59 protein-coding genes (2 of these 59 only partly in view) are annotated in these 53,881 nt (G+C 69.9%); 42 read left to right on the top strand and 17 right to left on the bottom strand.

Annotated features, from left to right (window positions below):
* From ACFFGE_RS05245 to ACFFGE_RS05335, 19 genes are all read left to right on the top strand, one after another.
* Window positions 1-93, top strand: partial view of a phage portal protein gene (locus ACFFGE_RS05245; RefSeq protein ID WP_376835218.1) — the final stretch only. 1,029 nt of this gene lie to the left of the window's left edge; the window shows 93 of its 1,122 coding nt (coding positions 1,030-1,122); its start codon lies off the left edge, out of view; its stop codon occupies window positions 91-93.
* Entirely contained in the window at window positions 93-752 is a 660-nt protein-coding gene (locus ACFFGE_RS05250; RefSeq protein WP_376834993.1) for an HK97 family phage prohead protease, read from the top strand. The genes ACFFGE_RS05245 and ACFFGE_RS05250 overlap by 1 nt, the downstream gene beginning before the upstream one ends.
* Window positions 753-818: 66 nt before the next feature.
* A complete protein-coding gene (locus tag ACFFGE_RS05255; protein ID WP_376834995.1) occupies window positions 819-2,024 on the top strand; it encodes a phage major capsid protein in 1,206 nt (401 codons plus the stop codon).
* Between the two features lie 85 nt (window positions 2,025-2,109).
* Window positions 2,110-2,304 (top strand): hypothetical protein, encoded by a 195-nt coding sequence (locus tag ACFFGE_RS05260; RefSeq protein ID WP_376834997.1) that lies wholly within the window; start codon window positions 2,110-2,112, stop codon window positions 2,302-2,304.
* Complete coding sequence (locus ACFFGE_RS05265; protein ID WP_376834999.1) at window positions 2,304-2,615, top strand: head-tail connector protein; 312 nt, start codon at window positions 2,304-2,306, stop codon at window positions 2,613-2,615. The genes ACFFGE_RS05260 and ACFFGE_RS05265 overlap by 1 nt, the downstream gene beginning before the upstream one ends.
* A 28-nt stretch (window positions 2,616-2,643) precedes the next feature.
* A complete protein-coding gene (locus ACFFGE_RS05270; RefSeq protein WP_376835001.1) occupies window positions 2,644-2,874 on the top strand; it encodes a hypothetical protein in 231 nt (76 codons plus the stop codon).
* Window positions 2,871-3,209 (top strand): head-tail adaptor protein, encoded by a 339-nt coding sequence (locus ACFFGE_RS05275; protein WP_376835003.1) that lies wholly within the window; start codon window positions 2,871-2,873, stop codon window positions 3,207-3,209. Before ACFFGE_RS05270 ends, ACFFGE_RS05275 begins: the two co-directional genes overlap by 4 nt.
* Window positions 3,209-3,718: an HK97-gp10 family putative phage morphogenesis protein gene (locus tag ACFFGE_RS05280; RefSeq protein WP_376835005.1), complete on the top strand. Its 510-nt coding sequence runs from the start codon at window positions 3,209-3,211 to the stop codon at window positions 3,716-3,718. The genes ACFFGE_RS05275 and ACFFGE_RS05280 overlap by 1 nt, the downstream gene beginning before the upstream one ends.
* A complete protein-coding gene (locus ACFFGE_RS05285; RefSeq protein ID WP_376835007.1) occupies window positions 3,711-4,139 on the top strand; it encodes a DUF3168 domain-containing protein in 429 nt (142 codons plus the stop codon). The genes ACFFGE_RS05280 and ACFFGE_RS05285 overlap by 8 nt, the downstream gene beginning before the upstream one ends.
* Before the next feature lie 68 nt (window positions 4,140-4,207).
* The gene (locus ACFFGE_RS05290) at window positions 4,208-4,657 is read left to right on the top strand and encodes a phage tail tube protein (protein WP_376835009.1); all 450 of its coding nucleotides are present in this window, start codon (window positions 4,208-4,210) and stop codon (window positions 4,655-4,657) included.
* Window positions 4,657-5,028, top strand: coding sequence for a gene transfer agent family protein (locus ACFFGE_RS05295; RefSeq protein WP_376835011.1), 372 nt, complete (start codon window positions 4,657-4,659; stop codon window positions 5,026-5,028). Before ACFFGE_RS05290 ends, ACFFGE_RS05295 begins: the two co-directional genes overlap by 1 nt.
* Before the next feature lie 196 nt (window positions 5,029-5,224).
* Complete coding sequence (locus ACFFGE_RS05300) at window positions 5,225-7,723, top strand: tape measure protein (protein WP_376835013.1); 2,499 nt, start codon at window positions 5,225-5,227, stop codon at window positions 7,721-7,723.
* Entirely contained in the window at window positions 7,723-8,313 is a 591-nt protein-coding gene (locus ACFFGE_RS05305) for a hypothetical protein (protein WP_376835015.1), read from the top strand. The genes ACFFGE_RS05300 and ACFFGE_RS05305 overlap by 1 nt, the downstream gene beginning before the upstream one ends.
* A complete protein-coding gene (locus ACFFGE_RS05310; protein WP_376835017.1) occupies window positions 8,313-8,945 on the top strand; it encodes a hypothetical protein in 633 nt (210 codons plus the stop codon). Before ACFFGE_RS05305 ends, ACFFGE_RS05310 begins: the two co-directional genes overlap by 1 nt.
* Window positions 8,946-8,949: 4 nt before the next feature.
* The gene (locus ACFFGE_RS05315; protein WP_376835019.1) at window positions 8,950-9,363 is read left to right on the top strand and encodes a DUF6950 family protein; all 414 of its coding nucleotides are present in this window, start codon (window positions 8,950-8,952) and stop codon (window positions 9,361-9,363) included.
* Window positions 9,364-11,676 (top strand): phage tail protein, encoded by a 2,313-nt coding sequence (locus tag ACFFGE_RS05320; RefSeq protein WP_376835021.1) that lies wholly within the window; start codon window positions 9,364-9,366, stop codon window positions 11,674-11,676.
* A gap of 2 nt (window positions 11,677-11,678) precedes the next feature.
* A complete protein-coding gene (locus ACFFGE_RS05325; protein WP_376835023.1) occupies window positions 11,679-11,924 on the top strand; it encodes a hypothetical protein in 246 nt (81 codons plus the stop codon).
* A gap of 15 nt (window positions 11,925-11,939) precedes the next feature.
* Entirely contained in the window at window positions 11,940-12,332 is a 393-nt protein-coding gene (locus ACFFGE_RS05330) for a hypothetical protein (RefSeq protein ID WP_376835025.1), read from the top strand.
* Window positions 12,332-14,431: a hypothetical protein gene (locus ACFFGE_RS05335; protein WP_376835027.1), complete on the top strand. Its 2,100-nt coding sequence runs from the start codon at window positions 12,332-12,334 to the stop codon at window positions 14,429-14,431. The genes ACFFGE_RS05330 and ACFFGE_RS05335 overlap by 1 nt, the downstream gene beginning before the upstream one ends.
* Here ACFFGE_RS05335 and ACFFGE_RS05340 read toward each other — a convergent pair.
* Window positions 14,428-15,270 (bottom strand): Kdo hydroxylase family protein, encoded by an 843-nt coding sequence (locus ACFFGE_RS05340; protein ID WP_376835029.1) that lies wholly within the window; start codon window positions 15,268-15,270, stop codon window positions 14,428-14,430. The genes ACFFGE_RS05335 and ACFFGE_RS05340 overlap by 4 nt on opposite strands.
* A 176-nt stretch (window positions 15,271-15,446) precedes the next feature.
* On the opposite strand from ACFFGE_RS05340, the gene ACFFGE_RS05345 reads away from it, so the two are divergent.
* From ACFFGE_RS05345 to ACFFGE_RS05380, 8 genes are all read left to right on the top strand, one after another.
* Complete coding sequence (locus tag ACFFGE_RS05345; RefSeq protein WP_376835031.1) at window positions 15,447-15,749, top strand: hypothetical protein; 303 nt, start codon at window positions 15,447-15,449, stop codon at window positions 15,747-15,749.
* The gene (locus ACFFGE_RS05350; protein WP_376835033.1) at window positions 15,746-15,976 is read left to right on the top strand and encodes a hypothetical protein; all 231 of its coding nucleotides are present in this window, start codon (window positions 15,746-15,748) and stop codon (window positions 15,974-15,976) included. The genes ACFFGE_RS05345 and ACFFGE_RS05350 overlap by 4 nt, the downstream gene beginning before the upstream one ends.
* A gap of 36 nt (window positions 15,977-16,012) precedes the next feature.
* Window positions 16,013-16,339 carry a hypothetical protein gene (locus ACFFGE_RS05355; protein WP_376835035.1) on the top strand — a complete coding sequence of 109 codons (327 nt, stop codon included), beginning with the start codon at window positions 16,013-16,015 and terminating at the stop codon, window positions 16,337-16,339.
* Window positions 16,339-17,232 (top strand): hypothetical protein, encoded by an 894-nt coding sequence (locus tag ACFFGE_RS05360; protein ID WP_376835037.1) that lies wholly within the window; start codon window positions 16,339-16,341, stop codon window positions 17,230-17,232. Before ACFFGE_RS05355 ends, ACFFGE_RS05360 begins: the two co-directional genes overlap by 1 nt.
* Window positions 17,232-17,486: a hypothetical protein gene (locus tag ACFFGE_RS05365; protein ID WP_376835039.1), complete on the top strand. Its 255-nt coding sequence runs from the start codon at window positions 17,232-17,234 to the stop codon at window positions 17,484-17,486. The genes ACFFGE_RS05360 and ACFFGE_RS05365 overlap by 1 nt, the downstream gene beginning before the upstream one ends.
* 195 nt (window positions 17,487-17,681) lie before the next feature.
* Window positions 17,682-18,269 (top strand): lysozyme, encoded by a 588-nt coding sequence (locus ACFFGE_RS05370; RefSeq protein ID WP_376835041.1) that lies wholly within the window; start codon window positions 17,682-17,684, stop codon window positions 18,267-18,269.
* A 100-nt stretch (window positions 18,270-18,369) separates the two neighbouring features.
* Window positions 18,370-18,687 (top strand): hypothetical protein, encoded by a 318-nt coding sequence (locus ACFFGE_RS05375; RefSeq protein ID WP_376835043.1) that lies wholly within the window; start codon window positions 18,370-18,372, stop codon window positions 18,685-18,687.
* Window positions 18,688-18,982: 295 nt separating this feature from the next.
* A complete protein-coding gene (locus ACFFGE_RS05380) occupies window positions 18,983-20,059 on the top strand; it encodes a metallophosphoesterase (RefSeq protein WP_376835045.1) in 1,077 nt (358 codons plus the stop codon).
* Here ACFFGE_RS05380 and ACFFGE_RS05385 read toward each other — a convergent pair.
* Entirely contained in the window at window positions 20,035-20,280 is a 246-nt protein-coding gene (locus tag ACFFGE_RS05385; protein ID WP_376835047.1) for a hypothetical protein, read from the bottom strand. The two genes, ACFFGE_RS05380 and ACFFGE_RS05385, sit on opposite strands and share 25 nt — an antisense overlap.
* A 250-nt stretch (window positions 20,281-20,530) precedes the next feature.
* On the opposite strand from ACFFGE_RS05385, the gene ACFFGE_RS05390 reads away from it, so the two are divergent.
* Window positions 20,531-21,613, top strand: coding sequence for a CaiB/BaiF CoA transferase family protein (locus ACFFGE_RS05390; protein ID WP_376835049.1), 1,083 nt, complete (start codon window positions 20,531-20,533; stop codon window positions 21,611-21,613).
* Window positions 21,614-21,620: 7 nt separating this feature from the next.
* Here the strand turns inward: ACFFGE_RS05390 and ACFFGE_RS05395 are convergent, their stop codons facing one another.
* Complete coding sequence (locus ACFFGE_RS05395) at window positions 21,621-23,366, bottom strand: ATP-binding protein (protein ID WP_376835051.1); 1,746 nt, start codon at window positions 23,364-23,366, stop codon at window positions 21,621-21,623.
* Between the two features lie 116 nt (window positions 23,367-23,482).
* Between ACFFGE_RS05395 and ACFFGE_RS05400 the strand changes: the two genes are divergently transcribed.
* The 3 genes from ACFFGE_RS05400 (at window position 23,483) to ACFFGE_RS05410 (ending at window position 29,852) form a co-directional block, all read left to right on the top strand.
* Window positions 23,483-23,743 (top strand): hypothetical protein, encoded by a 261-nt coding sequence (locus ACFFGE_RS05400; protein WP_376835053.1) that lies wholly within the window; start codon window positions 23,483-23,485, stop codon window positions 23,741-23,743.
* 89 nt (window positions 23,744-23,832) lie between these two features.
* A complete protein-coding gene (locus tag ACFFGE_RS05405; protein WP_376835055.1) occupies window positions 23,833-25,626 on the top strand; it encodes an autotransporter assembly complex protein TamA in 1,794 nt (597 codons plus the stop codon).
* Window positions 25,623-29,852: a translocation/assembly module TamB domain-containing protein gene (locus tag ACFFGE_RS05410; protein ID WP_376835057.1), complete on the top strand. Its 4,230-nt coding sequence runs from the start codon at window positions 25,623-25,625 to the stop codon at window positions 29,850-29,852. Before ACFFGE_RS05405 ends, ACFFGE_RS05410 begins: the two co-directional genes overlap by 4 nt.
* On the opposite strand, the gene ACFFGE_RS05415 is transcribed toward ACFFGE_RS05410, so the two are convergent.
* Window positions 29,853-30,380: a hypothetical protein gene (locus tag ACFFGE_RS05415; RefSeq protein WP_376835059.1), complete on the bottom strand. Its 528-nt coding sequence runs from the start codon at window positions 30,378-30,380 to the stop codon at window positions 29,853-29,855.
* A 116-nt stretch (window positions 30,381-30,496) separates the two neighbouring features.
* On the opposite strand from ACFFGE_RS05415, the gene ACFFGE_RS05420 reads away from it, so the two are divergent.
* The 5 genes from ACFFGE_RS05420 to ACFFGE_RS05440 all read left to right on the top strand — a co-directional run bounded on the left by ACFFGE_RS05420 (window position 30,497) and on the right by ACFFGE_RS05440 (window position 36,006).
* Window positions 30,497-31,747 carry a hydrolase gene (locus tag ACFFGE_RS05420; RefSeq protein WP_376835061.1) on the top strand — a complete coding sequence of 417 codons (1,251 nt, stop codon included), beginning with the start codon at window positions 30,497-30,499 and terminating at the stop codon, window positions 31,745-31,747.
* On the top strand, window positions 31,747-32,754 hold the full coding sequence (gene astA / locus ACFFGE_RS05425) for an arginine N-succinyltransferase (RefSeq protein ID WP_376835063.1): 1,008 nt from the start codon (window positions 31,747-31,749) through the stop codon (window positions 32,752-32,754). Before ACFFGE_RS05420 ends, astA begins: the two co-directional genes overlap by 1 nt.
* Window positions 32,755-32,761: 7 nt before the next feature.
* Window positions 32,762-34,180 (top strand): succinylglutamate-semialdehyde dehydrogenase, encoded by a 1,419-nt coding sequence (gene astD / locus ACFFGE_RS05430; protein WP_376835065.1) that lies wholly within the window; start codon window positions 32,762-32,764, stop codon window positions 34,178-34,180.
* Window positions 34,177-35,520, top strand: coding sequence for an N-succinylarginine dihydrolase (locus tag ACFFGE_RS05435; protein WP_376835067.1), 1,344 nt, complete (start codon window positions 34,177-34,179; stop codon window positions 35,518-35,520). The genes astD and ACFFGE_RS05435 overlap by 4 nt, the downstream gene beginning before the upstream one ends.
* A gap of 96 nt (window positions 35,521-35,616) precedes the next feature.
* Entirely contained in the window at window positions 35,617-36,006 is a 390-nt protein-coding gene (locus ACFFGE_RS05440; protein ID WP_376835069.1) for a hypothetical protein, read from the top strand.
* A 9-nt stretch (window positions 36,007-36,015) separates the two neighbouring features.
* On the opposite strand, the gene phhA is transcribed toward ACFFGE_RS05440, so the two are convergent.
* Window positions 36,016-36,888 carry a phenylalanine 4-monooxygenase gene (phhA, locus tag ACFFGE_RS05445; RefSeq protein ID WP_376835071.1) on the bottom strand — a complete coding sequence of 291 codons (873 nt, stop codon included), beginning with the start codon at window positions 36,886-36,888 and terminating at the stop codon, window positions 36,016-36,018.
* A 62-nt stretch (window positions 36,889-36,950) separates the two neighbouring features.
* Window positions 36,951-37,265 carry a heat shock protein HspQ gene (hspQ, locus tag ACFFGE_RS05450; protein WP_376835073.1) on the bottom strand — a complete coding sequence of 105 codons (315 nt, stop codon included), beginning with the start codon at window positions 37,263-37,265 and terminating at the stop codon, window positions 36,951-36,953.
* 149 nt (window positions 37,266-37,414) lie between these two features.
* On the opposite strand from hspQ, the gene ACFFGE_RS05455 reads away from it, so the two are divergent.
* Window positions 37,415-38,476 carry a Ppx/GppA phosphatase family protein gene (locus ACFFGE_RS05455; protein ID WP_376835075.1) on the top strand — a complete coding sequence of 354 codons (1,062 nt, stop codon included), beginning with the start codon at window positions 37,415-37,417 and terminating at the stop codon, window positions 38,474-38,476.
* On the opposite strand, the gene ACFFGE_RS05460 is transcribed toward ACFFGE_RS05455, so the two are convergent.
* Genes ACFFGE_RS05460 through coaD form a run of 3 tightly spaced genes read right to left on the bottom strand, consistent with a single transcriptional unit; the run spans window position 38,461 to window position 40,621 of the window.
* Window positions 38,461-39,309 carry a peptidylprolyl isomerase gene (locus ACFFGE_RS05460; RefSeq protein ID WP_376835077.1) on the bottom strand — a complete coding sequence of 283 codons (849 nt, stop codon included), beginning with the start codon at window positions 39,307-39,309 and terminating at the stop codon, window positions 38,461-38,463. The genes ACFFGE_RS05455 and ACFFGE_RS05460 overlap by 16 nt on opposite strands.
* A complete protein-coding gene (locus tag ACFFGE_RS05465) occupies window positions 39,306-40,127 on the bottom strand; it encodes a peptidylprolyl isomerase (RefSeq protein WP_376835220.1) in 822 nt (273 codons plus the stop codon). The genes ACFFGE_RS05460 and ACFFGE_RS05465 overlap by 4 nt, the downstream gene beginning before the upstream one ends.
* Before the next feature lie 5 nt (window positions 40,128-40,132).
* The gene (gene coaD / locus ACFFGE_RS05470; RefSeq protein ID WP_376835079.1) at window positions 40,133-40,621 is read right to left on the bottom strand and encodes a pantetheine-phosphate adenylyltransferase; all 489 of its coding nucleotides are present in this window, start codon (window positions 40,619-40,621) and stop codon (window positions 40,133-40,135) included.
* Window positions 40,622-40,782: 161 nt separating this feature from the next.
* On the opposite strand from coaD, the gene ACFFGE_RS05475 reads away from it, so the two are divergent.
* Window positions 40,783-41,325, top strand: coding sequence for a general stress protein (locus ACFFGE_RS05475; RefSeq protein ID WP_376835081.1), 543 nt, complete (start codon window positions 40,783-40,785; stop codon window positions 41,323-41,325).
* 1 nt (window position 41,326) lies between these two features.
* Here the strand turns inward: ACFFGE_RS05475 and ACFFGE_RS05480 are convergent, their stop codons facing one another.
* Together ACFFGE_RS05480 and gyrA are read right to left on the bottom strand one after the other, a co-directional pair.
* Window positions 41,327-42,124 carry an aminotransferase class IV gene (locus tag ACFFGE_RS05480; protein ID WP_376835083.1) on the bottom strand — a complete coding sequence of 266 codons (798 nt, stop codon included), beginning with the start codon at window positions 42,122-42,124 and terminating at the stop codon, window positions 41,327-41,329.
* A 2-nt stretch (window positions 42,125-42,126) separates the two neighbouring features.
* Window positions 42,127-44,871, bottom strand: coding sequence for a DNA gyrase subunit A (gene gyrA / locus ACFFGE_RS05485; RefSeq protein ID WP_376835085.1), 2,745 nt, complete (start codon window positions 44,869-44,871; stop codon window positions 42,127-42,129).
* Between the two features lie 125 nt (window positions 44,872-44,996).
* On the opposite strand from gyrA, the gene ACFFGE_RS05490 reads away from it, so the two are divergent.
* Window positions 44,997-45,548, top strand: a complete 552-nt coding sequence (locus tag ACFFGE_RS05490; protein ID WP_376835087.1) for a superoxide dismutase family protein — start codon at window positions 44,997-44,999, stop codon at window positions 45,546-45,548.
* A gap of 1 nt (window position 45,549) precedes the next feature.
* Here the strand turns inward: ACFFGE_RS05490 and ACFFGE_RS05495 are convergent, their stop codons facing one another.
* From ACFFGE_RS05495 to ACFFGE_RS05505, 3 genes are all read right to left on the bottom strand, one after another.
* Window positions 45,550-45,969 (bottom strand): J domain-containing protein, encoded by a 420-nt coding sequence (locus tag ACFFGE_RS05495; RefSeq protein WP_376835089.1) that lies wholly within the window; start codon window positions 45,967-45,969, stop codon window positions 45,550-45,552.
* 2 nt (window positions 45,970-45,971) lie between these two features.
* Window positions 45,972-46,796: a division plane positioning ATPase MipZ gene (locus tag ACFFGE_RS05500; protein WP_376835091.1), complete on the bottom strand. Its 825-nt coding sequence runs from the start codon at window positions 46,794-46,796 to the stop codon at window positions 45,972-45,974.
* A 104-nt stretch (window positions 46,797-46,900) separates the two neighbouring features.
* A complete protein-coding gene (locus ACFFGE_RS05505) occupies window positions 46,901-47,527 on the bottom strand; it encodes an SPOR domain-containing protein (RefSeq protein WP_376835093.1) in 627 nt (208 codons plus the stop codon).
* Between the two features lie 75 nt (window positions 47,528-47,602).
* On the opposite strand from ACFFGE_RS05505, the gene panC reads away from it, so the two are divergent.
* Window positions 47,603-48,481, top strand: a complete 879-nt coding sequence (gene panC / locus ACFFGE_RS05510) for a pantoate--beta-alanine ligase (RefSeq protein ID WP_376835095.1) — start codon at window positions 47,603-47,605, stop codon at window positions 48,479-48,481.
* A 206-nt stretch (window positions 48,482-48,687) separates the two neighbouring features.
* Here the strand turns inward: panC and ACFFGE_RS05515 are convergent, their stop codons facing one another.
* Both ACFFGE_RS05515 and ACFFGE_RS05520 read right to left on the bottom strand, forming a co-directional pair.
* Window positions 48,688-49,446 carry a chorismate mutase gene (locus ACFFGE_RS05515; RefSeq protein WP_376835097.1) on the bottom strand — a complete coding sequence of 253 codons (759 nt, stop codon included), beginning with the start codon at window positions 49,444-49,446 and terminating at the stop codon, window positions 48,688-48,690.
* 283 nt (window positions 49,447-49,729) lie between these two features.
* Complete coding sequence (locus tag ACFFGE_RS05520; protein WP_376835099.1) at window positions 49,730-50,311, bottom strand: prephenate dehydratase domain-containing protein; 582 nt, start codon at window positions 50,309-50,311, stop codon at window positions 49,730-49,732.
* Between the two features lie 97 nt (window positions 50,312-50,408).
* Here ACFFGE_RS05520 and ACFFGE_RS05525 point away from each other — a divergent pair, with 97 nt between their 5' ends.
* Window positions 50,409-51,596, top strand: a complete 1,188-nt coding sequence (locus ACFFGE_RS05525; protein ID WP_376835101.1) for an FAD-dependent oxidoreductase — start codon at window positions 50,409-50,411, stop codon at window positions 51,594-51,596.
* 3 nt (window positions 51,597-51,599) lie between these two features.
* Here the strand turns inward: ACFFGE_RS05525 and ACFFGE_RS05530 are convergent, their stop codons facing one another.
* Window positions 51,600-52,973, bottom strand: coding sequence for a class II 3-deoxy-7-phosphoheptulonate synthase (locus ACFFGE_RS05530; RefSeq protein ID WP_376835103.1), 1,374 nt, complete (start codon window positions 52,971-52,973; stop codon window positions 51,600-51,602).
* Window positions 52,974-53,054: 81 nt separating this feature from the next.
* Between ACFFGE_RS05530 and ACFFGE_RS05535 the strand changes: the two genes are divergently transcribed.
* Window positions 53,055-53,881, top strand: partial view of an alpha/beta fold hydrolase gene (locus ACFFGE_RS05535; protein ID WP_376835105.1) — the 5' portion only. The gene runs 136 nt beyond the window's last position; 827 of the gene's 963 nt are visible here — the first part of the coding sequence; it begins with the start codon at window positions 53,055-53,057; the stop codon falls past the right edge of the window.

Below are 53,881 nucleotides of genomic sequence, written 5' to 3' on the forward strand. Positions count from 1 at the left end.
CCGGTTCCGGGCGGCGACGTGCCTCGCATGCAGGCGCAGAACATCCCGATCAACATGGCCAGTCCGCCGGCCCTAGTCGCTGGAGGCGAGTGATGAAACTGCAGACGAAGAACGCCGGCCTGGCGCTCGATATCAAGGCCATCGGCGAGGACGGGGTGATCGAGGGGTATGCCTCGGTGTTCAACGTCGTCGACAGCTACAACGAGATGGTGGCCCCGGGCGCTTTCAAGGCATCTCTGGCCACTGCCAAGCGCGAGAAGCGCCTGATCAAGATGCTGTACCAGCACGACTCCTGGCAGCCGATCGGCGTCTGGGATGAGGCCGCCGAGGACGACAAAGGGCTGCGGGTCAAAGGCCGCCTGCTGAAGGACGTCTCGCCGAAGGCGGCGGAGGCGTTCGGCCTGATCAAGGAGGGCGCGCTCGACGAGCTGAGCATCGGCTATCGCACCATCGAGACGACGCCGGATCGCCAGCAGGACGGGGTGACGATCCTGAAGAAGCTGGATCTGCGCGAGGTTTCCGTCGTGACCTTCGGCGCCCTGGGTCGCGCAGCTCGGGTCGAGACGGTCAAGAGCCTGGTCGATGGCGATAGGCTGCCGACCGTTCGAGAGTTCGAGGAGCACCTGCGGGAGGCAGGTTTCTCGAGACGCCTGGCGGAGGCCATCTCCGCCAAGGCAGCGCCGCATCTTCGGGGGGAGCCCGAGGCGAAGGCGGACGACGCGCTGGACTTCCTGAGAGCCCTGCGCGGCTAACCCCCCCCCTCGCCTGACCGCCAAGCGCGGCAGGCTTCCCATACTGACAGAAAGGACCCCCTGGCCATGATGGACCAGACGAAGACGGCTGCCGAGCTGGCGGCCGAGATCAAGTCGGACTTCGAACAGAAGCACGACAAGGTGAAGGAGATCGCTGAGAAGGCGATCGCCGAGGCCCAAAAGGGCGTGGACCAATCGGCCTCCGCCAAGGAGATCGCCGACAACGCCCTGACCGCCATGAACGAAGCGAAGGTTCGCCTGGACGAGCTGGAGCAGAAGATGGCACGCGGCGGCGGCTCGGACGAAGACGCGCAGAAGTCTATCGGCGAGCAGTTCACATCGAGCGAGAACTTCAAGGCGTTCGCCGACGGCGGATTCGGCAACGGCCAGCGCGCCAGCCTGAGCATCAAGGCGACGCTGACCTCGGCCACCACGGATGCGGCCGGCTCGGTCGGGGACGCGGTGCGGCCCACCCGCCTCGACGGCATCCTTCCGCTGGCGCAGCGCCGGCTGACCGTGCGTGACCTGCTCTCGCAGGGCCGCATGGACGGCTCGGCAATCGAGTATGTGAAGGAAACCGGCTTCACCAACAGCGCCGCGCCTGTCGCGGAAGCTGCGGCCAAGCCGGAGTCCGACATGAAGCTGGACCTGGTGACGACCTCGGCGAAGGTCATCGCGCACTGGATGAAGGCCTCGCGCCAAATCCTGAGCGACGTCTCCCAGCTGCAGTCCGTGATCGACCAGCGTCTGCGTTATGGCCTGGCCTACGTCGAGGAGCAGCAACTGCTGAACGGCTCGGGCACTGGCCAGAACCTGCACGGCATCATCCCGCAGGCCACAGCCTACTCGGCGCCGATCACTCTGTCCTCGCCGACGAGCATCGATCTGATCCGCCTGATGGCGCTTCAGGCGGCGCTGGCGGAGTATCCGTCGACCGGCATCGTGATGCACCCGGCGGACTGGGCCTGGATCGAGACCCTGAAGGACGGCGAAGGCCGCTACATCATCGGCAACCCGCAGGGCTCGATCAACCCGACCCTCTGGAGCCTGCCGGTCGTGGCGACCCAGGCCATGACCATCGACAAGGTCCTGGTCGGGGCGTTCCGTCTGGGCGCGCAGGTCTTCGACCGCTGGGATGCGCGCGTCGAGACCGGTTACGTCAACGATGACTTCACCAAGAATTTGGTGACGATCCTCGCCGAGGAACGGCTGGCGTTGGCGGTTTACAGGCCGGAAGCCTTCATCTTTGGGGATTTTGGCCGATCAGCGTAGCCGGAACGGGCCCGGCGGCAATGCGCTCGCCGGGCCTCTTTCCGTGGCGGCCGTCTATGGCGACCGCCTCGCAAGGAGGCCCACCATGATCCAGAAGTTCAAGGTCGCCCGCCAGGTCCTGTTCGACCGCCTCTATCTTGAGGGCGAGACCTACGAGGGCGACGATTCCGAGGTCCGTCACCTCGTGGCTGCCGGGGTTCTGCAACCGTTGGCGGCCAAGGCGGCGCCGGCGGTGAAGAACAAGGCTGAGCCGAAGCTTCAGAACAAGGCCGCGGGCTGATGCTGAACGTCGTCGTCCTCACGACGGGTCCGCTGCTGACGCTCGACGAGGCCAAGGCGCATCTGCGCGTCGAGGGCGACGACGAGAACGACCTGATCGAGAGCTACCTCGATGCGGCGGTGCTGTCGGTGCTGGACCACTGCGACCAGCAGCTCGTGCCGCAGGGCGCGGAGCCAGCGTTCAGGGCGGCGGCCCTGCTGACGCTTGGCGACCTTTACGGCCGCCGGGAGGCGGTGATCGCGGGCGGGACGATCTCGGTGAGCCCGACCGTGGCGGCGCTCCTCAATCGCTACCGGACCATCAGGCTTTAGGCGAACTCGGTTCGCGACGGAGGGCACCATGCGCGTTCGCTTCATCGCCGACTACGACTACACCCCATCCCGCGAGCGGCGGGTGACGATCGCCTACAAGGCGGGCTCTGAGCTGACGGTGAAGCGGGAAGCCGGCGAAGCGGCTGTCGCTGCGGGGGCGGCTGAAGAGATCGAGACCTTCAACGACGCGCCGCTGGAGAAGGTCGATCACGACGGCGACGGTCGGCCCGGCGGCGCCCGGAAGGCTGATCCGGCATGATCGGCGCCGGTGATCTACGGGACCGGATTACGTTCGAGGCCAGGGCCTTGGACGCCAACGGCGACGCGCTGGGAGCGTTCGAGCCGCAGTTCACCGTCTGGGCGCATCTGCGCTGGCTGAGGGGCTCTGAGGCCGCGCTGCAACAGCGCCTGGAGGGCCGCCAGCCGGTCGCCATCGTGATCAGGGACTCCGCACAAGCCCGCCAGATCACCACGGCCTGGCGGGCGCTCAACGCCCGGGTTGAGGGTCAGGCGTTCAATATCACGTCGGTCAGTCCCGCCCAGGAGCGCGGCTTCATCGACATTCTCGCCACCACGGGCGGCCCGACAGGCTGATGGCCCGCACCCGCTTCCGCGCCGGTGACCGCGACCGCGCCAAGGCGCTGTTCCGTCGCCTGCCGAAGGATGTCCGCCGCGCTACTCAGGACGCGCTCGCGAGTAGCGCGGACGAACTCGCTGAGGCTGTTCGATACAATGTGCCCGTCGACCATGGGGATCTTAAGGCGTCGGTGCGGTGGCGACGCGGTGCGCCACGGGACAAAAAGGCCCGCAAGGCCGGCCGAACCGAGGACAAGGATCTTTCAGTCACGGTCGCTGCCGGGGACGAGACGGCGTTCTACGCGTCCTTCGTCGAGTTCGGCACCGCGCCTTCGTCCGGTGAAGCCCCTCGCCGTAATCGCAACTTCAAGTCCGTCGAGGTGATGACCAAGGGCACTCGCCCGCACGCGGGAACGCCCGCCCAGCCCTTCTTTTTCCCGACCTGGCGCGCGCTCAGGCGTCGCCTCGTCGGGAAGATCAAGCGTGCTCAGGCCAAGGCTATTCGAAAGGCGTCCGAAGATGTCTGACCCGGCCCTCGCCGTGCAGAACGCCGTAGAGGCGGCGTTGCGGGCATCGAACGCCCTGAAGGCGGCCATGGGCCTGACCAACGTCAGGCTCTACACGCTGGCGCCGCCGGACGGCGCGCCCTTCCCATATCTCGTGATCGGGGAAGATCAGGTCATCGGCGACGAGACGGAGTGCAGCGCGGGGTCGGACGTCATCACGACGGTTCATGTTTGGAGCCGTGTCGAGGATGACGTGAGCGCGTCTCGCGCCCAGGCCAAGCAGATCGCGGGCGTTGTGCGGACCGTGATCGGACGGACGCTCAACGTCGTCGGCTTCGACCTGGTGGAGTGCCGGTTTGAGGATGCCCGTCACCTGACTGACCCGGATCGTCGCACCGCGCACTCGATCGTGACGCATCGGCTCCAGCTCGAGCCGAACTGAACCCCGGCCCCCGCCGGTGATCCGCCCTTCGGGGCTCTTCTCACAGACTGACGAAAGGAGCCTCCGCCATGGCCGAGGTCAAACACGCGCGCGGCGTCAAGCTGCTCATCAAGGTCGGCGACGGTGCGGACCCCGAGGTCTTCGCCGCGCAATGCTCGATCAATGCCGAGCGTGGCATCACCTTCACCGCCGGGGCCAACGAGCAGGAAATCCCGGACTGCGCCGACCCCGACGCGATCGCTTGGATCGTGCGCGAGAAGACGAACCTGTCGGTCTCCATCACCGGCTCCGGCGTGCTGGACACCAGCGACGTTCAGGACTTCTACGACTGGCTGACCGGCGAGGACACGAAGAACGTCAAGGTGGTCGTGGACGTGCCCTCGGCCGACGGCGGCGTGGTCTTCACCGGCGCGTTCCACCTGACCGAGTTCTCGATCACCGGCAACCGCGGCGAGAAGATGCAGGCGTCGATCAGCCTGGCCTCGTCGGGCGCCGTGACGTCGGCCGCGAACACCTGATGAGCCGCAGCGCTGAGATCAGGCTGGCGTTCGCCGGCGAGGAGCGCGCGTTCAGGCTCTCCATCGGCCGGCTGCGCGCGCTCCAGGAGAAGACCGACTGCGGGCCGATGGAACTTGTCCATCGGTTCGCCGCCGGGACCTGGCGGGTGGATGACGTCCGCGAGACCATCCACCAGGGCCTGATCGGCGCCGGAATGGCTGCATCGGACGCGGTGAAGCTGCTGCGGTCCGACTTCGATGACCTGCCGCTTGGCCAGTTCGTCGGCACAGCCCAGGCGATCGTACTCGCCGCCGTTGTCGGGGCCGGAGATGAAGACCTGGGGGAGCCGAAGGGGGAGGCGCAGACCAGCCCCTCCCCCGAGGCAAGCTGAGGTTCGGCACGCTCTACGGCTCCGGCGCGGCGATAGGGTTCACGCCGCGCGAGATCGACGACCTGTCGCTGTGGGAGTTTGGCGCCTGCGTCAGCGGGTGGTCGAAAGCCCACGGCGGCGAAAGCAAGCCCGCAGCCCCTAGCGACGAAGAGCACGACGCCCTCGTCGCGAAGTTCGCCCACGTCTGAGGTGATGCATGGCCACTGACCAAGAGCGCCTCGTCCTTCAGATGTCGGCGGACTTGCGCTCGTTCGAGCGTGAGATGGCTAGGTCGCGGCAGATCACCGAGCGCCGGATGCGCGAGGTCGAGCAGCGGGCGCTCCAGGCCGACCGAAACCTGTCTCGGATCATGGGCCAGGCGGGCCGCTCGATGGTCGATGCGCTGCGCGCGAGCCTGACCGACATCGCGCCGACGCTCGCCGCTGCGTTCTCGGCCGCGCAGGTGATCCAGTATGCGGACGCCTGGACCGCAGGCCGCAACGCGCTGTCGGCAGCGGGCGTCGCAGCGGCCGACCTGGCAACGCGCCAGAACGAGCTCGTGGACCTCGCAAACGAGACGCGCACGGGCACGGCGGAGACGATTGCGCTGTATCAGCGCCTGAGCATCGCCACGGCGGAACTCGGCCTGTCGCAGCAGGACACGCTCCGGCTGACGGAACTGCTGAACAAGTCGTTCGCATCCAGCGGTCTCAGCACTCAAGAGGCCGCGTCGGCGGCGCTGCAACTGTCCCAGGCGCTGGCGTCGGGCGTGCTACAGGGCGACGAGTTGCGCTCCCTTCGCGAGAACGCGCCGCTCGTCGCCAAGGCCATCGCGGACTCGATGGGCGTCGGGATCGGCGCGCTGAAGGAGCTTGGGGCAGAAGGCAAGATCACGGCCGATGTGATCGTGGGCGCTCTGTTCGGCGCGAGCGACCAGATCAACGCCACCTTCGACAACACTGCGACGACGGTCGGACAGGCGCTTCAACGGCTCAACAACGAACTCGGCCGCTACGTCGGCGAGGCAGACGAGAGCCTGTCCGCCACCGAGCGGCTGGCGCAGGCTATCGTCGCCTTGGCGAACAACCTCGACCGCATCATCCCGGTGGCCACTACATTGGCCACTGTGATCGGCGTCAGCTACGGCGCGTCCTTGGCAGTTGCGGGCGTGCGAACCGCAGCCGCGACTGTCGAGGCGGTCAGGTATCAGATTGCGCTCGCGGCCCTGACCGCCCGGCAGACCGGCGCCACCACAGCGCAGGTGCTTCTGAACGGGGCAATGGCCGCCAACCCCATCGGGCTGGTGGTGACCGTGGTGGCGGCCCTAGCGGCTGGCCTGCTGCTGCTGGCGCAGCGTTACGACAAGTCGCGGATCGCGGCCGAGGAGCTGGCGGCGGCGACCGAGACCAGCAACGACGCCCTCCGACGCTACGAGGAGGCTCTTCGACAGGCCGAGCGTGCGTCGGGCGACTCCGCCGTGGCGGCGCGGCGAAATGCCGAGGCGATGCGGGAGGAAGCGCAGGCCGCAATAACCGCCGCGCGCGCCCTCGCGGCGAAGCGGACCGCCGAGGCCCAGGCCGCACTTCAGCTGGCGACGCGATCGTTCCAGGAGGTGACGTCTGGCGCGCCGCGAGACCCGGCGGAGGCCGCTGGCCAGCTGGCGTTTGCGGCGGGTGCCCAGCGCCAACTGCAGCGCGCACAAGAAGACGCGGCAGCCGCGATCCGAGAGCAAATCCGCCAAGAGAACGAGCTTCGTCGCATCCAGGAGCAGTCTTCCGTGGCCGTGCCAACCGGCGGAGGGACTGCGGGAGGCACGGAGCGCCGTGGCGCGGGTGAGCGCGAGACGCGCGACAACACCGCCGAACTAGCCGCTCGCCGCGCCGAGCTGGACCTAGAAATGCAGATCCAGCTTGCGCGCGCGCAGGGCCGCGAGGCGGACGCGGCGGGGCTGGAGCGCCGGCTGGAGATCATGCAGCTGACGCAGCGCCTGGAGGCGGCCGGCGTCGAGGACGCCCAGACGCGAGCGACGGTCTATTACGACGCCCTGGAGGCGGCGGAGCGGACTCGAGCCGCGTTCGACGCGATCGGCGACAAGCTCCAATCCCAGCGCGAGGCGGCGCTGGAGGCCAAGCGGATCGCATTCGAGGCGCAGGAGCAGGCGGACCGCGACGCGCTTGATCGTTTCGAGCGGGCCCGCGACGACTTCCGCTACGAGTTCGTCGGCGCCATGCGGCAGGTGATCGAAGGCGACCTGGGCGGGGCGTTCGAGAGCCTGGCGGACCGCTTCGCCAATCGCCTGCTTGAGCGCGCTGCGGACGGCCTGTTCGACGCCCTGTTCTCTGGTGGTGGAGCGGGCGGCGGCGGCGGCAACTTCCTGTCGTTGATCTTCTCCGCGTTCGGCCGGCGCGCGACGGGCGGCGCGGTGACGAGGGGGCAGCCCTACATCGTCGGCGAGCGTCGTCCCGAGGTATTCGTGCCGAGCGTGAACGGGACCGTTATCCCGAGCATCAACGCCGCCATGGCGAAGATGGGCCAGGGCCAATCGGCGCGGCAGGACGTGCGGGTCCAGATCGACGTGAACGATGACCGGTTCAACGCCTACGTGGACGGCCGAGCCTCGCCGATGGCGTTGCAGGCCGGGCAAGCCTCGTTCAACGGCGCGCGTCAGGCGGTTCCTGCCGACCTGGCGCGACAGAGCGCATACCGGAGGCGCTGATGGCGATCACGCTCGGCACGCTGCCCCGCCTGACCACCTTTTCGATGCGGGCGGTCTCTGCGGCGAATGACCTTCGCCCCAGCTTCGGCGGCCCGGTCCAGCGCCTGGGGCGCAAGGGCTCGCGCTTCGCCCTGGACGTGAAGGTGCCCGCCATGTCTGCGAAGGGCTGCGGCATCGCCCTGATCGCGGACCTGCTGCGCGGTGAAACCGAGACGGTGATCCTGCCGGTGCCGGACTATGTGCCGGCGGTCCCCTACGGCACGCCGCTGGTGAACGGCGCCGGGCAGCTCGGCACGACGCTGGTGATCGACGGACTCACGCCGAACGTGGCGATCCTCAAGGGCAAGTTCCTGTCGGTCATCCTGGGCGGTCAGCGCTACGTCCACATCGTGGCGGCGCAGACCACGGCGAACGGCTCGGGGCAGGCCAGCCTGCCGATCTGGCCCATGCTGCGGACGCCGACGACGGACAACGCCGTGGTGGAGCTGGCGGCGCCGAAGATCGAGGGTTTCGTCCAGCCGGGTCAGGAGTGGTCGATCAGCCGCCTCCAGGCCGTGGGCGTGGACTTCAGCGTTGAGGAACGGGCCTGATGGACTCCGCCCTGACGGCTGCGCTTCAGGGCGCGGCGCCGACGACGTGCCTGCTGGTCGAGATCGCGCTGCCCTCGGGCACGGTGCGGCTGACCGATGGAGGCGTGGTCGCCTATGGGGGTCAGGTCTACTATGGCGATCACCCCACCCTGGGTGTGCTGTCGTCGATCTCGGGCCTGAAAGAGGGCGCGACGAACACGACCACGCGGGTGGATGTGGTTCTGCAACCCCGGTCGGATCAGGCGGTCGTGGACCTGACCGCGCCGACGGCGCAGGGGTCGCGGGTGCGTGTCTGGTTCGGGGCCGTGGACCCGGCCACGGGAGCGCTGATCGGCGAGCCCGAGCTGAAGTTCGACGGCGAGCTGGACAAGGCGCAGTTCAGCGTCGGCGAGGCGTGGTCGGTCACGCTGGAGTGCGGAACGCAGGCCGAGCGCCAGCTGGAGCCGAACGACAACTGGCGGCTGAACCATGCCTTCCATTCCGCCATCTGGCCCGGCGAGACCGGGCTGATCTTCGTCACGAACGTGACCAAGAGAATCTACTGGCGGATGGAGGCCCCGAACGGGTCCATCAGCGTCGGCGGCGGCGGTTCGACCGGCGGCGGCTTCGGCGGCCAAAACGCCCGGAGGTAGCTCCATGCATCCGATGTTGCGGCGGCAGCAGGCCGTCGAGGCGACCATTCAGCGGTTCGCGGGGAAGACGCTCGCCTATGGCCGGGACGACTGCGCCCGTATGGCCGCGTTCCTGGTCAAACGGCTGGGGGTCAAGGTCCGGCTGACGAAGATGCCGCGCTATGGCTCGGCTGTCGGCGCGGCGCGGGCGCTGAGGGCGCTGGACTGCCGTGACCTGGCGGAGGTGGTGGACAAGGCGGGATTGCCCCGGGTCGCGCCGTCGCGGGCGATCATGGGCGACCTGTTCGCGCTGCCGGCCCCGGATGATACCGTGGCGCTGCACATCGCCCTGGATCACCAGACCTCGTTCGGCCTGATCGACGGCGTGTTCCAGCCGGGCCGCGTGCATCAGACCATCTGCGCCTGGAGGACGCTGTAGATGGCGGACCCGATCTCGCAGGCCGTATCGGCGATCATCATCAGTGCGGTCGGCGCGACGGGCGCAGCCGCGACGGCGATCACGGTGGCCACGACGATCGTTGTCAACGCGGGGATTGCGGCTGCCGCGACTGCGTTGACCAAGCCCGACGTCGGCAAGGACGGCAATCCGACGGAGTGGCGGGCCGACCCGGACGCGCCGCTGCACTTCTGCATCGGGCGCGGCGGCGCGGCGGGTCAGATCGTGCACCGGGACGAATACGGCCCGGACAACATGTATCAGTCGATCGTCGGGGTGATCGGCGCGGGCGGGCCGATCAAGGCCTTCGTGTCGTGGACGTTCGACGACCAGCCGGTGACCTTCGGCGCGGGCGGCGCGGCGACGTCGTCTCAGTGGGTCAACGAGATGTGGGTCACGACCCGTCGTGGCCTACAGCCGGACACGGCGCTGTCGTCGCCCTCCAGCCTGAAGAACGGGGCCAGCCTGCCGGGCTGGGGCTCGTCGAGCAAGCTGTCGGGCAAGGCCGGCTACATGCTGACCATGGCCGAGAACTCCAAGCGGACGGCCTATCCCACGGGCGAGCCTAAGCCCCTGGTCACCTGGGAGGGGTGCTACGGCTGGGACCCGCGTCAGGACAGCACCTATCCGGGCGGATCGGGGTCGTGTCGTCTCAACGACCCCGCCACCTGGGTGTGGATCGACAACCCCGCGCTGGGCGCCCTGAAGTGGGGGATCGGCTTCTGGGAAGGGGCTTCGACCGGCGGCGGCTACGGCGTGCCGCAGGCATGTTCGCAGGTCGGGGGCTTTGGCTCCAAGGTGGACGGCATCGACGTCGCGGCCTTCGTCGACGCGGCGAACATCGCCGACGCGAACGGCTGGACCGTCGCGGCCTATCCCTCGACCGCCGACGACAAGGCCCAGGTGATGGACGCGCTGCTGCAGGCCTGCGGCGCGATCTACGCCGAACGGGCGGGCAAGATCAGCTGTATCCAGCGCGCGGCGCCGCGGGCCTCGGTCGTGACCATCTCGGCGGCCGATACGGCGGGACCGCTCGAGCTGGACACGTCGGTGTCGCGCATCGGCCGGATCAACACGATCCAGCCCCGGTTCTGGTCGGAGGCCAACCGGTGGCAGATGACGGCCGCCGCAGAGGTGACCGCGTCCAGTTATCAGACCGAGGACGGCGGCAAGCGCACGCGCGGTGTCGACTTCCCCTATGTGCGGTCGGTGCAGCAGGTGGCGGAGCTGGCGGCGCTCCAGATCGCCCACACCCGCGAGAGCTTCCGGGGCGTGATCCCGCTGAAGCCGCATCTTCAGCGCATCCGGCCGGGCGACGCCTTCACCATCACCGAGCCGGGCTTCCTGCTGGACGGGCAGAAGTGCCTGTGCCTGGACACCGAGTTCGACGCCGCGACCGGCGTTCACCGCGTCACCTTCGTCAGCGAGACCGACGCGAAGTATCCGTTCGCCTATGGCCAGAGCCCGACGCCGCCTGCGCCCGCAACGCTGTCGCCGTATGCCGGGCCGCCTGCGGCGCCATCGGCCCCGGAGTGGTCGCTGTCGGCGTCTTCGATCACAGAGGATGGCGCCACCGTGCCCATCCTGGTGGTTGAGGGCGAGGCGGATAACGCCACGATCGACCAGGTGGTGATCGAGTTCCGGCCGCACGGGGTCGGCGCGGAGTGGGGTGGGGCCGGCGTTGAGGCGCCCTCTCTGGTCCGAAAGGAAATCGGTGGAGCCATCACGCCGGGCACGGCCTACGAGGCCGCTGTCAGCTACCGGCGCGGCAAGGAGCTATCAGAACGGCTTGTTCTGGGCCCGGTGACGACGGGGGTGTTTCATACGCCGCTGGCGCCGGACTCTGTCGATGGCCTGACGGACATCAAGAAGAACACCGTCGCGCCGACCTTCCTGTCGTTCTCGACTGGCACCGTGGCCCTAAGCGGCACGACCCCGACGAAGGTGGCCGAGGTCTGGATCGACGTAGCCGGGACCGACTCGCCGGTCGTGGTCGAGTTCAACGGACTGGTGAACATGCGCCACGACCCGTCGGGCTCGTTCGATGCCATCCTCGAACTTCGCCGCTCGCCGGACGCGGGCATCGGCATCCAAATGCTTTACCTGACGGTTCCCGCGCTGGGGGGGGCGAACGACAGCGTGCTGGGCATGTTTCCCCTGAAGATCAAGGACACGCCGGGCGCCGGCACATGGCGTTACTGGCTTCGCATGTGGTCCACGGCCAGCAACATGACGACCCAGGAAGTTCGGGCGCCGTTCATGCAGGCCACTGAAAACAAAACCAATGAGGACTGAGGATGATTTTCCGCATCGTTGATGACGTGACAGGGGACATCATTCTCAGCGTCACGGCCCCGCGCGTCGAGATGGCGGCCCGCTACCTCAAGCCGGGTCAGAGCCTGATCACCGATACCGGGCCGGCGATGATCAACACCGCCGCCCTGAAGGTAGAAGGCGGCGTCATCGTGCGGCGAGGTGCGCCCGATGCAGACCCGATGGCCGGTGAAGGTCTGGCTGTAACGTTCATCTCCGCCGACCACTGATCGGAGCCTAGAGACATGATTACACCCGGAACGCTGCCCCTTGTGGCGCAGCGGTGGACCCCGTTCGTCTACACCATCGACTTTGAGGGGTTGGACTTCACCGGCGCGACGATGGCGATGCACGTCCGGCTCTATGCTGACGCGCCCGGCGATCCGATCATCGCGCTGGCGAACGCCAGTCCCTCGTCGCAAGGGCTTTCGGTCGCGGTGGCGACGGCTGACGGCGTGCCGACCAGCACCGTTCAAATCCGCATCAATGAGGCGACGCTGGAAGCGGTCCTCCTGAACGCAGGGCTCCCGGGTGCGTCCGTGAAGCTTGTTTACGACATGCACATCACCGGCGGCGGCTTTGAAAAAACCCGCTGGCTGGAAGGCGACTTCACGATCCGCCCCGGAGCGACCCAATAATGGCCAATGCGATTGTTTCCCTAAAACAAAATCGCGCGGAGGTCCGGTTCTCTGGCCCGGATACCGTGTCGTCACTGGTCGCGTCGGCTGTTAGCGCCCGCGTCGCCGCCGAGACTGCCGAAACCGGGGCCGAGGCCGCGCAGGCCGCCGCCGAAGCCGCCCGCGACACCGCCGTTGCCGCCACGGTCAACAAGCTCAACCTGACCGGCGACAATGTCGGGGGCAACGCCGCGACGCTGATCGAGAACATCGGCCTGAACGCCCGCCTTCCCCTGATCCCGGAACTTTTCGGCGCGGTGGATACGAGTATCGACCCCTCCGGCGACTATACCGCAGAGATCGAGGCTTGGTTTGACGCGGCCCGCACCACGGGTCTGCCGCTCGACGGTCGGGGTAAGACCTACCGGGTGACGGCGGCCACGGGGCCGGTCGCGCACCTGCACATCGACAATGTGACGCTGGTCGAAAGCAATCCCAACACGGGTGAGCCGAGGACGCTGACCCTGACTCCGGCAACCGCTGGCGTAGGTTCCGTCTGGATCGGACCGGGCTTCAAGATCAACCGGAACGGCAACGGCACGGCGGGCACGCTGGGGGCATACGCCCTGCTGATCGACGGCGTGCCCAACGTTCATGTCGAGGCCGAAATCTATGGCAACGCCCGGGGCAGCGGTATCTGGATCAGGGGAGCGTCCTATGTGTGGGAGCGGGCTTACGTCCACGACATGCGCTATGCCCACACTTCCGAAACCGATGACGTGATCAACGGGGTTCTGGTCAACACATCCGAGGACGTGTTCTGCAACGGCCGCGTCGAGCGTCTTGGGCGGATCGACCAGACCAGCGCCGAGCGTGACCGCTACAGCCGTGGATATGCGTTCTCGGGCTGCAAGCGCGTGACTTGGAATGCGCGTGCCGAGCGTGTGGACCAGGGGGTGGACGTGACCGGAGACCTGAACAGCGGCAACACTCAGTTTCTGATCAACGGCGGCTCGGCTAAGTACTGCGCGACCTATGGAGCCAAGTTTGCGAACACGGCCGTGGCCTGTGGCGTCACCGGCATGGTCATTGATCAGGTGGGCCGTGCGGCTGTCGCGATCAGCGGCCCATCCTCTAGCCTTAAGAACCAGACCCGCGACATTCTTGTCAGTGGCGTCGTGGCGCTGAACATCGGGACCAACCAACTTTGGCCCGAGCCCAATGTCGTTTTGATCGAGGGCAGTGGTTCCGGCCGCGACCCGGCGGGCGTCATCATTACGGGCAATAAGGGAACGTCGTTCACCGGGTCGTCGGCATTCACGGTCTTCGACACCGACGAGATCATGCTGACCGGCTATCTGCGGATCGCCACGGGCGTTCGCGTCCGGCTGACCACGACGGGCACCCTTCCCTCTGGCCTGGCGACCGGCACCGACTATTTCATCATCGACGTGCCGGACACGAACCGGGTCAAGCTGGCCAGCAGCTACATCAACGCGCTGGATGGAACCCCGATTACCGGGCTGTCCGGCGGCTCGGGCACGCACACCCTGGCCCTTCAGGTAGATTGCGACGCGGCGGTCGAGAACGATACGACCGACCGCGTGGCCGCAGAGCCTAACCTGGAGTGGGGCAACGACTGGGTGGGCATGGTTCCTCGCCCTTCGGGCACTGGCGGCGAGAGCCTTGACCTTTACGCCAACGGCGCCCGCGCCAGCGCTCAATCCATCCCGAACGCCGCCTTCACGACTATCACCTATGACGCCGCCGCCAGCAGCTCGGATGAATACGCCATCCTCAACGAGGCCACCGGCGTCTGGTCTGTGCCAAAGAGCGGGACGTGGGAGTTTGTCGGACGCTACCAGTGGGCCGAAGGCGCCACGACGAACACGGCCCGCATCGTCCGCCTTGAAAGCTCCAATGACGGTTCTTCGTGGAGCGAGATTTCTGAAACGGTGGCCAGCATCGGCGCGACCACGCAGAACATGACGCAGAGCATCAACTATCGCCGCAGGCTTAGCGCGGGCTTGTTCCTGCGGGCGACGGCCTTCCAGAGCGACGGAGCCGCGCTCAACCTCACCGTTCGGCGCTCGGAAATGCGGTTCATCCCGTCGGCCTAAGCCGGTTGCAGCATCGACGCGCGGAAGCTTTCAGCCATCGCCAGGTAGTGTCGTGACGGGTTACGCATGGAGTCCCTGGTCACGGTGAAGTCGATGGACACGGCGCGCCGTCCATAGAAGATCTGGTGGGCGACCTGTCGGCTATCGACGGCCCACACGTCGCCGGGCTCGAAATAGATGACGTGTCGGGGTTGGGTGCTCCACCATTCAAGGGAGGAGCGGCCGAAGGTCATGCCGTTCAGCTCCATCCAGATTTCGGCGGCTGAGCCGTTCCGGAGCAGCTCGCGCGGAAAGCGCTCGGCCTGCATCCTCATGATGTCGTCGATGCGCCAGCTTGTGGTCCAGACGCGCGGCTGGTTGTCGAGATTGATGAACAGGCGGCCGAAGTGCGTCGGATGCTCGTCCTTGTAAACGTCGATGTGCAGGTTCTCGTTCAGCGTGGTGGTGAGCCGCCAGACCGACCTGCGGGTCTCGAAGTCGTAGCCGGAGAAGATATCGCCGTAGGCGGGCATGACGGCGTCGTAGAGGCGGGCCATGTGATCGGCGACCCGGTCAGCAAGGCTGGGCGCCACTCCGTTCGCCGTCGCCTTTGTGAGGAAGGCGGGACGGTTAAACGACAGGTCGGGCCGAAGCGCGGTCGCCATCTTCTTCAGGCCCGGATGCCGGCTATCCAGGGCCGCCCAGAAACCATGGTCGATATCGAGCTTCAGGTTCGGGAAGGTGATGACCTGCCCGGCTTCATACTCGGGAACATAGCTGCGAGCGGTCGCGCCGACGCGGACATCAGGCGCTTCCAGAAAGTAGTTCGGCAGGTTCGGGTTCACGAACACGGTCGGCATTCAGGCTTCCTGTCTGGCTAGGCCAGCGGCCCGGATGGGGCTTAAATCATAGCCGCGAGACACCGCCAAATCAAACACGACGGGGCGATTGATGTCGCTTGACCCTGGACACCGTCGTCCCCACGGCCTTCACCATCACCACAATCAGGAGGGCGGCGGATGCTGCTTAACGACCGATGACCCCGTCGGCCTGGATCGCGCTCGCCGCGTTTGTGCTCACGCTTGTCTTCAACGGCATCGCACTGGCGATCGGGTATGGCGTGCTGAAGGGCACGGTCTCCGCTCTCGCCGCCAGGGTGAAGGTTCTAGAGCAGGAGATGGGCGCGATCACCGAACTGAAGGTGGCCGTGGGCAAGATCGAGTCCAAGCAGGACGCGATGTTCGAGCAGCTACGTGACCTCGCCGCGTCGGTTCGGTGGATGCGGGAGCCCGCCGCGCCGGAGCCCGCCCCACGCCGCACGCGGAGGAGCGGCGAGTGACCCTAAACAAGTTCAAGTCCCTCGTCGGTGATCTGGCCCGGCCCTATGCCCTGATCGCCGTCGGCACCGCGACCGCCCGCGCGATCTGGACCGGCGCGGACGACGGCTCGATCACCGCCGCAGGGATCATCCTGATCGCCCTCTACGGCGCCCGGTCGCTGGAGAACTACGGCCAGCGGCGAGAGGCCGCCAAGGTCGAAACCGCCAAGGCCCAGAGCCACGGCTGACCCCCACCACAACCTGACCTGAAAGGAGCGCCCGCCATGGGAACGCTGCACGTCGAACTCGTCACCATGAACACGCGAGCCGAGACGGGCTCGACCATGCCCCTGGCGGAGTCTCAGCCCGTCGCCCAGGCGACGCTGAACACCACCACCACGTCGGCCCGCGTCGGCACGATCACGGGGCAGAGCGCCGATCTGGCCTGGGTCTTCACGGCCATCGGCAAGGACATCTGGGTTCGGGCCAGCGGGGACGCCGTCGCCAACGCCGCCGGTCCTAACCAGGGCTTCCTGGTCCCTGCCGGCGCGTCCGTCGCGCGTGGCGTCTCCGAAGCCGGCGAGCAGGTCGCCGCCCGGGACGTGGCCTGATGCTGAACCTGGGCCTCAATCTGGGGCAGGTCAATCTAGCCCGTGGGCAGGGCGGCGCGCTCGACTTCCGTTCGGCCATGCCCGCGTCGGTGACCTACAGCCGGACGGGCGCGGCGACGGGGCTGACGGCGGCGGGTGTTCTGACGGCGTTCGCGACGAATGAGCCGCAGCGCACGGATCGTGGTCTGGCCCTGGAGCCCGAGCGGACCAACAAGGTCACGGTCCACAACGCCAATCCGACAGACCTGACCGGCGTGAGCGTGGCGGGCGACCCTGCGGCGACCCTGACGCTGGTCAACGATGCGGCGGCGCTCGCGGCGGCGGGCCTGTCGGGGCTTTGCACCTCAGGCGAGGTCTGGCGGCTGGACAACAGCGCCGGATCCGCCGTGGCCTATGCCAGCTTCACCGGCGGCACGGCGGGCAACAGCAGCAACCACTCCATCTCGGCCTGCATCCGGGGCGGATCGGGGGCGCTGGGTAGCTCTATATCAACGACAGGGGTCAGCACCGGAGGGACGACGTTCGGCGCGTCCACTGACTATCGCCGGGTCGCGACCCAGCCCGGCGGGATGCCGATGGTCGCGGCCCGATTCCCGCGCATCTTCGCCGATCCGGGCCAGGTGCTGTGGATCATCCTGCCTCAGTTCGAGGAGGGCGGGGATGCCACCTCCGTCGTCGAGACGGCCGGGGCGCAGGCGACACGGGGCCTGCCGGTCTGCACGGCCGTCGTTCCGGGTGGCCGCACCTCGGCGCGGCTGACCTATGCGGACGGGACCGCCTCGAGCTCGGCCGGTCTGACGCCGGGGGCGACCTTCGACATCGCCGGGGCGGTGATCGCGGCGGGCAAGGGGCGCGTCGGGGTGAGCGAGCTGGCGACGCTGGAGTGGTCGTGATGATCGAGGCGGATGTGATCGGGACGCTGTTCGAGGCGGCCGGAGACGATGAGGCGGAGGCGGTCCCCCTGCCGGGGTGGCACGTCAACATCACGACCGAGGGCCTGGCGGCGCGACCGGACCTGGCGCCGTTCGTCGTGACGCCCACCACCCTGCGCCGCGTATGGGCCGGTGACGACCCCGCCGCGCCCGTGGTGACGGTCGCTCTGCGCTTCGCCGATCAGGCGGCGGCCGAGGCGGCCCTGGGCGGTTAGGGCGACCTGACGGCTGTACCGCGAGCGGTGATGCGAACGCCGTTCGCGTCGGCTAGCGTGGCCTTATGCGGCAGGGACCCGACCGGCGAGAGACGATCCTGATCGCGGCGCTGGTGCTTTGCGCCGTGGTGCAGGTGGTGATCGGGCTCCTCGCCCTGATCTGACGAAACCCTACAATCTGGAGCCTGACACGCGATGACGCGACTCGACATGTTCGAGGCGGTGCGCCCGTTCGCGCCGTCACGGAAGTTCTCAGCCCAGGTCGTGCGGCTGCTGGACCAGGTAGCGGATGCGTTCGGGTTGCCGGCGGATGGCGCGCCGATGAAGCCCAGCCCGGCGGCGATCAAGCTGCTGCACGAGTTCGAGGGGCTGTCCAAGGTGCGCCCGGACGGGATGATCGAGGCCTATCCCGATCCGGGGCCAACGGGGCTTCCCTGGACGATCGGCTGGGGCAGCACCGGCCCTGGCGTCACCAAGGGCACGGTCTGGACCCGCGAGCAAGCCGACGCGCGTTTCGAGGCCGACGTGGCCAAGTTCGCCGCCGGGGTTGCCGAGGCCCTAAAGGGCGCGCCCACAACGCAGAGCCAGTTCGATGCGCTGGTCAGCTTCGCCTACAACGTCGGGCTGGCCAACCTGAAGGGCTCGACCCTTCTCAAGAAGCATCGCGCCGGGGATCACGCCGGGGCCGCGCGAGAGTTCGGCAAGTGGGTGTTCGCCAAGGGCAAGCGCCTCAACGGCCTTGTCCGCCGTCGTGCGGCTGAAGCGGCGCTCTACGCCTCATGAGAACCGTCGCCACCGCCTTCGCCCTGGGCGCCATCGCCCGCCTCTTCGTTCAGACGTTCATCGCCGTGCTGGTGGTTGGCGCGGTGCGGAGGATCTTCGGATGATCGCCCTGTTTTCCCGCATCCCCTGGCAATGGAAGGCGGCCGGAGGCGTCGTGCTCGCCTTCGCCCTGCTCTGGACCGCCTACAGCTACCAGAAGGCCCGCGCCGACCGCGCCGTCGCACAAGCCCGGACCAGCAAAGTCACCACGCGCGCCCTCGATCAAGTCGCCGTGGAAATCCCCATCATCCGCTCCGAACAAGAGGAGAAGCAACGTGCAGTCGACCAAATCGAGGGTTCTGATCAGCGGCTTCCTGACGGCTATGGGGCTGACCTCCAGCGGGTGCGCGACCGGCAGCGGGGTGGTGATCCCCGATAGCCTGCGAGCGCCCTGTGAGAGCACGGCCGATGTGTCCGGCGCCCAGACGGTCGGGGATCTGGGTAAGGCCATCATCCAAGGCGACGCCGACCTTCGTGTCTGTGATGCCCGGAGAGAGGCTGTCGTGGCCATCGCCGAGGGCGGGCGGCGTTCCTGGTGGTCCCGCCTCAGACCGGGCTAGCCCCTCGCTCAATCCACATCATCCAGCGTCGAGCCTGGCTCCGCATCTCGAGGCCCCGCCGGTTCACCCGGTGGGGCCTTCTTCATATCCGAAACCATCCCATCGGGGGGGATTATGCCGCAGCCGCCACTCAGCCGCGCCGTCGCCGAAGAAACCATAGCCCGCATCGAGGACAAGCTGCGGGAAGGCTTCCGGCCGCAGGGCCTCCACGGCAACGGCCCCGCCGCCATTGCCGTGGCGGGAGAGCAGGCCATCCGCGACGGGTTCGTGGGATCGGCCGGCGCTTTCCAGACACGCCTGCGGATCGCCAAGGACAACTACGGACTGGAACCCGACTGGACGCTCTACAGGCCGCGACACTACCAGCACCGCCCGCCCGGCTTGCCCGCCATGCCGTCGCAGGATCATGTGACGGAGGCCGCCCCGGAGGGAAGGCCGGTCAAGGTCTGCGTCATCGGTGACGCGCACGACTCGCCGCACCTTCCGAACAAAGATCGCTTCTACTGGCTCGGCAGGTTCGCCGCGGATCACCGGGTCGATTGGGTCGTCAGCGTCGGCGACTGGATGAGCATGGACTGCTTCTCCACCCACCACGATCGGGCGACATTCGAGGGCTTCGCCAAGCCGACATTCGAGCAGGACCTGGCCAGCTTCCATGCGTCCCAGCGGGAGTTCCAGCGGGGACTCGGAGACTGGAAGCCCCGCAAGCGCATCACCTTCGGCAATCACGAACACCGCGCTTGGAAATACGACAACCTCCACCCGGACGGCATGTCGCACTCGCAGATGGTCGAGGAGGCTTTCTTGCAGTGGGGTTGGAAGGGCACGCCCTATGGCGAATACTGGTTCCTCCAGGGCGTTGGCTTCACCCATATCCCCTTCAACGGGCGGGGTAAGCCTCTGGCGCAGGGGCAGCACGCCAACAAGGCGCTGGTCGATACCATCCACGGCGACGATCACCGGGCCACCCAGATCACCGACCACAAGTCCGGCCCATTCAGGAGCCCGACCGTCTATTCTGCCGCGACCGCCCTCCCGCCGGGCTTCATCGAAGGCTACGCGAACAAAGGCGGCTCCACATGGCGTCAGGGCGTGTGCCTGGCCACGATCTGGGACGGCTATGTGCGCGAGTGGTCGTTCACTGAGATGGTCCTGCTGAGAGAGCGCTACTCCGAACGGCTCGCCGCCTGAGCGCTGGGCATCTGCTCTGCGGTTCCCCGCTCCCTCCAGATCGCCGGGTCGCCCGACAGGTCCACAGCGCATTGCCGCAGGACCGAAGCGGCGGCGTAGAGCGGTAGGGCCGCAGCCGAGGCCGGGTTCAGCCCGACCATGATCCCGCACACGATCCGGTGCGCCTTCTCAAGCTGGGCTATGTCGGCGGCGGTGATGGTGTTGCGGAGCTTCGTGGGCATCGGCGACCGCTACACCCGGAACGCAAGAGGAACAATGCGCCGGCCCCCGGTTTGCTGTGGACTGCTAAGCAACTGAAAGCATTGACGTGACAACCGCTCCGGTTTGTAGGAATGTTGTTCTCGATCAACGCCAGCACCTGATTAAAAGTCAGATGCTCTAACCGACTGAGCTAGGGGCTCGCCTCGCGACGCGGCGCGGACCATAGGGAGACGAACGCGCCGGAGCAAGCCGCCGGGAGGGTCTTCATCCATGTCTGTCACGGGGCCCCTGACAGGGGTGCGAATCCTGGAGTTCGACGGCCTGGGGCCGGTGACGCTGGCGGGCATGATGCTGGCCGACATGGGGGCGGACGTGCTGCGGCTGGCGCGCCCCACGAGCGGCGCGTTCGAGGACGTGGGCGGCGCGATCCTGCATCGGGGGCGAAGCGCGGTGGCCGTCGATCTGAAATCGCCCGCGGACCTCGCGGGGGTCCGCGAGCTCGTGGCGCGCGCCGACGCCCTGATCGAAGGCTACCGACCGGGCGTCATGGAGCGGCTGGGCCTGGGTCCCGAGGCGTGTCAGCGGGCGAACGCCGCCCTGGTCTACGGACGGATCACCGGCTGGGGCCAGACGGGGCCGCTGGCCCGGTCGGCCGGGCATGACATCAACTACCTGGGTCTGACGGGCGCGCTCGCGGCCATGGGGCCGCCGGATCGACCGCCCGCCCCTCCGCTCAATCTGGTCGCGGATTACGGCGGTGGGGCCATGCTGCTGATCAACGGGGTGTTGGCCGGGCTGATCCAGGCGGCCCGCACGGGGCGCGGGCGGGTGGTCGATGCGGCGATGGTCGATGGGGTCGCGGCCATGAGCAGCCTCTTCCACGCGTTGCTGGCGAAGGGGTTGTGGCGACCCGAGCGTGGCGCGAACCTGCTGGACGGCGGAGCGCCGTTCTATCGTTGCTACGCCTGCTCGGACGGGCGGTTCGTCGCCGTGGGCGCGCTGGAGCCGCAGTTCTTCGCGGCGTTGATCGAGGGCCTGGACCTCGGCGACGCGGGCCTGGTCCAGTACGATCCCGCCGGCTGGCCCGCGATGCACGCCCTGTTCGAGGCGAAGTTCGCGGCGCGGCCCCGGGACGCCTGGGCCGCCCGCTTCGCCGCGACGGACGCCTGCGTCACCCCGGTGCTGACTTTCGCGGAAGCAAGCGCCCACCCTCACGCCGCCCAGCGCGACGCCTACGGGCCGGACGGCGCGCCGAGGCCCGCGCCCCGGTTCGACGGACCGGCGGCCGCGCCGGCGCCGGCCTCGGCCCTCTCGCTCGCCGACGCATTGGCGGCCTGGACGTCCGGGGCCTGAATAAACCTCAGGCGGCCTGCCACACCGATTTCGCCGCGCGGGCGGACCCGCGCGCGGCGCCCAGCGTAGCGGCGAGCGCTTGCGGATCGATCGGCTTGGTCAGGAAGGCGAAGGCGTCGACCTCCGCCCAGGCCTGACGGTGATTGTCCAACGCGTTCGCCGTCAGGGCGATGATCGGGGCCCCGGCGTTCGGTCCGGTTTGCGCCCGGATGCGCCGCGCGGCGTCCAGGCCGTCCATGACCGGCATCTGCATGTCCAGGACGATCACGTCGAAGACGGCTGATTCCGCGAGCGCCGCGGCCTCGGCCCCGTTGGACGCCAGGGTCAACCGGCAGCCCATCGGCTCGAGCAGGAGCGACAGGATGCGCTGGTTCACCGGATGGTCCTCGGCGGCCAGGATCCGAAGGCCGTCCAGAGATTCGACCTCCACGGCCGGAGCCATGACGGTCTCCGCCTCCACCGGTTCGGCCGCGCTCAGCCGGGCCTGGAGCGTGAAGGTGGAGCCTTGGCCCGGCGTGCTCGAGACGGTGAGCCCGCCGCCCATCAGCTGCGCCAGCCGCTGACTGATGGCGAGACCCAGTCCGGTGCCGCCATAGCGCCGGGTGGTGCCGGCGTCCGCCTGCTCGAAGCTGGCGAAGATATGGTCCAGCCGGTCGGCGGCGATGCCGCAGCCGCTGTCCCGAACCACGACCGACAGCATGTCCTCGGCCCAGCGCGCCTCGACCCTGATGGTCCCCTGATCCGTGAACTTCACGGCGTTCGAGAGCAGGTTGAACAGGATCTGCTGCAGCCGCAGGGCGTCGCCGCGCACCGCGGTCGGCAGATCGGCGGCGATTTCAAGCTCCAGCGCCACGCCCTTCGCCTCGGCGCGGGGCCGCCACATGCGTCCCAGGGCTTCAAGCTTCTCGCGGGGGTCGAAGACGATGCTTTCCAGCTCCATCTTGCCCGCTTCGATCTTGGAGAAGTCCAGCACGTCGTTGAGCAGGCCCATCAGAATGTCGCCGGCCTCGGACAGCATGCGCACATGCTCCCGCTGGGCCCGCGTCAGGCGCGTCGGGCGCAGCAGGTTCGCCGCCGAGATCACCGCGTTCATCGGCGTGCGGATCTCGTGGCTGATGACCGCCAGGAACTCCGACTTGGCCGCGCTGGCCTTCTCGGCCCTGACGGCGGCCTCTCGGCTCTCGCGCTCCGCCTCTCGCAGGGCCCGGTTCGTCTCCGAACTCTGGCGAACGGCGACGGCCAGGTGAGCGAGATAGAGCACCCCCGCGACGGCGGCGACGGCCATGACGGGCCGCGCCTGCGCGAACGCCTCATAGATCGGCATGCCCAGCAGATAGCCGCCGTGCGCCAGCATGGCGGCGAGCAGGATGTCGCGACGCGGGTGCATGTGCAGACAGACATGCAGCAGGCCGCCCGCGAACTGCATCATGGCGAAGAGCTTGCCCACCTCCCCGCCGTACAGCCACATGTAGGCGCCGCTGGCGGAGTAGACCAAGGTGGTGATCAGGGCCGACGCGATCGCGGCGATCCTGAATCCGGGGCTCGGCCTCCAGTCGTCGTCGGACGCCCTGGCTGGCGCGAACACGATGACGTCGATCAGCTGCGTCAAAAGCACCGCCGCGTACCAGACGGCGGGCGTCCAGCCGGGCGCGACCATATAGGCGATCGCCCCCAGCACGCCGGCCATCCAGAGCCGTGTCTTGAGTTCCTTGCGTCGCGTCGAGGCGACGATCCTGTATTCGGACGCAGGCATGGCCTTGTCCCTCCCTGCCCATACTCTATGGGGGAAGTTCCGAAGGATTGGTTGTCGGTATCCTAGGAACCGCGAGACGACCGACCGCGTTCAGTTCTTTGTCTCAGGAGGGGACCATGAGATTGATGTCGATGATCGCGCTGGCCGCCGCCGCCGCGCTCGCGGCGTGCGAGGATCGGCCCGACGGGGGCGCCTACACCTCGGAGGCCGAGGTCGTCGAAGCCCTGCCCGCCGAGGACATGGCCGCCGACGCCGCCGGTGAAGCGGAGGTCGCGCCGGACGAGGCCCCGGCGGCGACGGACCCCACCGCCCTTCCGCCTGACGAGCGCGACTCGGAAGAAAGCGTCCAGCCCGAAAGCGAAACCCTGTTCTACTGAGGCGTCGCCTCGCCGGCGCCACCAAGCCCTGATCTAGCAGCGCGTTCCGGCGTCGTGGCAACGGCGCGTCGCACACCACGGACGGCCGATTGTCCACTTTCCTTCGCGCGACTTCACTGGCTCTGATCGTCATGAGCGCGGCCGGTTCGACGGCGGCGGATCCGCGCGCGGTCGTTCGTGGCGATCTCGACGACGGGCTGCGCGACCAGATCATCCGGGCGATCGGCGAGGTCGACGAGCCGGCGGGCAATCGCTTCGAGGCCCGCCGCCGCGCCCGGGCGGCGGCGGAGGCCGCCGAGGCCCTGCTGCGATCGGAAGGCTACTACCAGTCCACCATTCGCGATGAGGTCGAAGGCGAGACCTCCCCCTCGGCGGTGATCGTCGTCGAGCCGGGCCCGCGCTTCGAGTTGACGCCGCCGGGCGTCGACTGGGTCGGCGCGCCGCCCGAGCCCGAGGTGGCCGCGCGGGCCGCCGGGGACATCGCGCTGACGCCGGGCGACCCGGGACGCGCCGCCGACGTCATCGCCGCCGAGGGGCGCCTGGTCGCCAGCCTGAGCCGCCAGGGCTACGCCGACGCGACCGCCCAGCCCCGGCGCGTGGTCGTCGACCACGCCGCCCTCACCGTCGCGCCCACCTATCGCATCGACGCCGGCGATCTGGTCACCCTGAACGGCGTGCGGGTGGAGACGCGCGGCCCCACCAACCCCGCCTGGGTGCAGCGGCTCGCCCCCTGGCGCGACGGCCGGCGCTACGATCCCGACCTGGTCGGCGAGCTCGAGCGGCGACTGACCGAGACCGGCGTCTACGACGGCGTCGGCGTGGCGCTGGCGCCGGCCGACCAGACCACCGCCGACGGCGACCGGCCGGTGGTGGTCACCCTGACCGACAGCCCCCGGCGCGTGCTCGAGGCGGGCGTCACCTACTCCACCGCCGAAGGCTCGGGCGTCGACGCCCTGTGGACGTGGCGCAACCGCTTCGGGCGGGCGGACACCCTGCGGTTCCAGGCGCGTCTGGCCACCATCGACAGCCGGATCGGCGCGGAGCTCAGCCTGCCGCACTGGCGGGCGCCGGGTCGCACCTTGCGCCTGGAAAGCGCCGTGGTCGCCGAGGACACCGACGCCTATCGCCGTCAGGCGCTGGTCCTCAACGCCGACGTGACCCAGCGCCTGGGGCGCACCTCCTGGTTCAGCTACGGCGTGGGGCTGGACGCCGGTCGCTATGAGGAAAGCCGCTTCGACGCCTCGACCAATCCGCCCCAGCTGCTGCGCCTCGACCGCGATCTGGCCATCCTGACCACGCGTGCGAGCGCCTATATCGACCGATCGAACGATCCCCTCGACCCGACGCAGGGCTGGCGGGTGTCGGTGTCGGCCCAGCCCACCGCCGTGGCCGGAGAGGACACGGTGCTGTTCGTGCGCACCGAGGCCACCGGCACCTTCTATCAGCCGGTGGATGAGCAGGGCCGCACCGTCGTCGCCGGTCGTGCGCGGTTCGGGTCGGTGATCGGCGGCTCAGAGCTGACGGTTCCGTCGGATCGCCTGTTCTACTCGGGGGGCGGGGGGTCGGTGCGCGGCTACGCCTACCAGGGTGTGAACCCGCGCCTGCCGGACGACACCCCGCGCGGCGGGCTGTCCCTGGTCGAGGCCTCGGTCGAGGTCCGTCGCGACTTCGCCCGGAACCTGGGCGGCGTCGTGTTCGTGGAGGCCGGCTCGGTCGGCTTCGACGAAACTCCGAGTTTCGACGACGTACGCTACGCGGCGGGTGTCGGCGTCCGCTACAATCTGCCGTTCGGGCCGATACGGGCCGACGTCGCCTTCCCGCTCGACAAGCGCGACGGCGACGCCGACTTCCAGCTCTACATCAGCATCGGGCAGGCGTTTTGACCGACCCCGCGCCCCCCTCCCCGGCCGAGCAGCCCGACCCGCCCAAAGCGGAGCGGAAACGGCGCTCACGCAGACAGCTGGCGGCGCTGATCGCCGGAGGCGTCGTCGGCGGCCTGATCGCCCTGATCGTGCTCGTACTGGTCGGCGGGCGGATGTATCTCGTCACCGGCCCCGGCCGCGAATTGGTCACCAGCTTCGTCGCCGGCCAGAGCCTGGGCCGCTACGGGCGGATCAACGTCGAGGGCCTGAGCGGCGACCTGTTCGACGACTTCACCCTGGAGCGGGTGACGGTCGAGGACGACGAGGGAGTCTGGCTGGAGGCCCGACAGGTCCACGTCGACTGGTCCTACTGGCCCCTCGTCACCCGCCGCTTCCATGCGGAGCTGATCGAAGCCGAGGTGATCCGGCTGATCCGACGTCCGAACGTCGAGCCGTCCACCGAGCCGGGGGGACCCCAGCCCCTGTCGATCGACATCGACCGGTTCGCCGCCGACGTCGAAATCCTGGAGGGCTTCGGCGAGGAGTACGGCCGTTGGCGTCTTGCCGGCGAAGCCGATCTGCCGCGCGTCGGGGCCAGGACGGTCGAGGTGGCCGCCGACAGCCTGTCGCGCGAAGGCGACTTCCTGCGGCTGGCCGCCACCCTGGGCGCGGAGCCCGCCGACCTGCGTCTGAACCTGAGGGCGCAGGAGGCCGAGGGCGGCCCCCTGGCCGGCGCCCTGGGCTATTCGCCGGATCAGCCGTTCACCGCCCGCGCCCAGGTGACGGGCCGCCGCGTCGACGCGCTGGTTCGCACGGGCGCGTTCACCCCGCTGATCGTCACCGGCTTCTACGGGCCGGGCGGAGCGCGCATCTCCGGCTTCGCGGATTTCAGCGGGTCCGAGCTTCTGGCGCCGTTCGTGGAGCGCGTCGGCCGCACGGCGCGGTTCGGCTTCGCGGCTGTGCCCGTTCGCGATCAGGAGCTTCAGGGCGTCTCCTGGCGGCTGATCGCCGACAACGTCCAGTCCTCCGCGCGCGGCGTGATCCGCACCTCCGACAACAGCGCGCCGGACGGCGTGCGCCTGTCGATCAGCACCCCGTCCCTGACGCGCCTGATCGGGCAGGAGGCGGCGGGCGCCACCTCCTACGAAGGCGTGTTCACCGGCGACGCCTCGAACTGGTCGCTGGACGGCGCGGTGGAGGCGAACGGGGTCGCGGCCGCCGGCTGGTCGGCCGCGCGGCTCGCCGGGCCGCTGGATTTCGCCGCCGACGACGGCCGCTTCGATGTCGCGGGCGAGCTGGCGGTCGCGGGCGGCGGGACCGACGGGCCGCTAGGGGGACTTTTGGGCCAGACGCCGAGCCTCGCCTTCGCCGCCTGGCGCGATCCGAACGGCGCCTTCGTGCTGGACCGCGTCGATCTTCTGGGGCGGGCGATCGAGGTCGAGGCCCGCGGCGGACGCAACCTGCTCGGCGGGCTCCGCTTCGACGGCCGGGTCGCGTTGACGCGGCTGCAAGCCCTGCGTCCAGGCGCGTCCGGCGGCTTCTCGGGCCGTCTGCGCGCCTCCACCGCGCGTGCGGGCGCGCCCTGGCAGGTCGGCTTCGAGGGTCAGGGACGGGACCTGGCCACAGGGTTCGCCGAGCTGGACCGCCTGCTGGGCCCCCGCCCCGAGCTGCTGCTGTCAGGCAGCCTCAACGACGGCCGGATCGCGGTGGAGCGGCTGGCTCTCGACGGCGCCAACATCGACGCCGGCGCGCGCGGCCTGATCCGCACGCGCGGGGACATGTCCCTGGCGCTGGAGTGGAACGCCGAAGGTCCCTTCGGCGTCGGCCCCCTCGACATCGACGGCGCCGCCACCGGCGAGGGCGCGATCACCGGGACGATCGCTCAGCCGCGCGTGGACCTGACCGCCGACTTCGCCCGCGTCGCGGCCGGTCCCCTGACCCTCACCAACGCCGACCTGACACTGAGCTTCCGCCGCGGCGCGGACGCCTCCGACGGCCGGATCACGGTGGTCAGCGGTTCGAACTACGGCCCCGCCCGCGCGTCGGGCGCGTTCCGACTGGCCGGCGACGGGGTTCAGCTGTCCGACGTGGATCTCAACGCCGGGGGGGTGGAGGCGCAGGGTTCGATCGCCTTGAACGGCGCGACCCCGGCCTCGGCCGACCTGACCTTCACCGCGCGTCCCGGCGCCTTCATCACCTCCGGACAGGCGGACGGACGGGTCCGGCTGGTGGAGGACGCCGGGCCCAACTCCGCCGTGCTCGACGTCACGGGACGCAATGTTCGGCTGGCGGGTTCGGACTACGTCATCCAGTCCCTCACGCTCCAGGGACGAGGTTCGCTGGAGAGGCTGCCCTTCACGCTCGACGCGCGTATCGGCGGCCCCACCCCGGTGAGCTTCGACGGCTCCGGCGTCTATTCCAGGGGGGACCGGGCCCAGACCCTGACGCTCGCGGGCGGCGGCAGCGTGCGCGACGTCGCCTTCACCACCCGGACCCCGGCGGTCGTCGCCCTGAGCGGGGACGGACGCGTCGTGAGGCTGGACGTCGGCGTGGGCGGAGGGGTCCTGCTGGGCGAGCTACGCTCGGATTCCGAGGCCGCCCTGATCCAGGCCGACCTGACCAGCGTGGAGCTGGGCTCGATCCTCGAGGACCTTCGCGGCCGGGTCACGGGCCGGATCAGCCTGCGCGGCGCGGGCGACGACCTGACCGGCACGGCGAACGTGACGCTTCAGAACGTCCGCAGCCTCGACGCGGGCGAGAATGTCGCCATCGACGGCCGGATCGACGCCCAGCTGCTGGACGACCGGCTGCGCCTGCGCGCCAATGTGGAGGACGAGGGCGCGGTGCGCGCGAGCGCCGACGTGACCCTGCCGGTCGAGACATCCGCCGCGCCGCTGCGCCTGGCGGTCGCGCGGACCGAACCGATGTCCGGCCAGATCGAGGCGAGCGGTCAGGTCCAGCCCCTCTGGGATCTGTTCGTCGGCGGCGGGCGCACCCTGGCGGGGGTGGTGGACGGCCGCGCGACGATCGCCGGCAGCCTGGCCGCGCCCCGGCTGAACGGAAATCTGGGGCTCACCCAGGGCCGCTTCCGTGACGGCGGGTCAGGTCTGGTGCTCTCCGACCTGACCCTTCAGAGCCGCTTCGATGACGAGGCGGCGGTGATCCAGACCTTCTCGGCGAACGACGGCGGCGACGGCCGGGTCAGCGGCTCGGGCCGCCTGAACCTGAGGCAGGGCGGCGGATCGACCTTCACCCTCAACCTCGACGGCTTCACGGTCGTCGACAACGACCTGGCGACGGTCCAGGCCTCGGGCCCGGTGACGGCGGCCCGCGCCGCGGACGGCAACATCACCCTGGTCGGGCGGATCGAGGTCGACGACGCCGTGGTGCGCCCCAACCTGCCCGGCTCCACCGGTATCGTCTCGATGGACGTGGTGGAGATCAACCGGCCCGGCGGAGATCAGGAGCCGACCGACGAGCCGCAGGCGCGCGGGCCCACGATCGGCCTCGACATCGGCATCCGCGCCCCCGGGCCGAGCGTGCGGGTGACCGGTCGGGGCCTGAACGTGTTCCTGAGCCTGAACGCCCGCGTCACCGGCACGATCGGCGATCCGACCCTGGCCGGCGCGGCCCGGGTGGTGCGCGGCGACTACGAGTTCGCAGGCAAGCGCTTCGTCTTCGACGACCGGGGGACGGTCACCCTGTCGACCGATCCCAACGCGATCCGCCTGAATCTGAGCGCCGTCCGCGAGGACCCCGCGCTGACGGCGACCATCCGGGTCACCGGCACGGCGGCGCGGCCGGAGATCGCCCTGTCCTCCTCGCCCGCCCTGCCCCAGGACGAGATCCTGGCCCAGGTGCTGTTCGGCCGCTCTGCCTCCCAGCTATCGGCCTTCGAGGCGGCGCAGCTCGCGGCCGGAGTGGCGTCGCTCGCCGGCGGCGGGGGCTTCGACGTGATCGGCAACCTGCGCGAGTTGGCGGGACTGGACCGGCTGTCGTTCGGCGGCGAGGCCTCGGCCCTGACGGTGGCGGGCGGCCGCTACATCTCCGACGACGTCTATCTGGAGATCATCGGCGGCGGCGAGGGCGGCGCGGGCGTCAACGTCGAATGGCAGGTGCGCCGCAACCTGGCCGTCACCTCCAGCATCGGCGGACAGGGCGAGGCCAGCCTGTCGATCCGCTGGCGGCGGCAGTCGCGCCAGCCGGGCACGGGTCGTCGCGACCCGCGCCCGAACCGGGACGACTGATCAGGCGGCGGCGCGCCGGAACTTCGCCAGCGCCGAGGCGCCCCGGATGCCCGCGACGTGCAGCAGCGCCTGGACGGCGAGCACCGCGATGCTCCCGTAGGTCATCCATGCGGCGTATTGCGGCTGCGGGCCCATCATGGCCGCGAGTTGGTCCGCCATCACCACGCCCAGTAGGCTGGTCAGCAGGCCGTAGATCACCAGCAGCAGGAAGATGATCGGGATTGCGATGTTGGGCTTGGCCCACTGGATCAGCATGAAGATCAGCTGGATCACGATCGTCACCCCCGTGATGCCGACCACGGCGCCCGACATCGCCTCGGCCATGCCGGCGGTCTCCGGCGTTTCGGCCGCCGCCATCGCCTGACGGGTCGCCTCGGCGCCCTCGGGGCTCATGAGATAGAACAGGCCGATCGCGCCCCAGACGACGCCGAGCAGGATGGACACCGCGCTGGCGCGTGCGGACGCCTTCGCCTCGGCCTCGTCGGTGATCTTCGCGGCGGGGTTCAGGCCCGCGATCAAACTCGCCATGTGTCAAACCTCCCTGTGTGACAAATATCCTTTACATGACAAGGATGCCTTACACAAGCGTCGCCGTGGGGGCCGACGGGGTTCACCTTCGGCGGCGGCGAGGGTAGAAGCGGGCCATGCGGATTCTTGAACAGGATCATGCCGCCCTCGACCTGGTCGGGCGGGGGGCGCGGGTCCTGATCGACCGGGCGGTCCGGTGGTCGAACGTCAACTCCGGCAGCGATCATCTCGAGGGGCTGGAGGCCACCTTGGCGCTGATCGAGGCGGAGGCCTCGCGTCTGCCGGCGGACGTCGCGCGTGTCCCGACCCGACCCTATGCGGCGGTCGCCGACGGCGGCGAGGTGACGCGCCAGACCCGTCCGGACGCGCTGAAGATCACGACCCGCCCCGATGCGCCGGTGCAGGTGGTCCTGACCGGCCACTACGACACCGTGTATCCGGCCGACAGCGCCTTTCAGCAGGTCACGGCCCAGGCCGACGGGCGCCTGAACGGACCCGGCATCGCCGACATGAAGGGCGGCATCTCCGTCATGCTGGGCGCACTGGAGGCGTTCGAGACGCACCCGCACCGCGAGCGCGTCGGCTGGACCGTGCTGCTGTCCCCGGACGAGGAGATCGGCTCGCCGGCGTCGGCGCCCCTCCTGGCCGAACTCGGCGCCAAGGGCCACGTGGGGCTGACCTATGAGCCGGCTCTGTCCGACGGCGCGCTGGCCGGCGCCCGCAAGGGCAGCGGCAACTGGAAGCTGGTGGTGCGCGGCCGCTCGGCGCACGCGGGCCGCGCCTTCCACGAGGGGATCAACGCCGTCGCCGGCGCGGCCCTGGCCGCCGCACGCCTTCACGACCTGAACGGGCGGCGCGACGGAGTCACGGTGAATGTGGCCAGGATCACCGGCGGCGCGGCGCTGAACGTGGTTCCGGACGTCGCGGTGGTGCAGTTCAACACCCGTGTGCCCGACGCCGACGCCGCCCGCTGGGTCGAGGGCGCGATCCGCGAGATCGCCGGGGATCCGCCGCTGGAAGGGCTGACGCTGGAACTGCACGGCGGCTTCACCCGCCCGGCCAAGCCGATGGACGCTGGCCAGACCGCCCTGTTCGAGGCGCTGCGTCAGGTCGGCGATCTGCTGGGCCAGCCGATCAAATGGGCGCCGTCCGGCGGCGTCTGCGAGGGCAACAACCTGCACGCCGCGGGTCTGCCGAACGTCGACACCCTGGGGGTTCGGGGCGGCCTGATCCATTCGCACCAGGAATTCGCCTGGCCCGACAGCTTCGTCGAGCGCGCGCGGCTGTCGACCCTGATCCTGTGCAAGGTTGCGTCCGGCGAGATCGACGCCCTGGCGCTGAAACGTCTGCGGACACAGGGGAGCTGATGCTGGTCGTTCGCCCCGCCGGCCCCGCCGATCTGGACCACCTGCTGGAGCTCGCCATCCTGTCGGGGCCCGGCTTCACCAGCCTGCCCGAGGATCCGGACCAGCTGGCCGAGCGTCTGGACCTCAGCCGCGACAGCTTCACCGGCCGACTACCGCCGCAGGAGTGCTGGTACACCCTGATGCTGGAGGAGACCGACACCGGCGACGTCGACGGCGTCGGCTCGGTCAAGGCCGCTGTCGGGCTGAAGCGACCGTTCTTCTCGTTCCGGGTGGTGAACACGACCCAGTCGTCTCCCAGCCTGAACGTGCGGCTGGATCACCAGACGCTGGTGCTCGTGAACGAATGCACCGGCTGGACCGAGGTCGGATCACTGTTCCTAAAGGCCGACCGGCGAAAGGGCGGCGCCGGGCGCCTGCTCAGCCAGTCGCGCTACATGCTGATCGGCGCCGAACCGGACCTGTTCAACGAGATGGTTCTGGCCGAGCTCCGCGGCGTCTTCACCCCCGACGGCGCCTGTCCGTTCTGGGACCATGTCGCGCACCGCTTCTTCCCGATGGAGTTCGACGAGGCCGATCGCATGACCGGCTCGACCGACAAGCAGTTCATCCTCGACCTCGCCCCGCGCCACCCGATCTACGTCCAGCTGCTGCCCGAACCCGCGCGCGCGGTGATCGGCAAGGTGCACCCGCAAGGGGTGCCGGCGATGGCGCTGCTGGAATCCGAAGGCTTCCGGCCGAACGGGCTGGTGGACATCTTCGACGCCGGACCGACCGTCTCGTGCGAGCGCGACAACATCCGCACCGTGCGCGACGCGCGCGTCCTGAAGGTGCGGATCGCCGACGAGGTCGAGGCCGAACTGGTGTCGCTGGTCTCGACCGCTTCGGTCAGGGATTTCCGCGCCGTGCGGCAGAAGGTCGAGATCGCGGACGACGTGGCGACCCTCAATCGCGAGACCGCGGCGGCGCTGAAGGTCCGCGAGGGCGACCTGGTGCGGGTGAAGAACTGAGGGACCGATGGGCGAACTGATCTCCACCAACCCGGCCACCGGCGAGGTCGTCTGGGCCGGCGCCGAGAGCACGCCGGCGGAGGTGACCGCGGCGGTTCAGGCCGCGCGTCACGCCTTCCCGGACTGGGCCGACCGACCGCGTCACGACCGAGTCGAGGCGGTGAAGCGCTATCAGGGCGCGCTCAAGGCCAATGCAGACCGCATCGCCGAGACCATCTCCAACGAAACCGGCAAGCCTCTGTGGGAAACCAGGACCGAGATCGCCGCCATGGTCGGCAAGGTCGATATCTCGATCCGCGCCTATGACGAGCGCACCGGCGAGCGCGAGACCGAGACCGGCTTCGGCCGCGCCGTCCTGCGTCACCGGCCGCACGGCGTGGCGGCGGTGCTCGGTCCGTTCAACTTCCCGGGGCACCTGCCGAACGGGCATATCGTGCCGGCCCTGCTGGCGGGCGACACGGTGGTGTTCAAGCCGTCCGAGGAAGCGCCCGCCGTCGGCGCCCTGATGGCGGAGTGCTTCGCCGAGGCCGATCTGCCCGCTGGGGTGGTCAATGTCGTGCAGGGAGGCCGAGAGGTCGGCGCCGCCCTGCTGGACCAGCCGATCGACGCCCTGATGTTCACGGGTTCCGGCGCGGCGGGCGCGCACTTCCGCCGGAAGTTCGCCGACGATCCGCACGTGATCCTGGCGCTGGAGCTGGGCGGCAACAACCCGCTCGTGGTCTGGGACGCGGCCGACGCCGAGGCGGTCGCCGGGATCGTCGTGCAGTCCGCCTTCATCACCACCGGCCAGCGCTGCTCCTGCGCCCGACGCCTGATCGCGCCTGAGGGCGCCCAGGGCGACGCCGTCGTGGAGGCGGTCGCGGCCCTGTCCGACCGGCTGACCTTCGCGCCCTGGACGTCGGATCCCGAGCCCTACGCCGGCCCGCTGATCTCGGAGAAGGCCGCCGCCGCCGCGCTGGCCTCGCTTCAGCAGCGCATCGACGCCGGGGCGCGCGTGATCCGCGGCTCCGGCCCCGTCGGCAACCTCCCGGGCGCCTTCGTCAAGCCGGCGATCATCGACGTCACCGGGGTGGAGGTCCCTGACGAGGAGATGTTCGCGCCGTTCCTGCAGGTCACCCGCGTCCCGACCTTCGAGGCCGCGATCGCGGCGGCCAACGCCACCCGGTACGGTCTGTCGGCGGGGCTCGTCAGCGACGATCCGGTGAACTGGGACCGCTTCATCCGCCGCATCCGCGCGGGTGTGGTGAACTTCAACCGCCCCACCACCGGCGCCGCCGGCGACATGCCCTTCGGCGGTCTGGGCGCCAGCGGCAACCATCGCCCCAGCGCCTACTACGCCGCCGACTACTGCGCCTATCCGGTCGCCAGCTTCGAGGCCGACGCCGTCCGCAGCATCGAGAGCGAGATCAAGGGGTTGCGCGCGTGACCCCCGCCGTCGAAGCCAATGCGGACGGCCTGATCGGGCCGACCCACTCCTACGCGGGCCTGTCGCCGGGCAACCTCGCCTCAAGCCTGAACAAGGGCGAGGCGTCGAGCCCTCGTGCGGCGGTGCTGCAGGGCCTGAAGAAGATGCGCCTGCTGCACGACCTCGGCCTGCCGCAGTTCGTGTTGCCGCCTCACGAACGGCCGAACATTCCCTTCCTGCGCTCGCTGGGCTTTGGTGGCACGGACGCCCAGGTGCTGGAGCGCGCCTGGAAGGATGCGCCGTCCTTCGCCGCCGCCGCCTGTTCCGCCTCGCCGATGTGGGCCGCCAACGCGGCGACGGTGACGCCCAGCGCCGACGCCGCCGACGGCCGCCTGCACTTCACCCCGGCGAACCTGGTGACCAACCTGCACCGGTCGCTCGAGCATGAGCAGACGCGGCGCTCGCTTCAGGCCCTGTTTCCGGACCCGGAGCGCTTCGCCGTCCATGACGTCCTGTCGCCGGTGACGCACCTCGCCGACGAGGGCGCGGCCAATCACGTACGCCTGTGCGCCGAGCATGGCGGGGAAGGGGTCAATCTCCTGGTCTGGGGCCGCGAGGCCTGGGAGCCTTGGGACGGCCCCTACCCCGCGCGCCAGACGCGGGAGGCGTCCGAGACCATCGCCCGTCGCCACGGCGCCGGCCGCCCGGTGCTGGCGCGCCAGGGCAAGGCCGCCATCGCCGGCGGCGCCTTCCACAACGACGTGGTCTGCGTCGGCGCCCTGAACACCCTGTTCTTCCACGAGCTGGCGTTCGAACACACGGCGCACACCCAGGACGCCGTCCGCAGGGCCGCCGAGGGCCTGTTCGAGCCGATCTTCGTGGAGGTTCCGTCCGACGACCTGCCCCTGGCCGACGCCATCTCCAGCTACCTGTTCAACTCCATGCTGATCCAGGTTCCGGGCGAGGATCGGCTGACCCTGATCTGCCCTATCGAGACCCAGGAAAACGCCAGAAGCCGTGCGGTGACGGAGCAACTGGTGGGCTCCAACGGCCCCATCGACCGGGTCGAGTTCGTCGATGTGCGTCAGTCGATGCGCAACGGCGGCGGACCCGCGTGCCTGCGGCTGCGCGTCGTCATGACCGAGGCCGAACTCGCCGCCGCCAACCCGGCGATGCGTCTGACGCCCGAGCTTCATGAGCGGCTCAACACCTGGGCCGCGCGCTGGTATCGCGACACCCTGACGGCCCATGACCTGGCCGACCCCGCCCTTCTGGACGAGACGCGCGGCGCGCTCGACGAACTGACGCGCCTGCTCGGCCTCGGCGGCGGGTTCTATCCTTTCCAGCGGACGGCGACGTGAGCCGATCGGTTGAGCGACGGGACGCGGCGATATCTCCGTTGCGCGGAACCCGGCGGCGTTGCAGAAGCACGCGCTTGAAATGACTGGAGACGCCCGGTGCTCTTCCTTCCGCTCGCCCTCGCTCTGACCCAGGCCGCCAGCCCGACGACCGTGGAGGGGATCGTAGTCGAGGGCGCCCAGGACGGTCGGCTGACCGTGACGGTCACCGGGGATATCCCGGCGGAAACCATCGTCCGCAGCGAGCCGGTCGGCATCCGTTGCGGCGTGGCGCGTCACACCTACGATCCGTACGCCGCGCCCCGCCTGTGCTGGTTCCGCAAGCCGGGCGGCACCCCCGTGCATCTGAGGGTCGAAGGCATGCAGGCGCTGGGCGCCGGGTGGACGGTACAGTGGACCGGGTGCGAGCCGGACGCGGACGGCCTCGGCTGCACTCTCGAGGCGCCCCGCTACGCCGGCGAGGTGCGCGCGGCGTTTCAGCGCCGCTGAATCAGCGCGTTAGGCGGCGAACCGGCCGCCCTTGGCGGCGTAGGCCTGGGTCCCGCGGGTGAAGACCTGATCCGTCGGTAGAACGGCGTCGATGGCGATCGTCTCAGCGCCCTTTAGCCGCGTGTAGATGGGGCCGAAGTCCTGCAGCGTCTCGCGCTTCAGCTGCTCCAGCGAGTCGATGACGAAATAGACCTGCTGGAAATCGTCGATCCGGTAGAGGGTCTTCATGACCCGCTCCAGGTCGAAGCCGAGCCGGTTCGGAGAGGGATCCTCAAGGCAGAAGACGCTTTCCGTAGCCGACGACAGGATGCCCGCGCCATAGATGCGCAGGCCCTCGCCTTCCCTCATGAGGCCGAATTCGACCGTGTACCAGTAGAGACGCGCCAGGTTCGGCAGCATGCCCAGCGACGCCGCCCGCTGCCCGCCCTTGCCGTAGGCCTCCATATAGGCGGCGAAATCCGGGTCCGTCAGCATCGGCACGTGGCCGAACACGTCGTGGAAGATGTCCGGCTCCTGCAGGTAGTCCAGCTGGTCGGGCTTTCTGATGAACTGTCCGGACGGGAAGCGACGGTGGGCCAGGTGGTCGAAGAACACCTCGTCGGGCACCAGCCCCGGCACGCAGACGACCGTCCAGCCGGTCAGGGCGTTCAGCTTCTCGTTCAGCAGCGCCAGATCGGGAATGCCTCCGTCCAGCGGCAGGGCGTCGAGCCCCCGCATGAAGGCGTCGCAGGCCCGGCCCGGCAGCACCTGCATCTGGCGCGCATAAAGCGTCGACCAGGTCCGGTGCTCGACCTCGGTGTAGTCGCGCCAGTCCTGGGGGATGGTCCAGTCGGCGGCGGCGCCCGGAGGCGGCGTCTCAAACACGTGCTCGAAGTCGGACATGGCGAAGCTCCTGACCGCCCCACTCTAGAGCCGGGCGCCGCCCCGCGCCAAGCGGAGCGGGGTCAGTGCAGCACCTGGTCCCGGGGCGCGTGGCGACCCTCGGCGTCCACGGTGAACCAGCGCGCCTCGTCGGCCGGGCCCAGGCCGCCGGCGCCGGGCTGGGGCTCGAGCGCCTCCTCGGCGGCGTAGGCGATGAAGCCGCCGTCCGGACCGGCGGCGAGGACGCGGTAGAAGGGCTGATCCCGTTGCAGCGGCCCGAGAACGTCGAGCGGACCGTCATAGGCGGGATCGACGTCGAGAACGACGCCGATGAAGGCCTGATCGCGCTGGCGCACGATCTGGCCGAGCGAGAACTTGGCGGATCGGGCTTGGGTCATGATCGACTCATACGCCTCCGCGCCTGACCCGGACGCCGGGTGCGACGTTCAGGTTCCCGTCATGTCGACGCGCCGTTGACCTGACGCGCCGCCGCTCTAGGCTGACCCCGACGGCGGCCGAGAAGGTCCGCCCCTGGAAAGACCGACCCATGCCGGAGACCCCCGGCGCGCCCGAGCGGCGCGACGCCAGGTCCCCGTCCGGCCGCGACGCGACGCTGCACGCGGCGCTCGACCTGGGGACCAACAACTGCCGCCTCCTGGTGGCGCGCCCGGCCCGCGAGGGGTTCCGGGTGGTGGACTCGTTCAGCCGGATCGTCCGACTGGGCGAGGGCCTGTCGCGCACCGGACGGCTGGACCCCGCCGCCATGGATCGCGCCTACGACGCGCTGGCGATCTGCGCCGAAAGGCTGGGCCGCCGCGAGGTGCCGCCGGATCGTGTGCGCGCGGTCGCGACCCAGGCCTGCCGCGCCGCCGAGAACGGACTCGCCTTCGTGGAACGGGTCGCCAAGGGCACCGGCCTGAAGCTGCGGATCATCGACCCTTCCGAGGAGGCCCGGCTCTCGGTCGCCGGCTGCGCCAACCTGTTCGACCCCAGGGCCGAGGCGGTGGTGGTCATCGACGTCGGCGGCGGCTCCACCGAGATTTCCTGGCTGGTGCGGGGCGCCGCCGGCCTGGCCACGGTCGCCTGGGTGTCCGTGCCGCTGGGCGTGGTGAGCCTGGCCGAGCGGCTGCCGGAACCCGACGACGGGTCCGCCGCATGGTACGCCGGCATGGTGGATGAGATGGCCGCCGCCCTCAGCGCGCCTGCGGAAGCCGTCGAACTGCGCCCCCTGTTCGAGCAGGGCCGGGCGCACCTGATCGGCACGTCGGGCGCGATCACCAGTCTGGCGGGCATCCACCTGCGCCTGCCCCGCTACAATCGCGATCGGGTGGACGGCCTGTGGATGACGCGGGGCGAATGCGACGCCGCGATCGAGCGGCTGCGGCTGATGGGCCGCCAGGGACGCGCCGCCGACCCGTGCATCGGGCCGGATCGCGCCGATCTGGTGCTGGCCGGCGCGGCGATCCTGGACGCCGTGCAGCGGGGCTGGCCGAGCGAGCGGGTCAGGGTCGCGGACCGCGGCCTGCGCGAGGGTCTGTTGCTGGAGGCGATGCGTCGCCCGCGCCGACGGCGGCGTCGCTGGTCCGGCCGTTCTCAGCCCACGACCTGAACCGGCAGGTCCAGGTCGCACACCGAGAAGTCGGCGCCGCGCGCGGCGCGAACGGCCTGAAGTTGCGCCGCGAACTCCGGCGAGCCGGTGTCCAGGACCCGCGCGGTCGGCCGTTCCGCCTCCGGCAGGTCGGCGGCGACGCGCACCCGCGTCATCTGGTCCGTGGGGGCGGGCACGATGCCGCCGGCGCCCTCCCCGACCTTGATCGCACGCACCACGTCCAGACCCGAGATCACCCGTCCCCACACGGTGTACCGCTTGTCGAGCGACGGATAGGCGTCGCGCATCAGGAAGAACTGGCTGTTGGCGCTGTCGTTGGCGTCGCCGCGAGCCATGCCCGCGACGCCGGGGCAATAGACGCCCCAGCCGTGCACGCGTCCGTCGGCGGTCCGGCCCATGAAGTCGTCCGGCTGGGTCGCGATCGGCAGGCTGCCCATGAAGCCATGGAGCGCGCCCTGCGGGGCGCTGACCGGGGTGAAGGCGTGTTCCGGCCCGCGCCGGAAGGTGAACTCCGCCGTCAGGTCCGGATAGGGGCTCTGCCCGTCGCCGGTGCCCAGCGGGTCTCCGGTCTGGGCCATGAAGCCCTCGATCACCCGGTGGAAGCTCAGCCCGTCATAGAATCCGCGACCGGCCAGCAGGCGGATTCGCTCCACGTGCAGCGGCGCGGCGGCGGGCGCCATCTCAACCAGGATCCGACCCTTGCTGGTGTCGACGACCAGCAGGTTCTCGGGCGCGACGGCCCGCCAGCTCGTCTCGGCGACGGCGGGCGCCGCGACCGGTGCCGCCGGCTCCTGCGCCAGCAGCGACGCGGCGAGGATCAAGGCGAAGCTCATGCCCCGGCTCCGGCGACCTGCACGACCGGTTCGACGTCGCAGACGTCGCGCGCGGACGCCAGCGCGGCGGCGAGCTCGGCGGACTGCGGGCCCGCGATCCTCACCACCGGCCGCTCCGCCTCCGGCAAGGCGGAGGCCATGCGCGCCCGCACGATCGTGTCGGCGTCCGCGCCGACCGCCCCGTCCTCGGCCGGATCGCCCGCCTTCAGCGCCGTGACGTTGGCCAGACCGTCCACGACGCGGCCCAGCGCGGTGTACTGCCCGTTCAGCCCGGCGTTCTCGTCCAGCATGAGGAAGAACTGGCTGTTCGCGCTGTCCGGCGCGTTGTTGCGCGCCATGCCAAGCACGCCGGCGCAGAACCGAGGAGTCGCGGGCACGCGGAAGTCTGCGGTCACCATCATCTGGGCGTCCGGCTGGGTCGTCACCGGCATGACGCCGACCAGACCCTCGAGCGGACGTCCGGGACGCTGCGGCAGGGGCGCGAAGCCGGCCTCGCGCCCGCGACGGAAGGTGAACTCGCCGGGAACGTCCGGCAGGTCGCTGCCGCCGGCGCCCGTGCCTTCCGGATCACCGCCCTGGGCCATGAAGCCCGGGATCACCCGGTGGAACCTCAGGCCGTCGTAGAATCCCTGCTCCGTCAGGGTCCGGATGCGCTCCACATGGCGCGGGGCCGCCTCCGGCGCGAGCACCACCAGAACCCGCCCCTTGGAGGTGTCCAGCACCCAGAGGTTCTCCGGCGCGACCGGGGTCCAGCCGTCCTGGGCCGTCGCGGAGCCCGCCGCCAGCGCCGCCGCGGCCGCGACGGCCATACGCATCATCGTCTTCACGCCTTCACTCCCACCTTCGCGCGGACCGCGCGCGCCACCGCCGGACTGACGAAACTATCGATGGCCCCGTCCAGCCTGGCGATCTCCTTGACCAGCCGGCTGGCGATCGCCTGGTGGCGGGGGTCGGCCATCAGGAAGACCGTCTCGATCCGGTCGTTGAGCCGCTGGTTCATCGCCGTCATCTGGAACTCGTACTCGAAGTCCGCCACGGCGCGCAGGCCCCGCACGATCACATTGGCGTCGAGCGACTCGGCGAAATGCATCAGCAGGGTGTCGAAGGGCTGGACCACGATGTCGGCCTGGATTTCCGCCACCTCGGCCTGGACCATGGCCACCCGCTCGCCGGTCGAGAACAGCGGCCCCTTGTCGTCGTTCTTGGCCACGCCGATGACCAGCCGGTCCACCAGCTTCACCGCCCGGCCGATGATGTCCATGTGACCGTTGGTGACCGGGTCGAACGTCCCCGGATACAGGCCGATGCGCATGGCTGATCCCCTCCGCCGGCTCCGATCTAGCAGCGGCTGAGCCGGGAGCCTAGCCGACGCGGGCCGCCGGATGAAGGTCGCGGCGAGAGGAACCCCGCCCTCGCCGCGCGGTTGTCGCTCGCCGACATCAGGCCCCCATGCACAATCTCAAAGGACGTCCCATGACCCAGACCATAGCCTCAGCCGTTTTCGACAGCGAAGCCGACGCCGACCGGGCCGTCCACGAACTTCGGAGCGCGGGCGTGCCCGACAGCGCCCTCTCCATCGTCGCCCATCAGGAGGGCCGCAGCTTCGCGAGCGGTCAGGAGCATCAGGGAGACGAGGATCATCACAAGGGCGGCAGCATCATCCGGGGCCTGGTCGGCGGCGGCGCGCTGGGGGCGGGACTCGGCGTCGCCGCCCTGGCCATTCCCGGCGTAGGCCCGCTCGCGGCCTTGGGCGCCATCGCGGCGTCGGCGACGCCCGGGGCGATGGCCGCCGGCGCCGGGGTGGGCGCGGTGGCCGCAGGCCTGGGCGAGTCGCTTCGCAAACACGGCGTGAGCGACGAGGACGCGGACTACTACGGCGAGCGCCTCAAGGACGGCGGCGCGCTCGTCACCGTCGACGCCGGGACCGCCGGCCTCAGTCCCGAGGCGGCGCAGGACATCCTGTATCGCAGCGGCGGCCACAGCTCGTCCCGGGCGCGATCGCTGGATCCGCGCTGAATCAAATCGCCTGGGCCTCACGGGAAGCCCAGGCCGCGCCCAGCCGGGAGATCGCCTCCGGCTGGGCGCTGTAGCGGTGGCTGTCGATGGCGGAGACCGCGCAGGCTGGCGTGGCGCTGTTGCAGATGAAGGCGCCGTCGAACCCGGGGAGGTCCTGCACATGCACAGGACGGGTCTGGGACCTCAGGCCAACGGATCTCAGCCCCTGATCGATCAGCGTTTGCGCCACGCCGCAAAGCATCGGCGCCTGGGGCCAGACGACCGTGTCCCCCTCAAGTAGTCCGATGTTCCAGAGACTGCCTTCGGAGATCACCCCGTCCGCGCCGACGAACAGGGCGTCGTCGAATCCTTCGGCGCGCGCCTGCCGACGCGCGCGCATGAGTCCGAAGGTGGCGACGTGCTTCAGCTCCGGCGCCTCGCGCGCATAGGCCTGCACCTGAACCCTCAGGGGCCCCTGAAGAGGCGGCGGCGGATCGAACACGCCAACCATCACGCTGGGCTCGCCGACCCAGCTGGCGTCGCGGTGGGTGATGTGACGCGAGAACAGGCTGACGCGCAGCCAGGCGTCCTGTCGCCCGTCCAGCGCGCTCCTCATCAGACCGCGGAACCGACCCTCCGCCGGGGCCTCGCCGAACAGCTCGATCGCCTGGCGGGACAAGCGCTCCAGATGCAGGTCCAGCCCCCGCACCCCACCCTGCTCCACCCGGAACGAGGTGTAGGCGCCGTAGTTGGCCAGCGCCATGTGGGCCAGGTCCTCGGACGTCGCCGGGGCGCCGTCGATGAACAGCGCCGCCTTCAAGCTCAGGCCTCGGCCTCGACGTCCCCGCCCTCATCCTCGCCGCCGCTCTCGGGCAGGCGTTCGACCGAGACGACGCGCTCGCCGTCGGCCGTGCGGAAGATGGTGACGCCCTGGCTGGCCCGGCCGACGATGCGGACCTGGCTGATCGGGGTGCGGATCATCTGGCCGCCCGAGGTGACAAGCAGCAGGTCGTCGCTCTCCTCCACCGGGAAGGCGGCGGCCAGGCGCGCGCCCGCCCGACCGCCCAGGCCGTGCGCCGTCAGGCCCTGTCCGCCCCGGCCCGTGCGCCGATATTCATAGGCCGAGGAGCGCTTGCCGAAGCCGGTCTCGGTCACCGTTAGGATGAACTGCTCCGCCGCGCCCAGTTCTGCGATGCGCTCGACCGACAGGACAGCGTCGCCCGTCGCCTCGTCGTCGGCGTCCGCCGGCGTCTCGTCCGGCTCGTCGCCGGCGGCGCGGCGCATGGCGTTGGCGTGCCGGACATAGGCCGCCCGCTCCTCCGGCGTCGCGTCGACGCGGCCGAGCACGGCCATGGAGATCACCTCGTCCCCGTCCTGAAGCCGGATGCCGCGCACGCCGGTGGAGTCGCGGCCCTTGAACACGCGCACGTCGTCGGCCTTGAAGCGGATGGCCCGGCCGAGCGCGGTGGTCAGCAGGATGTCGTCCTCGCCGGTGCATAGGGCGACGCCGACCATGCGGTCGCCGTCCTCCAGCTTCATCGCGATCTTGCCCGCGCGGTTCACGGTCGCGAAATCGCTGAGCTTGTTCCTCCGCACGTCGCCCGAGCGGGTGGCGAACATGATGTCGTAGTCGCCCCAGGTCGCCTCGTCCTCCGGCAGGGGCAGGACGTTCATGATCGAGTCGCCCGGCTCGATCGGCAGCAGGTTGACGAAAGCCTTGCCGCGCGAGGTCGGCGCGCCCAGCGGCAGGCGCCAGGTCTTCAGCTTGTAGGCCTTGCCGTTGGTGGCGAAGAACAGCACCGGCGTATGGGTCGAGGCCGAGAACACGCCGACGATGGCGTCCTCGTCCTTCATCGACATGCCGGACTTGCCCTTGCCGCCCCTGTGCTGGGTCCGATAGGCCGCCAGCGCCGTGCGCTTGACGTAGCCGGAGTGGGTGACGGTCACGACCATGTCCTCGCGCGGGATCAGGTCCTCGTCCTCCATCTCGGCGTCGCCCTCGCCGATGATCGTCCGGCGCTCGACCGCGAATTCGGCCTTCACCGCCAGCAGGTCCTCGCGGATCACCGCCAGGATGTTGGCGCGGTCCGATAGCAGGGTCAGGTGCCCCTGGATCACGCCCGCCAGGTCGCGCGCCTCGCCCATGATCTCGTCGCGGCCCAGCCCCGTCAGCCGGCTGAGCGTCAGGGCCAGGATGGCGCGCGCCTGCTCGTCGGTCAGACGCAGCTTGTCGCCGTCGATGACGACGCTACGCGGGTCGGCGATGAGCTCGACCAGCGCCATCATGTCGCCGACCGGCCAGGGCTTGGCCTGCAGCCGCTCGCGCGCCTCGGCGGGGTCCGCCGAAGAGCGGATGATGTGGATCACCTCGTCGATGTTGGCCACGGCGACGGCCAGGCCGACCAGCACATGGCCCCGGTCCCGCGCCTTGTTCAGCTCGAACTTGATGCGGCGGACGACCACCTCCTCGCGGTGCTCCAGGAACACCTCGAGCAGACGGCGCAGGCCCATCTGCTCCGGCCGGCCGCGATCCAGCGCCAGCATGTTGACGCCGAACGAGCTCTGCAGCGCGGTGAAGCGATAGAGCTGGTTCAGGATGACGTCGCCGGACGCCTCGCGCTTCAGCTCGACGACGATGCGCATGCCCTGGCGGTCGGACTCGTCGCGGACGTCGGCGATGCCCTCCAGCCGCTTCTCGCGCACCATCTCGGCGATGCGCTCGATCAGCTGCTGCTTGTTCACCTGATAGGGCAGCTCGGTGATGACGATGGCGTCGCGGTCCTTGCGGATCTCCTCGATCGAGGCCCTGCCGCGCACGACGACCGAGCCGCGCCCGTCCCTGAGCGCGTTCCTCGCGCCGGTGCGACCCATGATCTCGCCGCCGGTGGGGAAGTCCGGGCCGGGCACCAGCTCCAAGAGGGCGTCCTCGGCGATCTCCGGATCGTCCAGCAGCGCCACGCAGCCGTCGATCACCTCGCCCAGGTTGTGCGGCGGGATGTTGGTGGCCATGCCGACAGCGATGCCGCCCGCGCCGTTGACCAGCAGGTTCGGAATGCGGCTGGGAAGGACGACCGGTTCCAGCTCCTTGCCGTCGTAGTTCGGCTGGAAGTCGACGGTGTCCTTGTCGATGTCGGCCAGAAGCGCCGTCGCGGCCGTCGCCATGCGCGCCTCGGTGTATCGCATGGAGGCCGGCATATCGCCGTCGACCGAGCCGAAGTTGCCCTGGCCGTCGACCAGCATCAGCCCCATCGAGAAGGGCTGCGCCATGCGCACCAGCGCCATGTAGACAGAGGCGTCGCCGTGCGGGTGGAACCGGCCCAGCACGTCGCCGACCACCCGCGCGCATTTGGAATAGGCGCGCTCGGGCGTCATGTTCAGGTCGTGCATCGAGTACAGGATGCGACGATGCACCGGCTTGAGGCCGTCGCGCGCGTCGGGCAGGGCGCGGCTGACGATCACGCTCATCGCGTAGTCGAGGTAGGAGCGCCGCAGCTCGTCTTCGATGGCGATGACGGAAACGTCGCCGTCGGCGCCCGCGCCGGCGGGAATTTGAGTGTCGTCAGTCAAGGAATTTCAGGCTCTGCGTGGCCGGGAATCGGAACAGGTTCCGTCTGGGGGTTTTCTAACACCCAGGGGGGCCGAAGGCCAAGCGCGCCAAGGCCTCGGAGCCCGTCAGCACAAGGACTTTTCGCATGCGTCGAACGCTCTCCACCGCAATCGCCGTCACAGCCTTCGCGCTGGCCGTTCCCGCCTGCGCCTCGGTGCAGGAAGCCTCGGCCCCGCAGCCGGTCGCGGTGGCGCAACTCCGCACCGCCGAGGGCGGCGACGCGGGCTCGGTGACCGCCTATCGCGGGCCGCTGGGCCTGCTGCTCAGGGTGGAGGGACGTGGCTGGCCCGCCGGCTGGCATGGCGTCCACCTGCACGCCACCGGCGTGTGCGAGGGGCCGGGCTTCACCTCCGCCGGTGGACACGTCGATCACCCGACGACGGACCGGGCGCACGGCCTGCTCAACATGGACGGGGGTCCCGAGCTCGGGGACCTGCAGAACGTCTACGCCGCGGCGGATGGCACCGCGATGGCCGAGGTCTACGCCGCCGGCCCGCAACTGACGGAGCGCGGCCATGACCTGTTGGACGCGGACGGCCTGGCCTTCATCGTGCACGCCAACCCCGACGATCACGTGAGCCAGCCCATCGGAGGGGCCGGAGCTCGGATCGCCTGCGGCGTCTTCGAGGCGCGCTGAGCTACCTTCCCAGCAACCGGTCCCTGGCCGCGTTGAGCCGCGCGGCCAGGCCCTCGGCGCCCCCCTGGTCCGGGTGGGCGCGGGCCATGAGACGGCGCCAAGCGGATTGGACCTCGGCGTCGCTCGCGCCCGGCCCGACGCCCAGCAGGCTGCGCGCCTCTTCGGCCGACATGGCCTCGGCTCTAGGTCGCACCGGGCGATCCCGCGACTGCAGCACAAGATAGAGCGCCCCGATCAGCAGCGCCGGCCCGAGGATGAAGCCGCCGCGCGCCGTCGCCAGCGCGCCGCCGGCCATCATCACCGCCGCGATCAGGGTCGCGGTCACGCGCCACTGGCCGCGCCGGGGGCCCTCGGTCTGCCGCCCCAGCCGCACCAGCGCCCAGACGCCGACGACGGCCACGATCAGCAGGATCGTCCACACCCTCAGGCGGCCTTGTCGAGGTCCAGCCCGTCGACGCCCATCGCCTGCATGAGATTCCGCAGCTCCTGGCGCGCCGCCACGTGCGCCAGCGAGACCGCCACCGGCCGGACCTCGGCGGACAGGTCCGCCACCGTCAGACCGAACGGGAACAGCTCGCGATAGATGACCCGGTCGCGCAGACCGGGCCCGATGCGGAAACCGACCCTCTTGGCCAGCTTCTCCATCCGCTCTTCCAGGCGACGGCGGTTGCGCGCCTCGGCCACGGCCAGGCGATTGGTGACCACCAGCCAGTCGATCGTGGCGTGCCGACCGGCCTTCACGGCCCGCTCCTTGCGCGCCTCCCAGACGCTCATGGCGTAGATCGAGGGGCTCTTCAGATCCAGCGTCACCGGATCGACCTGACCCAGGAGGTCGAAGTCGACGAAGCTGTCGTTCATCGGGGTGATGATCTGGTCCGCCGACGCATGGGCGGCGCGGGACGTCGGGGTGTCCCCCCCCGGCGTGTCGATCAGGATCACCTCCGCCTCGCGCGAGGCCGCCATGGCCGCCTCGAACGCCGCCAGCTGCACCGCCTCGTCCGCCCTGGCGAGCGCCGCGCCGTCCCCCAGGTCGGACTCGAAGGGCATGGGCAGGCGGACCTCGTTGGCCTCGGTCCACGCGGCGCGGTTGGCGAAGAAGCGCGACAGCGACCGCTGGCGCAGATCCAGGTCGATGATGGCGACCCGTCGTCCGGCGTGCAGGAAGCCTGTGGCGACGTGGATGGCCAGGGTGGACTTGCCCGCCCCGCCCTTCTCGTTGCCGACGACGATGACCAGCGGCTGGGTCATGACCCTCTCCGAAGATGGGCGCGCCGACTCACGCACGCGCCATGGACGACCAGACTCGGGGAGCGGCCGCCGTTCGTCAACGAGAGGTTAAGGGGGCCGTCGCCTCAGGCGGCGGACCGGCACCAGGGATCGGCCACATCAGCCAGGCGGCACAGGGCGGCGGCCTGCTTAGCCGGGGCCCGCACCCTCAGGCGGGTGAAGGTGCGGCCGTTGACGTCCACCGTGGTGAAGCTAGGCTCCAGCCCGCCCGCGATGCGTGCGGCCGCGCCGGCGCTCACCTGGCTCCAGGCGGCGCGCGCGGCGGCCTCGCTGGAGAAGGCGCCCAGCTGGATGATCGTGGTTTCGGAGGCGACAGCGACACGGCGGATCGCCTGATCGGTCGTCCGTTGGACGGCCCCGACGGCGGCGGCCTGCACGGCCGGCGCGGCGGCCTCGACGACGGCGGGCGCGGCGGCTTCGACCACGCCCCGCAGACCGGCGTCACGCGCGTCCCACAGGTCGTGTGGGTCCATGACCTCGACCCGAACGGCCGGCCGCAGGCCGGCGTCCGCGCTGGTCGCCGCCGGAAGCCGGGCAGACGGTTCGCCCTTCGCGGGCACGTCCACCGCCGCGACCATGCGCGCCAGGTTCTCGAAGCGGCCCTGATCGGCCTCCATCCCGCCGCCGCATCCGGCCACTGCGATGAAGGGCGCGACGATGAGCGCTTTACGAAGTCGGACACCGAAGGTCATAAGCCGGACCCTAGCGCCCGGGCTTTGAAGCCCCGTTGAGGAACAGGCTTAAAGGCGAGAGTTAACGGGTTCACCATGTCCGCAGACCCTGCCGTCGACCCCGCCCTGCCGCTGCCCGTCGCACGCACGGTGCGCGAGCTTCGCCAGACCGTTCGATCCTGGCGTGAGGAGCGTCTGACCGTCGGCTTCGTTCCGACCATGGGCGCCCTTCACGAGGGGCATATCGGTCTCGTCCGCGAGGCCCTGGGCCGCGCCGACCGCGTGGTCGCCAGCATCTTCGTCAATCCGACCCAGTTCGCCGCGCACGAGGACCTGGGCCGTTATCCGAGACAGGAGGCCCGCGACGCCGAGCTTCTGGCCCAGGCGGGGTGCCACCTGCTGTTCGCGCCCGACGCGACCGAGATGTATCCGCCGGGATTCAGTACGCGGGTGGAGGTTGATGGTCCGTCGGCGGGGCTCGAGACCGACTTCCGCCCCCACTTCTTCGGCGGTGTGGCCCTGGTGGTCGCCAAGCTGCTGAACCAGGTCCAGGCCGACGTCGCGGTGTTCGGGGAGAAGGACTATCAGCAGCTGCTGGTCGTCCGCCGCCTGGCGCGCGACCTCGACATCCCGACCGAGATCGTCGGCGCCCCGACCGCGCGGGACGCGCACGGTCTCGCCCTGTCCAGCCGCAACGCCTACCTGTCCGACGCCGAGTTGGGCGTCGCCCGACGCCTCAACGTCATCCTGCGGGACGCGGCGACGCAAGCGGCCGCGGGTCGGCCCCTACCAGGTGTCGAGCGCGACGCCTTCGCCGCCCTGCTCAAGGCCGGTTTCGAACGCGTCGACTACGTCAGCATCCGCCGCGCGGATGATCTCGCCGCGTTCCGGGACGGCGTCGTGGACGCGCCGGCGCGCATTCTGGCGGCCGCCTGGCTGGGCAAGACGCGGCTGATCGACAACCTGCCGGTCTAGGGTCTGCACCCATAAACTTCGCTATCCTCGGGCTTGACCCGAGGATCGGACGCAGGACCGCGTCTTGCTCGAAGGCGGCGCGCGGACCCCTCGGTACTCCATGCCTGCTGGACGTGCGACGGGACGGTCCGGCCCTCGGGTCGAGCCCGAGGGCGACGGCGGACTGAAGTCAACGAACTACATGAGCGCGGCAATAGGCTGACGACCTAGCCGATCGCGCCGACGCAGCCCTCGATCTCGCCGCGCTCAAGCGCCGCATCCGTCAGCGAGAGCGACCAGCCGTGATGGGTGGCCAATCCCCATCGACGGGCGCTGGACCCCAGACCGGCGTCGCCACCCGCCGAGACCACGACGCGCCGACCCTTGGGCAGGGCGGCCGGGTCGATCTTGGCCACCGCCAGGGAGGTCGGGATATCGCCGCCGAAACCGTCGAACACCGACAGGCTGGACCACTCCCGGACCAGCGCCGTCCACCAGGCGTCGTCCGTGTTGAGCCCCAGCACGGCCACGCCATGACCGTCGGCGGCGAAGCGCAGGGCCGCCTGCGGGTCGCGCACCAGCTTCAGTTCGGCCGCCCGGCCGAAGCGCAGGCGGGCCCCGTCATAGGCGCGGGTCGGATCGGTGGGGGCCCATACCTGGACCTGCAGACGCCCCTGGCGGTTCAGGCCCCAGCCCACGATCTCGCGCCACAGCGCCTCGACGGCCTCGGCGTCCTCGGGGGCCGCGCGGGTCAGCATGCGGGCCATGACCGCCTGCTCGCGGTCAGGACGCAGTTTGGTGTGCGGACCGGTCGGGGCGTCCTTGGCCTGGCCGACGCACGAGGCCAGCGACAGACGCTTTCGGAAGAGATCGAGCAAGGCGTCGTCGATTTCATCGATTTCGTGGCGAAGCGCCGCCAGCGCCATCTGCTCGGCGGTCATTTCGGCGGGCTCCGGCCAGACTTGCTTGAGGGAGGAAGAGGACATGGGACTACGGCTTTCGACATGTTCGGATTTCGATGAGGGATGCGCGTTGGCGCGGGGCCGCCCCGTCGGAGCGGTCGCCGGCGAGGCTGTCAGGAGCGGAAGGAGCCCGACGCCTCAGCCGGCGTATCGAAAGCCGTAGAAGCGATAGCCGAAATAGAAACCGGCCGCGCGCGAGCGGTGGGTGGGCGACAGGCTGTCGGCGCGCGGCGAGGACATGGTCCGGTTCCAGAGGCGAGCGCGAGACGCGCTCTTGTCCCTCAACTCACGCAATCGCCGTGCGACGTCAAGCGGCCGCAGGGCCGATCAGGACAAAACGCGTGCGGTTATCGGGCGAATCCTGAAGGTCGTTGCGCAAAATCGACAGGCCGTAGACCTCGGCGGCGCCGATCGGCGCGACGGCCGCTCGCGTGCGGTCGCCGCTCATCGCCACATCCCGCGCCGCCCCCGCGGTGTCGAACGCCTGCGCGACCGTCAGCCCCATGGAGGCGAGACAAGCCGAGCACTGCGCCAGCGCGGCCGGATGGCTCTCCACCGTGCGGATGTCGGACAGTCGCGCGCCCTCGATCGCCATGAGCGCAAGCCGGATGGGTCGCCACACCTCGGTCAGCACCTGAAGACCCGAGGCCGCGACCAGGCTCGACGCCGGTTCGACGACGCCGATGGTCGAGTTCTCGACCGGGATCAGCCCCAGCTGACAGTCGCTGTCGCGCACCGCCTCGATCGCCGCTTCGAAGGTCTCGAAGGCCACGGCCTCGTCCCACGGACGCAGAGCCAGGCACGCCTCATGGCTGAAGGCGCCCGGCGCCCCCTGATAGGCGACCCGGCCCGGTGCGGTCGTATCGGCGGCGGTGTCGGCTTGGCTCATGGCAACAACGAGGGCGGGGTCACGGATCGTCACGCATTGTCCGGAGGATGGCCGTCGGGCACAAGGCCTGGGGCGACGCGGACGCGAGGACGAGGCGATGACCCTGATGCAGAGGCGCAGCCTCCTGCTTGGCGCGGGCGCGCTGAGCCTCGGGGCCTGCGCGTCGACGACCGTGCTCCCCCCGCCGCCGGCGACCGCACGAACACACCTGCCGCCGCTCAATCTGTCCAGCGACCGCATCGTGCGCATCACGGTGTGCAGCCGTCCGTTCCGTCCCGCGGGGCCCCGGGTCGAGGCGGAGTCGCTGGGCGACAAGCGGCTGGTCCACAACTACGGCCACGGCGGCAGCGGCTGGTCGCTGTCCTGGGGCTCGGCGGAGATCGCGCGCGAACTGGCGCTGTCCGGCGGCGTCGGCTCCGTCGCGGTGATCGGCTGCGGCGCGATCGGACTGACCACCGCGACTTTGCTTCAGCGCGCCGGCGCGAGGGTCACCGTCTATGCGTCCGAACGCCTGCCCGAGACCCGGTCGGCGCGCGCGACGGGCCTGTGGACCCCTGATTCACGCATCGCCGACGCGGACCGCGTCGATGCCGCCTTTCCGGACGTGTGGGAGCGGATGGCCCGTGCGTCCTGGGCCATGCACCAGACCTATGTCGGCCAGCCGGCCGAGCCGGTGGCGTTTCTGGATCGCTACGGCGTCGGCGGCGTGCGCGCGCCCGACCCTGACACGGGCTTCCAGCCCCTGCCCGCCACCCCGCCGGTCGAGATCCGCTTCGCAAGCTACGGCTCACGCCTCGCCGGCCTGACGCCACGCTCGCGTCCTCTGTCGCCGGATCAGCACGGCTTCCAGGCCGAGCGTGTGCGCGTCGCGCCCGAGATGCAGTTCAACATCGCCGAGCTGTCCCGCCGCCTCATCGCCGACTTCCAGGCGGACGGCGGCCGGCTGGAAAGGCGCACCTTCCACACGCCCGCCGATCTCACGGCGTTGTCGGAGCCCGTCATCGTCAACTGCACGGGCTATGGCGCACGCGCCCTGTTCGGCGACGACACCCTGGTCCCGGTGCGCGGCCAGATGGCCTGGCTGCCGCCCCAGCCGGAGGTGCGGTACGGGTTCTACGGCAACGGGGTGTCGGTGATGTCGCGGCCCGACGGCGTCGGGGTGCAGCGGATCGCCGGCGACATGTTCGGGTATGATGTCGAGGGTGAGACCATCGACACCCTCGAGGCGCAGGACGCCATTCTGCGCGCCGCCGCCGCGTTCGCGCCCCGGCCCGCGGCCGTCTGAGCGTCAGGCCGCCTTCGACCGGCTCTGGCGCCCGCTGTTCAGGCGCTCGGCGACCAGGAAGGCCAGCTCCAGCGCCTGGTCGGCGTTCAGACGCGGGTCGCAGTGCGTGTGATAGCGGCTGGACAGATCGTCCTCGGTCACCGCGTGGGCGCCGCCTAGGCACTCGGTGACGTTCTGGCCGGTCATCTCCAGATGCACGCCGCCGGGATGCACCCCTTCGGCCTCGGCCACGTCGATGAAGGTCCGCACCTCGCCGAGGATGCGTTCGAAGGGCCGCGTCTTGTAGCCGTTGCCGGCCTTCAGCGTGTTGCCGTGCATCGGGTCGATCGACCAGACGACTCGCTTTCCGTGGGCCTTCACCGCCCGCATCAGACGCGGCAGCCGGTCCCCGACCTTGTCCGCCCCGAACCGGCCGATCAGCGTCAGGCGGCCCGGCGTGTTGTCGGGATTCAGGATGTCGATCAGCGGCAGCAGGTCGTCCGGCTCCATCGTCGGCCCGCACTTCAGGCCGATGGGATTCTTGATGCCGCGCATGAACTCGACGTGGGCGCCGTCCGGCTGGCGCGTGCGCTCCCCGATCCACAGCATGTGGGCGGAGGTGTCGAACCACTCGCCCGTCGCGCCGTCCAGGCGGGTCAGGGCGCTTTCGAGGTTCAGCAGCAGCGCCTCGTGGCTGGTGAACATCTCGACCCGCGCAAGGATCGGATGCGTCTCCTGCGTCAGGCCCAGGGTGTCCATGAACTCGAGCGCGTCCGCGATCTTCTCCGCCACCTCCCGATACCGGGCCTGGGACGGGTTCTGCGCGGCGAATTCCAGCGTCCAGCGGTGGACGTTGTGCAGGTCCGCGAACCCGCCCTCGGCCAGCGCGCGCAGCAGGTTCAGCGTCGCCGTCGACTGGTTGTAGGCGCGGATCAGGCGCTCCGGGTCCGGCACGCGCTCCTCGGGCGTGAACGCCATACCGTTGATGATGTCGCCGCGATAGCTGGGCAGCTCGACGTCGCCGATCTGTTCGACGGGCGAGGAGCGGGGCTTGGCGAACTGGCCGGCGATGCGGCCCACCTTCACCACGGGCTTCTTGCCGGCGAAGGTCAGGACCACCGCCATCTGCAGGATCAGGCGGAAGGTGTCGCGGATGTTGTCGGTCGAGAATTCCTTGAAGCTCTCGGCGCAGTCGCCGCCCTGAAGCAGGAAAGCCTCGCCCGCCTCGACCTGGGCCAATCGATCGGTCAGGCGCCGCGCCTCACCGGCGAACACCAGGGGCGGCATGCCGCGCAGGCGATCCTCCACGGCCTGGAGCGCGGCCGCGTCAGGATAATCCGTCGGCATCTGCGTGACGGGTTTCGATCTCCAGCTGTCCGGGGTCCAACGCGTGTTCATGCGCCCCAGAATAGGCCTTCACACCCCTCCGAACAATGAACACTGTGCAACTGCGGCATGGGCGACGCACGGAGGCGGGGCATGAAGACGCATCGGGTGAAGACCGACGGCCTGACCCAGCAGGTGCTCGAGGCCGGCGAGGGTCCGCTCGTGCTCCTGATCCACGGCTTCCCTGAGCTGGGCGTCAGCTGGCGGTCGCAGGTCAGGGCGCTGGCCGACGCCGGCTCCCGCGCCGTCGCGCCGGACATGCGCGGCTACGGCGGCACGGACAAGCCTAAGGATCGCGACGCGCACACCATCCTGCATCTGGTCGGCGACATGGTCGATCTGGTCCGGGCGCTGGGCGAGACCTCGGCCGTTGTCGTCGGTCATGACTGGGGCGCGCCGGTGGCCTGGCACTGCGCCCTGATGCGGCCGGACCTGTTTCGCGCCGTGGCCGGCCTGTCGGTGCCGTTCCAGCCACGCCGCCCGAACGGTCCGCCGACGCCGGCAATGGCCGCCATCGCCCGGCGCGCCGGCATGGGCGAGCTCTACATCAACCAGTTCCAGGCCGAGGACGCCCACCGCGTGTTCGAGGTCGACGTGGCTTCGGCGCTGAGAAAGGCCTTCTACGCCTACGACGGCGCCACGCCCGACGCCCGCCAGTCCACGGGGTTCATTCCGGCGGGGCAGGACTTTCTGTCCACCGTCGCCGACGATGCGACCCTGCCGCCGTGGATGAGCGAGGATCATTTCCAAGAATACGTGGACGCCTTCACCGCCGGCGGCTTTCGAGGTCCGATCGACTGGTATCGCTGCCTGGACCTGAACTGGTCGCTGACCGCCTTTCTGCAGGACAAGAAGATCCGACAGCCGGCGCTCTTCATCGTCGGGGAGCGTGATCCGGTGCGCCATTACGCCGGCGCGCA

The sequence above is a fragment of the Brevundimonas balnearis genome (assembly GCF_042434805.1).
GTDB lineage: Bacteria > Pseudomonadota > Alphaproteobacteria > Caulobacterales > Caulobacteraceae > Brevundimonas > Brevundimonas balnearis.

What these genes read in the sequence shown, in the direction of transcription:
- ACFFGE_RS05250 (WP_376834993.1), top strand. Translation starts at nt 93, where the DNA reads ATGAAACTGCAGACGAAGAACGCCGGCCTGGCGCTCGATATCAAGGCC.
- ACFFGE_RS05255 (WP_376834995.1), top strand. Translation starts at nt 819, where the DNA reads ATGATGGACCAGACGAAGACGGCTGCCGAGCTGGCGGCCGAGATCAAG.
- ACFFGE_RS05260 (WP_376834997.1), top strand. Translation starts at nt 2,110, where the DNA reads ATGATCCAGAAGTTCAAGGTCGCCCGCCAGGTCCTGTTCGACCGCCTC.
- ACFFGE_RS05265 (WP_376834999.1), top strand. Translation starts at nt 2,304, where the DNA reads ATGCTGAACGTCGTCGTCCTCACGACGGGTCCGCTGCTGACGCTCGAC.
- ACFFGE_RS05270 (WP_376835001.1), top strand. Translation starts at nt 2,644, where the DNA reads ATGCGCGTTCGCTTCATCGCCGACTACGACTACACCCCATCCCGCGAG.
- ACFFGE_RS05275 (WP_376835003.1), top strand. Translation starts at nt 2,871, where the DNA reads ATGATCGGCGCCGGTGATCTACGGGACCGGATTACGTTCGAGGCCAGG.
- ACFFGE_RS05280 (WP_376835005.1), top strand. Translation starts at nt 3,209, where the DNA reads ATGGCCCGCACCCGCTTCCGCGCCGGTGACCGCGACCGCGCCAAGGCG.
- ACFFGE_RS05285 (WP_376835007.1), top strand. Translation starts at nt 3,711, where the DNA reads ATGTCTGACCCGGCCCTCGCCGTGCAGAACGCCGTAGAGGCGGCGTTG.
- ACFFGE_RS05290 (WP_376835009.1), top strand. Translation starts at nt 4,208, where the DNA reads ATGGCCGAGGTCAAACACGCGCGCGGCGTCAAGCTGCTCATCAAGGTC.
- ACFFGE_RS05295 (WP_376835011.1), top strand. Translation starts at nt 4,657, where the DNA reads ATGAGCCGCAGCGCTGAGATCAGGCTGGCGTTCGCCGGCGAGGAGCGC.
- ACFFGE_RS05300 (WP_376835013.1), top strand. Translation starts at nt 5,225, where the DNA reads ATGGCCACTGACCAAGAGCGCCTCGTCCTTCAGATGTCGGCGGACTTG.
- ACFFGE_RS05305 (WP_376835015.1), top strand. Translation starts at nt 7,723, where the DNA reads ATGGCGATCACGCTCGGCACGCTGCCCCGCCTGACCACCTTTTCGATG.
- ACFFGE_RS05310 (WP_376835017.1), top strand. Translation starts at nt 8,313, where the DNA reads ATGGACTCCGCCCTGACGGCTGCGCTTCAGGGCGCGGCGCCGACGACG.
- ACFFGE_RS05315 (WP_376835019.1), top strand. Translation starts at nt 8,950, where the DNA reads ATGCATCCGATGTTGCGGCGGCAGCAGGCCGTCGAGGCGACCATTCAG.
- ACFFGE_RS05320 (WP_376835021.1), top strand. Translation starts at nt 9,364, where the DNA reads ATGGCGGACCCGATCTCGCAGGCCGTATCGGCGATCATCATCAGTGCG.
- ACFFGE_RS05325 (WP_376835023.1), top strand. Translation starts at nt 11,679, where the DNA reads ATGATTTTCCGCATCGTTGATGACGTGACAGGGGACATCATTCTCAGC.
- ACFFGE_RS05330 (WP_376835025.1), top strand. Translation starts at nt 11,940, where the DNA reads ATGATTACACCCGGAACGCTGCCCCTTGTGGCGCAGCGGTGGACCCCG.
- ACFFGE_RS05335 (WP_376835027.1), top strand. Translation starts at nt 12,332, where the DNA reads ATGGCCAATGCGATTGTTTCCCTAAAACAAAATCGCGCGGAGGTCCGG.
- ACFFGE_RS05340 (WP_376835029.1), bottom strand. Translation starts at nt 15,270, where the DNA reads ATGCCGACCGTGTTCGTGAACCCGAACCTGCCGAACTACTTTCTGGAA.
- ACFFGE_RS05345 (WP_376835031.1), top strand. Translation starts at nt 15,447, where the DNA reads ATGACCCCGTCGGCCTGGATCGCGCTCGCCGCGTTTGTGCTCACGCTT.
- ACFFGE_RS05355 (WP_376835035.1), top strand. Translation starts at nt 16,013, where the DNA reads ATGGGAACGCTGCACGTCGAACTCGTCACCATGAACACGCGAGCCGAG.
- ACFFGE_RS05360 (WP_376835037.1), top strand. Translation starts at nt 16,339, where the DNA reads ATGCTGAACCTGGGCCTCAATCTGGGGCAGGTCAATCTAGCCCGTGGG.
- ACFFGE_RS05365 (WP_376835039.1), top strand. Translation starts at nt 17,232, where the DNA reads ATGATCGAGGCGGATGTGATCGGGACGCTGTTCGAGGCGGCCGGAGAC.
- ACFFGE_RS05370 (WP_376835041.1), top strand. Translation starts at nt 17,682, where the DNA reads ATGACGCGACTCGACATGTTCGAGGCGGTGCGCCCGTTCGCGCCGTCA.
- ACFFGE_RS05375 (WP_376835043.1), top strand. Translation starts at nt 18,370, where the DNA reads ATGATCGCCCTGTTTTCCCGCATCCCCTGGCAATGGAAGGCGGCCGGA.
- ACFFGE_RS05380 (WP_376835045.1), top strand. Translation starts at nt 18,983, where the DNA reads ATGCCGCAGCCGCCACTCAGCCGCGCCGTCGCCGAAGAAACCATAGCC.
- ACFFGE_RS05385 (WP_376835047.1), bottom strand. Translation starts at nt 20,280, where the DNA reads ATGCCCACGAAGCTCCGCAACACCATCACCGCCGCCGACATAGCCCAG.
- ACFFGE_RS05390 (WP_376835049.1), top strand. Translation starts at nt 20,531, where the DNA reads ATGTCTGTCACGGGGCCCCTGACAGGGGTGCGAATCCTGGAGTTCGAC.
- ACFFGE_RS05395 (WP_376835051.1), bottom strand. Translation starts at nt 23,366, where the DNA reads ATGCCTGCGTCCGAATACAGGATCGTCGCCTCGACGCGACGCAAGGAA.
- ACFFGE_RS05400 (WP_376835053.1), top strand. Translation starts at nt 23,483, where the DNA reads ATGAGATTGATGTCGATGATCGCGCTGGCCGCCGCCGCCGCGCTCGCG.
- ACFFGE_RS05415 (WP_376835059.1), bottom strand. Translation starts at nt 30,380, where the DNA reads ATGGCGAGTTTGATCGCGGGCCTGAACCCCGCCGCGAAGATCACCGAC.
- ACFFGE_RS05420 (WP_376835061.1), top strand. Translation starts at nt 30,497, where the DNA reads ATGCGGATTCTTGAACAGGATCATGCCGCCCTCGACCTGGTCGGGCGG.
- astA (WP_376835063.1), top strand. Translation starts at nt 31,747, where the DNA reads ATGCTGGTCGTTCGCCCCGCCGGCCCCGCCGATCTGGACCACCTGCTG.
- astD (WP_376835065.1), top strand. Translation starts at nt 32,762, where the DNA reads ATGGGCGAACTGATCTCCACCAACCCGGCCACCGGCGAGGTCGTCTGG.
- phhA (WP_376835071.1), bottom strand. Translation starts at nt 36,888, where the DNA reads ATGTCCGACTTCGAGCACGTGTTTGAGACGCCGCCTCCGGGCGCCGCC.
- hspQ (WP_376835073.1), bottom strand. Translation starts at nt 37,265, where the DNA reads ATGACCCAAGCCCGATCCGCCAAGTTCTCGCTCGGCCAGATCGTGCGC.
- ACFFGE_RS05455 (WP_376835075.1), top strand. Translation starts at nt 37,415, where the DNA reads ATGCCGGAGACCCCCGGCGCGCCCGAGCGGCGCGACGCCAGGTCCCCG.
- ACFFGE_RS05460 (WP_376835077.1), bottom strand. Translation starts at nt 39,309, where the DNA reads ATGAGCTTCGCCTTGATCCTCGCCGCGTCGCTGCTGGCGCAGGAGCCG.
- ACFFGE_RS05465 (WP_376835220.1), bottom strand. Translation starts at nt 40,127, where the DNA reads ATGATGCGTATGGCCGTCGCGGCCGCGGCGGCGCTGGCGGCGGGCTCC.
- coaD (WP_376835079.1), bottom strand. Translation starts at nt 40,621, where the DNA reads ATGCGCATCGGCCTGTATCCGGGGACGTTCGACCCGGTCACCAACGGT.
- ACFFGE_RS05475 (WP_376835081.1), top strand. Translation starts at nt 40,783, where the DNA reads ATGACCCAGACCATAGCCTCAGCCGTTTTCGACAGCGAAGCCGACGCC.
- ACFFGE_RS05490 (WP_376835087.1), top strand. Translation starts at nt 44,997, where the DNA reads ATGCGTCGAACGCTCTCCACCGCAATCGCCGTCACAGCCTTCGCGCTG.
- ACFFGE_RS05500 (WP_376835091.1), bottom strand. Translation starts at nt 46,796, where the DNA reads ATGACCCAGCCGCTGGTCATCGTCGTCGGCAACGAGAAGGGCGGGGCG.
- ACFFGE_RS05505 (WP_376835093.1), bottom strand. Translation starts at nt 47,527, where the DNA reads ATGACCTTCGGTGTCCGACTTCGTAAAGCGCTCATCGTCGCGCCCTTC.
- panC (WP_376835095.1), top strand. Translation starts at nt 47,603, where the DNA reads ATGTCCGCAGACCCTGCCGTCGACCCCGCCCTGCCGCTGCCCGTCGCA.
- ACFFGE_RS05515 (WP_376835097.1), bottom strand. Translation starts at nt 49,446, where the DNA reads ATGTCCTCTTCCTCCCTCAAGCAAGTCTGGCCGGAGCCCGCCGAAATG.
- ACFFGE_RS05520 (WP_376835099.1), bottom strand. Translation starts at nt 50,311, where the DNA reads ATGAGCCAAGCCGACACCGCCGCCGATACGACCGCACCGGGCCGGGTC.
- ACFFGE_RS05525 (WP_376835101.1), top strand. Translation starts at nt 50,409, where the DNA reads ATGACCCTGATGCAGAGGCGCAGCCTCCTGCTTGGCGCGGGCGCGCTG.
- ACFFGE_RS05530 (WP_376835103.1), bottom strand. Translation starts at nt 52,973, where the DNA reads ATGAACACGCGTTGGACCCCGGACAGCTGGAGATCGAAACCCGTCACG.